The sequence below is a fragment of the Phytobacter palmae genome (assembly GCF_039409775.1).
In the GTDB taxonomy this organism is placed as follows: domain Bacteria; phylum Pseudomonadota; class Gammaproteobacteria; order Enterobacterales; family Enterobacteriaceae; genus Phytobacter; species Phytobacter palmae.
Genome location: NZ_JBCIVJ010000002.1, coordinates 55,657 through 113,327 on the forward strand (window position 1 = coordinate 55,657; position 57,671 = coordinate 113,327).

Below are 57,671 nucleotides of genomic sequence, written 5' to 3' on the forward strand. Positions count from 1 at the left end.
GTACGGCGAAAAACGCCGCATTCCGCTGACTTTAAGTCAGATACCGCCAGAGATGGTCAAAGCGTTTGTTGCCACAGAAGACAGCCGCTTCTATGAACACCATGGTGTTGATCCGGTGGGCATTTTCCGCGCGGCCAGCGTGGCGCTTTTCTCTGGTCACGCCTCACAGGGCGCCAGTACCATTACTCAACAGCTCGCGCGTAACTTCTTCCTGAGTCCGGAACGCACGCTGATGCGTAAAATCAAGGAAGTGTTCCTGGCTATTCGTATCGAGCAGTTGCTGAATAAAGACGAGATTCTTGAGCTTTACCTCAATAAAATTTACCTCGGTTATCGTGCTTATGGTGTGGGTGCGGCGGCACAGGTCTACTTTGGCAAACCCGTCGACCAGCTCACTCTGAGTGAAATGGCCGTCATTGCCGGGCTGCCAAAAGCGCCGTCCACCTTTAACCCGCTCTATTCGCTTGATCGCGCAACAGCCCGCCGTAATGTGGTCCTGGCCCGTATGCTGAGCGAGGGCTACATCAGCCAGACGCAGTATGACCAGGCGCGTGGCGAAGCCATTGACGCCGATTACCATGCACCGGAGATTGCCTTCTCGGCGCCCTACCTCTCAGAAATGGTGCGTCAGGAGATGGTGAATCGCTACGGCGATAAAGCCTACGAAGATGGTTATCGTGTTTACACCACCATCACCCGTAAAGTGCAACTGGCCGCGCAGGACGCCGTGCGCAATAACGTGATGGATTACGATATGCGTCATGGTTATCGCGGCCCGTCCAATGTGCTGTGGAAACCGGGCGAAAGCGCCTGGGATAGCAAAAAAATCACCGATACCCTGAAAGCATTGCCGACCTATGGACCGCTGGAACCTGCTGTCGTCACAGCCGCCAATGCGCAAGAAGCCACCGCGATGCTGGGAGACGGGACCTCTGTATCATTGCATATGGACGGTATGCGCTGGGCGCGCCCTTATCGTTCCGACACCGCGCAAGGCCCAACTCCGCGCAAAGTGACCGATGTCGTACTGGCCGGGCAACAGATTTGGGTTCGCATGGTAAACGAAGGCTGGTGGCTGGCACAGGTGCCGGATGTTAACTCTGCACTGGTCTCCATTAATCCGCACGACGGCGCGGTACTGGCGCTGGTTGGCGGCTTCGATTTCAATCAGAGCAAATTTAATCGCGCGACCCAGGCGCTGCGTCAGGTTGGCTCTAATATCAAACCATTCCTTTATACCGCAGCGATGGACAAAGGCCTGACGCTGGCCAGTATCCTGAACGATGTGCCTATCTCCCGCTGGGATGCCGGGGCAGGCTCCGACTGGCGTCCGAAAAACTCACCCGATGAGTATGCCGGGCCAATTCGTCTGCGCCAGGGGCTTGGGCAGTCGAAGAACGTAGTGATGGTACGCGCCATGCGTGCAATGGGGGTTGACTACGCCGCTGAGTATTTACAGCGATTCGGTTTCCCGGCACAAAACATCGTGCATACAGAGTCACTGGCGCTTGGCTCCGCGTCATTCACCCCAATGCAGGTAGCTCGCGGCTACTCGGTCATGGCGAACGGCGGATTCCTCATTGATCCGTACTTCATCACCAAAATTGAAAACGATCAGGGAAATGTTCTGTTCGAAGCCCGGCCCAAAGTAGCCTGCGCGGAGTGTAATATCCCGGTAATTTACGGAGATACGCCGAAGTCAGACGTGCTGGAAAACAAAGATATGGAAAACGTGGCTATCTCTCAGGAGCAGCAGAATCCTTCCATACCGATGCCGCAACTGGAGCAGGCCAATCAGGATCTGGTAGTGAAGAGTGGCGGTCAGGAGTATGCACCGCATGTCATCAGTACGCCGCTTTCGTTTTTAATTAAGAGCGCGCTTAACAGTAATATCTTCGGTGAACCAGGCTGGCAAGGCACAGGCTGGCGGGCGGGCCGGGATCTCAAGCGTAATGATATCGGTGGTAAAACCGGGACCACAAACAGCTCGAAAGATGCCTGGTTCTCCGGTTATGGTCCGGGCGTAGTGACATCGGTCTGGATCGGTTTTGATGATCATCGTCGCGATCTGGGTCGCACCTCCGCATCGGGCGCCATCAAAGATCAGATCTCGGGTTACGAAGGCGGGGCGAAAAGCGCGCAGCCAGCATGGGATGCTTACATGCAGGTTGTTCTCAATGGCGTACCGGAACAACCACTCACGCCACCACCAGGAATTGTGACGGTAAATATTGATCGCAGTACAGGGCAACTGGCGAATGGAGGCAGCAGCCGTCAGGAGTACTTTATTGACGGGACGCAGCCGACACAGCAGGCCGTGCATGAAGTTGGAACCACTATTATTGATAATGGCGAGACGCACGAATTGTTCTGATAAAAGGTGTCCCGGATGCGGCGCATAAACGTCTTATCCGGGCCACCTGCTGTTCTGACAGATATAAAAAAAGCGCTTACGCGCTTTTTTTATAATCGGCCCTGCCCTTTCAGCCACTCTCTTAACAAGAACAGCGCGCTTACATTGCGGGCTTCATTAAAATCAGGCTCTTCCAGCAGATCCATCAAATGGGCCAGCGGCCAGCGCACCTGCGGTAACGGCTCAGGCTCGTCACCAGGCAGCGACTCGGGGTATAAATCCTCAGCCACCATGATATTCATTTTGCTGGAGAAATAAGACGGAGCCATGCTGAGTTTTTTCAGAAACGTTAATTCCTTCGCGCCGAAACCCACCTCTTCTTTAAGCTCGCGGTTGGCCGCCTCATACATATTTTCGCCAGGATCGATTAACCCTTTGGAAAATCCAAGCTCATACGATTCGGTACCCACAGCATATTCGCGAATGAGAATGATATGATCGTCTACAATAGGCACGATCATCACCGCTTCACGCGACGAGGGACGCATACGCTCATAGACACGACGTACACCGTTGCTGAATTCCAGGTCCACACTTTCTACGTTAAAAAGTCGTGAAGACGCGACGGTTTCAACGTTAAGAATGGTGGGTTTTTGCAATGATTCGCTCATTATTATCGGTCTTTCCAGAGATTACTGGCATTATTGTGCGACATGCGACGCTGTTTCGGCAATGTTCTTCGCGCCTCATTTACATTCCTGTAACTTAGCAGAAGCTATTTCCCAAATAAACCTAAAAGTCAAGAGGTTGAAATAAAACTAAGAATTTGCTGATATTCGCTCTATTGCGGCTTTGCTACTATTTTGCATGTTGTCAGGCGTTCACCTATTAGACTAACGATTTGCCCGATAACGCTCCAGCCATATTCATTGAATTTACGGGAAAGGGTGCAACTGACTACACCTGCTAGTAAAAGTAAGATGGGGAAAGCATGAGCACCATTTTGATTTATTTCGCTGCTATGCTGGCCTGCGTATGCCTTGTTGGGTGGTTTTACAGAGCGCGATCGCAAAGGCGATACCGTCTGCCACATCTGCAAGCTTTCGCTGGCGCGACAACCCGCAAATTAACTCCTGATGAGCGCAGCGCTGTTGAAAGCTATCTGGAATCGCTCTCCCGTACCCGTCAGGTACCAGGCCCGACCGGCGCGACGGCAGCGCCAGTCTCCCTCACGCTCAACGCACAAAGTAATACGGTCATCAGCGTCACCCGTGCGATTACCCGCTACGGCATTACGACCGATGCCCCAAACAAATGGCGCTACTACCTTGATTCTGTGGAAGTACATCTGCCGCCGTTCTGGGAACAGTATATCAACGACGAAAATAGCGTTGAGCTTATCCGAACCGACACCCTGCCGCTGGTCATTTCGCTCAATGGCCACGCCCTGAATGAATTTCGCCCGGAAGAACACAGCCTGGTGCCAGAGCAGGTTCCATCGTCGCACTCAGCTATCCGCGGCGAAGAGACGGAGCAAATCGAGCTACTTAATATTCGCCATGAAACGGTGGAAGAGTATGCACTGAGCCGCCCGGATGGCATGCGCGAGGCATTGTTAATTTCAACATCGTTTTTACTGTTCTTTTTCTGCCTGGTCACCCCGGACGTGTTTGTTCCCTGGCTCGCCGTAGCCGGCATCATGCTGCTTGCGGCCGGGCTCTGGGGCATCTTTGCACCGCCTGCGCAGAATGCGCTGCGCGAAATCCACTGCCTGCGCGGTACCCCCAAACGCTGGGGCCTTTTTGGCGAGAACAACCAGGAACAGATCAATAACATCTCCTTAGGAATTATTGATCTTATCTATCCGCGCCACTGGCAGCCTTTTATCGCCCAGGATCTGGGGCAACAAAGCGATATTGATATCTATCTCGATCGTCACGTTGTTCGTCAGGGGCGATTTTTATCGCTGCATGATGAGGTTAAGAACTTCCCTCTCCAGCATTGGGTACGCAGCGCCGTGATTTCAGCCGGGGCGATGCTGGTCCTGATTATGCTGCTGATGTGGGTTCCGCTGGATATGCCCATCAAATTTACCCTTTCATGGTTCAAAGGGGCGCAGACCATCGAAGCGACGAAAGTTAGCCAGCTTGAAGAAGCGGGGCTTCGTATCGGTGACTCGCTAAAGATTCATGGTACCGGCATGTGTAGCATCCATTCGTCAGGCAACTGGACCTCACGCCAAAACTCGCCGTTTGCGCCGTTCGACTGTTCGCAAATTATCTGGAACGATGCGCCACCGCTGCCATTGCCGGAATCAGAAACCGTCACCAAAGCGACAGCGCTGATGGAAGCCGTCAATCGCCAGTTGCATCCGAAACAGGATGACGACTCTCGCGTTAGTCCGGCTCTGCGTACTGCCATTCAAAAATCAGGCATGGTCTTACTGGATGATTTTTCTGAGATTGTGCTGAAAACACAGGATCTGTGTTCGGCACAGGACGACTGCCTGCGGCTTAAAAACGCACTGGTCAACCTTGGGAACAGTAAAGACTGGGATACGCTGACGGCACGCGCCAGCACGGGTAAACTCACCGGCGTGAATGTGTTACTGCGCCCGGTCAGCGCAGAATCGCTGGATAATCTGGTCACCACCTCCACCGCTCCCTTTATTTTACGCGAAACAACCCGCGCGGCGCAGGCGCTTAACAGTCCGGCGCCTGGCGGTTTTCTGATTATTAGTGAAGAAGGGAGTGAACTGGTAGATCAGCCCTATCCTGGCGTCGCGTTATATGACTATCCGGCAGCCGAACAGTGGGCAGAGTTCCAGCGTCTGGCAGGAATGCTGATGCAAACTCCGTTCACCGCAGAAGGCATCATTACCAATATTTCGACTGACGCTAATGGTACGCGTCATGTCAGCCTGCACCGTATGCCAGATAGCGCAACAGGGCTCTGGCGTTACGTCAGTACCGCGCTTCTGCTTCTGGCAATGATAGTCTGCTGCGTTTATAACGGTGTTCAGGCGCTGCGCCGTTACCATCGAAACCGCACGCGTCTGGCTGAAATTCAGCAATACTACGAAAATTGCCTCAACCCCGGGCTTATCCCCGCGCCCGATAGCCTGACCTGATAACTGTCATCGGCGACAGGTATGTTAACCTGTCGCGCATCGTTATTTCTGGCTGGAGCTTCTTATGCATTTTGATATCGACTGGCAGAACGTGGATACCGTTCTGCTGGACATGGACGGTACACTGCTCGATCTCGCCTTTGATAATTATTTCTGGCAAAAACTGGTGCCGGAGACGTTTGGCGCAAAGCAAGGCATTACGCCCGCAGAAGCTCAGGCTATCCTTCATCAGGAATATCATGCCGTGCAGCATACGCTAAACTGGTATTGTCTGGATTACTGGAGCGAACGCTTAGGACTGGATATCTGCGCGATGACAACGCAGCAGGGGCCGCGTGCTGTGCTGCGTGAAGATACCGTTCCTTTTCTTGATGCGCTGCAAAAAAGTGGCAAGCGACGCATCCTGCTGACCAATGCTCATCCGCATAATCTCGCGGTAAAACTTGAGCATACCGGTCTGGCATCGCACCTTGATTTATTACTTTCCACCCACACATTTGGTTATCCGAAAGAGGATCAGCGTTTGTGGCAAGCCGTGGCGCAAGAGACGGGCTTAAACGCCGAAAGAACGCTGTTCATTGATGACAGCGAACCCATTCTGGATGCCGCCGCAAAATTTGGCATTCGTTACTGCTTGGGCGTAACCAACCCGGATTCAGGTCTGGCGGAGAAAAGTTATCTACGTCATCCCGGCATGAATGATTATCGCCATCTGATTCCCTCACTTAACGTGAAGGAGGGGTAATGAAAGAACAATCAGCACCCGATGTTCGCCTCGATAAATGGCTATGGGCTGCGCGTTTTTATAAAACACGCGCATTAGCCCGCGAGATGATCGAAGGCGGCAAAGTGCATTACAACGGTCAGCGCAGCAAGCCGAGTAAAATCGTCGAACTGAACGCCACGCTAACGCTCAGGCAAGGTAATGATGAACGTACGGTGATTGTTAAAGCGATTACCGAACAACGCCGCCCCGCCGCAGAAGCCGTCGAAATGTACGAAGAGACAGCGGAAAGCGTAACGAAGCGCGAAAAAATGGCGCTGGCCAGGAAGATGAATGCGCTTACAATGCCGCATCCCGATCGCCGTCCGGATAAAAAAGAACGCCGCGACCTCATGAAATTTAAATACGGTGACAGCGAGTAACGCGCACCCGCAAGAGAGAAAACTATGGCTCAACATGACCAATTACACCGCTACCTGTTCGAGAACTATGCCGTGCGTGGCGAACTGGTAACCGTCTCCGAAACCTGGAAGCAGATCCTGGAAAACCATAGCTATCCGCAGCCTGTAAAAACCATTCTTGGTGAACTGCTGGTCGCGACCAGCCTGCTGACTGCTACCCTGAAATTTGCGGGCGACATCACCGTTCAGCTACAGGGCGATGGCCCAATGAGCCTGGCCGTCATCAATGGTAACAACCGCCAACAGATGCGTGGTGTAGCACGCGTACAGGGCGATATTGCTGACAATGCAGATTTGAAAACGCTGGTCGGCAATGGCTATCTGGTCATCACCATTACGCCGGAAGAAGGTGAGCGTTATCAGGGTGTCGTCGGTCTTGAAGGCGATACGCTGGCAGCGTGCCTGGAAGATTACTTCCTGCGTTCTGAACAGCTACCTACCCGTTTATTCATCCGTACGGGTGATGTGGATGGCGCGCCGGCCGCTGGTGGTATGTTGCTGCAGGTTTTACCTGCTCAGGATACGCAGGCAGTGGATTTCGAACACCTGGCGACGCTGACTGAAACGATCAAAGCAGAAGAGTTGCTTACGCTCCCCGCGCAAGATGTTCTGTGGCGTTTGTATCACGAAGAAGAAGTTACCCTGTATGACCCGCAGGATGTGGAATTCAAGTGTACTTGTTCCCGCGAGCGCTGTGCTGGTGCGTTAAAAACCCTGCCAGATGAAGAAGTTGACAGCATTATTGCCGAAGAGGGCGAAATCGACATGCATTGCGATTACTGTGGTAATCATTATCTGTTCAATGCCATGGACATTGCTGAAATCCGTAACAACGCCTCGCCTGCCGATCCCAAGGTACATTAAGACCTTCCTTAATCGTTAGTAAAAGCGCCACCTTATCGGTGGCGCTTTTGCATAGCGCGTCACGTTTCCGCTAAAATGTTTTCTGAAAGCCTTACGTAATTTACTTTCATGAAAGCGATTACAGTCACAAAGCTGCCGTTAAAAATATCGCTTTCCGTCACTTTAGTGACATTTTCTCGATTATTCTGGCTATTATTGCCAGCAACTATGTCGCCACGTGACCCATGTCACAGCGTTTTCCGCGATCCAGGAGGCATCGAGATACGTAAATCTATGAGCCCCGTCGCGGTCAGGGAATGAGCAACGACCCTACAATTTCAGGCAGTACATATTGGCTAAGGAGTAGTGACATGCGCGTTAACGAATTAACCCCGCAAGATCTCAAGGCTTATGGTATCAACGATGTTCAGGATATCGTCTATAACCCCGACTACGATACGCTGTATCAGGAAGAGCTCCGTCCAGACCTGGAAGGATACGAGCGCGGAGTTTTGACGAATTCTGGTGCTGTTGCCGTCGACACCGGTATTTTCACCGGCCGTTCGCCGAAAGATAAATATATTGTCCGTGATGACACCACCCGTGACACTGTCTGGTGGTCTGATAAAGGCAAAGGCAAGAACGACAACAAACCGCTCTCGCCCGAAGTCTGGCAACATCTGAAAGGGCTGGTCACGCAACAACTCTCCGGAAAGCGACTGTTTATTATCGATGCGTTCTGTGGCGCAAATCCGGATACCCGTCTTTCCGTTCGCTTCGTCACGGAAGTCGCCTGGCAGGCGCACTTTGTGAAGAACATGTTTATCCGTCCGACAAACGAAGAGCTTGCTGAGTTTAAACCTGATTTTATTGTTATGAACGGGGCGAAATGCACGAACCCGTTATGGAAAGAACAGGGAATGAATTCAGAGAACTTCGTTGCGTTCAACCTGACCGAACGCATTCAGCTGATTGGCGGTACCTGGTACGGCGGCGAAATGAAAAAAGGGATGTTCTCAATAATGAACTACCTGCTGCCGCTGAAAGGCATCGCATCAATGCACTGCTCGGCAAACGTCGGGGAGAAAGGTGACGTCGCCGTTTTCTTTGGGTTATCTGGTACCGGGAAAACAACCCTGTCCACCGACCCGAAACGCCGCCTGATTGGCGATGACGAACATGGCTGGGACGATGATGGTGTCTTCAACTTCGAAGGTGGATGCTACGCCAAAACCATCAGACTTTCAGAGGAAGCGGAACCGGATATTTTCCACGCCATTCGCCGGGACGCTCTGCTGGAAAACGTTAGCGTACGCGCCGACGGCAGCATCGATTATGACGATGCCTCGAAAACAGAAAATACCCGAGTCTCCTATCCGATTTATCACATCGACAACATCGTTAAGCCTGTATCGAAAGCCGGGCATGCAACAAAAGTCATCTTCCTGACCGCAGACGCATTTGGCGTGTTGCCGCCTGTTTCCCGGCTTACCGCAGACCAGACGCAGTATCACTTCTTGTCCGGATTTACGGCAAAACTGGCTGGCACGGAACGTGGAGTTACAGAGCCTACGCCAACTTTCTCTGCCTGCTTTGGCGCAGCATTCCTGTCGCTGCACCCCACGCAGTATGCAGAAGTGCTGGTGAAACGTATGCAGGCCGTCGGTGCTCAGGCATATCTGGTAAACACGGGGTGGAACGGTACCGGCAAACGCATCTCCATTAAAGATACGCGCGCAATAATCGATGCGATTCTGAATGGTGAACTGGATAACGCCGAAACCTTCACCCTGCCGATGTTTAATCTGGCAATCCCCACATCATTGCCCGGCGTGGAGACAAAAATCCTCGACCCGCGTAATACCTACGCATCACCGGAACAGTGGCAGGAGAAAGCAACGCAGCTGGCTAAACTGTTCATCAGTAACTTTGAGAAGTATACGGATACCCCTGCGGGGGCCGCACTGGTGAGCGCCGGACCGAAGCTGTAATTTTCCAACACAGACCAAACAAAACCCGCCGGAAGGCGGGTTTTTTGTTAGCTATCTTTGCCCTGCGTATTCAGGCGGGTAACGGGAATTGGCAGCCAGGCGCGGATCGACAAGCCGCCCCGCTCACTGGTACCAAGCTCCAGTAAACCATTGTGGTTATCGACAATACGCTGAACAATCGCCAGCCCAAGGCCGGTACCACTGGTGCTACGCGCACTGTCGCCACGAACGAATGGCTGGAACAGATGTTTACGCTGTTCCGGCTTGATGCCAGGACCATCATCCTCCACCTGGAACCAGGCACGATTAGGTTCCGTACCGCTACTGACCTTGATCCAGCCATTACCGTAACGGGCAGCATTCACCACCATATTGGCAACAGCGCGCTTAATTGAAAGCGGGTGCATACGAACCAGAATTTCGCTGTCATTAAGCGCCGTCTCGATTTCACGCTCATAGCCACTCTCGGCAGCCACCACTTCGCCCAGTACCGCGTTTAATTCGGCGATTTCCATCGGCATCTCCTGCCCGGTGCGCAGGTAGTCGATAAACTGTTCGATGATGGCATTGCACTCTTCGATATCTTTATTGATCGACTCAGCCAGGTAACCATCTTCTTCGGCCATCATCTCTGTGGCCAGACGAATGCGCGTCAACGGCGTACGCAGATCATGACTCACTCCGGCCATCAGTAAGGTGCGATCATCCGCCAGTTGCTTGACCCCTGACGCCATCTGGTTAAAAGCGCGGGTTACAGAACGCACTTCGGAGGCCCCGTATTCACGTAGCGGCGGAGGAATATGTCCTTTCCCCACTTTTAGCGCGGCATGTTCAAGGTCGACCAGCGGTCGGTTCTGTATTCGGATAAAGAGCCACGCGCCCCCTATCGCCAGGAGCATAATAGCCAGCGTGTAGCGGAACAGCGGAGAAAAATCGCCCTGATGAATTTCCGTCAACGGCACGCGTACCCAGATATTGGGCGACAGCCAGGTTTTCAACCAGACAACCGGCGAGCTTTTGTTAACCTCAACGCGTACTTCCGTCGGGCCACCCAATTGCTGCGCCATTTGCTGGCTTAAAAATTCATAATGCTGTGCCCAACGCAGACCCGCGTCTTCTGCGGCTTCATTGGAATAGAGCGAGATGCCAAGTTCGCGATAAATTTCACGGCGAAACGCCGGAGGCACCACCAACTGTGTGCCGTCCTCCAGTTGCAGTTTATCGGTCATCAACATACGAACTTCGTAGGCGAGAACCTTATTAAACTGCTGGAGGCTTGGCAAAATCGCGAAATTCAGCACCACAAGATAGGTCGTCACAAGGCTAACGAACAGCAGTGTGACGATCAACAACAGCGTGCGGGCAAAAGAACTGCGCGGTGAGAAGCGCATTCGCCTCATGCTTTAGAACCGTCCGGCACAAAGACGTAGCCCAGACCCCAAACGGTCTGAATGTAACGTGGGTGAGCCGGGTCCTCTTCCACCATGCGACGCAGTCGGGAGATTTGCACGTCGATAGAACGCTCCATCGCGGAATATTCACGACCACGCGCCAGGTTCATAAGCTTATCGCGCGACAGCGGCTCACGCGGATGGCTCACCAGCGCTTTCAGCACGGCGAACTCACCGCTGGTCAGCGGCATAGGCTCATCTTCGCGGAACATCTCGCGGGTACCGAGGTTAAGTTTAAATTTGCCGAATGCGATGACCGCTTCTTCCTGCGAAGGCGCACCAGGCAATTCATTTGCCTGACGACGCAGCACCGCACGAATACGCGCCAGCAGTTCACGCGGGTTGAACGGTTTTGGAATGTAGTCATCAGCACCGATTTCGAGGCCAACGATACGGTCAACTTCTTCCCCTTTCGCCGTCACCATAATGATCGGCATTGGGTTACTCTGGCTACGCAGGCGGCGGCAGATGGAGAGGCCATCTTCGCCCGGCAACATTAAGTCGAGAACCATCAAGTGGAACGATTCGCGGGTCAGCAGGCGATCCATTTGCTCCGCGTTAGCGACGCTACGAACCTGGAAGCCCTGCTCGGTAAGATAACGCTCGAGCAGCGCGCGCAGGCGCATATCGTCATCCACTACCAGAATCTTATAATTCTCTTGCATTGTTTTTACTCCCAAAGGTTCCGACAATTATGAGTGCGTATTCTAAAAAAGTGCACGTAGAGGGCCAGCTAAATCTGGTATAAATTCTAGTCGAAATTGTTACAAAGCATATTTAACAGCAGCTTATATGCATATCGCATCACAGAAATGATGATTAATCCGCGCCTTAAAGGGCGGCGATTTGTAAAGAAATCAGAGAAAAAATAAGGCCACGAAATGAAAACGCCCCTGATCACCCGAGAAGGCTACGACAAGCTGAAACAGGAACTGGATTTTCTCTGGCGTCAGGAGCGCCCGGAAGTCACTAAAAAAGTCACCTGGGCGGCAAGCCTCGGCGATCGCAGTGAAAATGCCGACTACCAGTACAATAAAAAGCGTCTGCGCGAAATAGACCGGCGCGTTCGCTATCTGACAAAATGCCTGGAAAACCTGAAAATTGTCGATTACTCCCCCCAGCAGGAAGGCAAAGTCTTCTTCGGCGCCTGGGTAGAGATCGAAAACGACGATGGCAATACATTACGTTTTCGCATCGTAGGTTACGACGAGATTTTTGGCCGCAAAGACTATATCTCCATCGACTCCCCAATGGCGCGCGCGCTGCTGAAAAAAGAGGTCGGTGATGTCGCTCTGGTGCAGACGCCCGGCGGAGAAGCCACCTGGTACGTTAATGAAATCGAATATGTAAAATAGCGCACCAGGAACTATCCGGTAGCCCCCGGCGCGACTGGCATTTTTCTGTCTCAATCCGTATAACTATCCCCTGATTTTGTTCAGAAGATGATATTGAAATGATGAATGATTCGCTCTGCCGCATTATTGCGGGTGAACTTCAGGCCAGAGCCGAACAGGTAGAAGCTGCCGTTCGCTTGCTTGATGAAGGGAACACCGTGCCGTTTATCGCGCGTTATCGCAAAGAAGTCACCGGCGGTCTGGATGACACGCAGCTGCGTAATCTGGAAACCCGCCTGGGTTATTTGCGTGAGCTGGAAGAACGCCGCCAGGCCATCCTGAAGTCGATTGGCGAGCAGGGTAAGCTCACCGATGAACTGAGTAAAGCCATCAACGGTACGCTCAGTAAAACCGAACTCGAAGATTTATATTTACCGTACAAACCTAAGCGCCGCACCCGTGGACAAATCGCCATTGAAGCAGGCCTGGAGCCACTGGCAGATTTGTTGTGGAACGATCCTTCACACGACCCGGAAAGCGAAGCCGTAAAATACATCGATGCCGACAAAGGCGTTGCCGATGCCAAAGCAGCACTTGATGGCGCACGCTATATCCTCATGGAGCGCTTTGCCGAAGATGCGCAGTTGCTGGCAAAGGTACGTGATTATTTGTGGAAAAATGCCCATCTGGTCGCCACGGTAGTCAGTGGTAAGGAAGAGGAAGGCGCGAAGTTCCGCGACTATTTCGATCACCATGAACCCATCTCCACCGTACCGTCGCACCGCGCGCTGGCCATGTTCCGTGGCCGCAACGAAGGGGTACTGCAACTCTCTCTGAATGCCGATCCGCAGTTCGATGAGCCGCCAAAAGAGAGCCATTGCGAACAAATTATTCAGGATCACCTCGGCCTGCGCCTGAACAACGCCCCGGCAGACAGCTGGCGCAAAGGTGTTGTCAGCTGGACCTGGCGTATTAAAGTGCTGATGCACCTGGAAACCGAACTGATGGGCACCGTGCGTGAACGTGCGGAAGACGAAGCGATCAACGTCTTCGCCCGCAATCTCCATGACCTGCTGATGGCTGCCCCGGCAGGTCTGCGCGCCACCATGGGTCTCGATCCGGGTCTGCGTACTGGCGTGAAGGTCGCCGTTGTCGATGGTACTGGCAAGCTGGTCGCCACTGACACCATCTATCCGCATACCGGTCAGGCAGCGAAAGCCGCTGTGGTGGTCGCCGCGCTGTGTGAAAAACACAACGTTGAGCTGGTCGCCATTGGTAACGGAACGGCATCGCGTGAAACCGAACGTTTCTTCCTTGACGTACAGAAGCAGTTCCCGAAAGTCACCGCCCAGAAAGTGATCGTCAGCGAAGCAGGGGCATCGGTCTATTCTGCCTCCGAACTGGCGGCGCAGGAGTTTCCGGACCTCGATGTTTCCCTGCGCGGCGCGGTCTCTATCGCCCGTCGTTTACAGGATCCGCTGGCAGAGCTGGTTAAAATCGATCCGAAATCCATTGGCGTGGGCCAGTATCAGCATGATGTCAGCCAGACTCAACTGGCGCGTAAGCTGGACGCGGTAGTGGAAGACTGTGTGAACGCCGTTGGCGTGGACCTGAACACCGCTTCTGTTCCCCTGCTGACTCGCGTTGCTGGTTTAACCCGTATGATGGCGCAAAATATCGTCGCCTGGCGCGATGAAAACGGGCAGTTCCAGAATCGTCAGCAGCTGTTAAAAGTCAGCCGACTGGGACCAAAAGCCTTTGAGCAGTGCGCGGGCTTCCTGCGTATCAATCATGGTGATAATCCGCTGGATGCCTCTACCGTTCACCCGGAAGCCTACCCGGTTGTCGAACGTATTCTGGCGGCAACGGAGCAGTCCCTGCGCGATCTGATGGGCAACAGTAGCGGGCTTAAATCACTGAAAGCGTCAGACTTTACCGACGAACGTTTCGGGGTACCAACCGTCACTGACATCATCAAAGAGCTGGAAAAACCGGGCCGTGACCCGCGTCCGGAGTTCAAAACCGCGCAGTTTGCTGACGGTGTTGAAACGATGAATGATCTGCTTCCAGGTATGGTACTCGAGGGTGCGGTGACCAACGTCACCAACTTCGGTGCGTTTGTTGATATCGGTGTGCATCAGGATGGTCTGGTACACATCTCTTCGCTTGCCGATAAATTTGTTGAAGATCCGCATACTGTGGTGAAAGCGGGGGATATCGTCAAAGTTAAAGTGCTGGAAGTGGACCTGCAGCGTAAACGTATTGCACTGACCATGCGCCTTGATGAGCAGCCGGGAGAGAGCAATTCACGGCGTGGTAGCGGTAGCGCTCGCGAGGCAGGCAACCGTCCTGCTGCCCGTCCGGCTAAGCCTCGTGGACGCGATGCGCAACCTGCTGGGAACAGTGCGATGATGGATGCACTGGCTGCCGCCATGGGGAAAAAACGTTAACCCCTTCGCCCTCTCCCCCGGGAGAGGGCGCACTCCTTTCCTGATGTTCAAATCCGAACAAACAGATGCATTGCATTATTTCTTTGCCAATAGTATCTCTTTGAATAATCGCAATATTAATTTTCAAAATTATTAACAAATTTTTCTTTGGTTATATTTTAGTTAACAGGATGATCAATAATTAATTTATTATTAATTTAACCTTAAGCAGGTGGAATAAATTAAATAACCTTTCACTGTTTCTTATTTCTTATTGCAAACGAGAAATGCAAAACAACATAAATATTGAGCCACATCAACAATGGCTCGGATTATGATTCCGCTTTGTGTAATAACGCGGTTTAATAGTGATGATAAAAACTATTCTCATTATCATTGTATGAGTGGAGTAACACTCATTGCTGTGCTGGCTAACTAACTGGTTTCATGCGCTTTCCTGGCGCATGGTGGGAATTTTGTTTGCGATATATATAAGTAGGTTCTATGCAATTCTCTCCTGACAGTGCGTGGAAAATAACGGGGTTCTCTCGCGAAATCAGCCCGGCGTGGCGCCAGAAACTCCTCTCATTAGGCATGCTGCCCGGCTCATCATTTAATGTCGTGCGCGTAGCTCCCCTTGGTGATCCTATTCACATTGAAACCCGGCGCGTTAATCTGGTCTTGCGTAAGAAAGATCTCGCGTTTCTGGAACTGGAAGCCGTTTCCCGCTAATGGCCCGGCCATGAAAGAGAGAAAAGCACAATGAAAAAGTTGACCGTGGGATTAATTGGTAATCCTAATTCAGGCAAGACCACGTTATTCAATCAGTTAACTGGCGCACGCCAGCGCGTGGGGAACTGGGCGGGGGTAACGGTAGAGCGCAAAGAGGGGCAATTCTCTACCACCGACCATCAGGTTACGCTGGTCGATTTGCCCGGTACATACTCGCTGACCACTATCTCGTCACAGACCTCACTGGATGAGCAAATTGCCTGTCACTACATTCTGAGTGGCGATGCGGACATTCTGATTAATGTCGTGGATGCCTCTAACCTTGAGCGTAACCTCTATCTCACGTTGCAGTTGCTGGAACTGGGCATTCCCTGTGTAGTAGCGCTGAATATGCTGGATATTGCCGAGAAGCAAAAAGTCCGCATTGATATCGACGCCCTCTCCGCTCGACTTGGCTGCCCGGTCATTCCGCTGGTATCGACGCGTGGTCGCGGCATTGACGCGTTAAAAATCGCGCTGGATCGTCATCAGAAAAACAGACAAATCGAGCTGGTGCACTATGCCCGTCCGCTATCGCGTGAAGCGGATGAGCTGGCACAAAGCATGGCTGCGGATATGCCCGTGCAACAACGCCGCTGGCTTGGTCTGCAAATGCTGGAAGGCGATATCTACAGCCGCGCTTACGCCGGTGACGCCGCCCTTAAGCTGGATATTTCACTGGCACGCCTGCAGGATGAAATCGACGATCCCGCGTTGCATATCGCCGATGCCCGTTATCAAACCATTGCCGCGATTTGCGAGGCGGTCAGTAACACCCTGACGGCGGAATCCAGCCAGTTTACGGCCGCCGTTGACCGCATCATTCTGAACCGCTTCCTCGGTTTACCGATTTTCCTGTTTGTGATGTACCTGATGTTCCTGCTCGCGATTAACATTGGCGGTGCGTTACAGCCGATTTTTGATGCAGGTTCAGTAGCGATTTTCGTCCACGGTATCCAGTGGCTGGGTTATACGTTGCATTTTCCGGAATGGCTGACCGTTTTCCTCGCCCAGGGGCTGGGCGGTGGTATCAACACGGTGCTGCCGCTGGTACCGCAAATCGGCATGATGTACCTGTTTCTCTCGTTCCTTGAGGATTCCGGTTATATGGCACGTGCGGCCTTCGTGATGGATCGTCTGATGCAGGCGTTAGGGCTGCCGGGTAAATCCTTCGTGCCGCTGATTGTCGGTTTTGGCTGCAATGTTCCCTCGGTGATGGGGGCCAGAACCCTGGATGCGCCACGCGAACGCCTGATGACTATGATGATGGCTCCGTTTATGTCCTGCGGTGCGCGTCTGGCCATCTTCGCTGTCTTCGCGGCAGCCTTCTTCGGTCAGCAGGGGGCGTTACTGGTCTTTTCTCTGTATGTGCTGGGTATAGTGATGGCGATCCTCACCGGGCTGATGCTTAAGCACACCATCATGCGCGGCGAAGCATCACCGTTCATTATGGAACTGCCGGTCTACCACGTGCCGCACCTGAAAAGTCTGGTGTTGCAGACGTGGCAGCGTCTGAAAGGATTTGTGCTCCGTGCCGGTAAAGTTATTGTGGTCGTGAGCATTTTCCTCAGCGCTCTCAATAGCTTCTCTTTGAGCGGTAAAACGGTCGATAACATTAACGATTCCGCGCTGGCATCAATCAGCCGCGTCTTTACCCCCATGCTGGAACCGATTGGCGTGCATGGCGATCACTGGCAGGCGACCGTTGGTCTGGTAACGGGGGCCATGGCGAAAGAAGTGGTGGTCGGGACACTTAACTCACTCTATACCGCCGAACATATTCAGAAAGCGGATTTCAATCCAGCAGAATACAGTCTCAGCGATGAACTGGTCGCCGCGCTCAACGAGACCTGGAGCAGTCTGAAAAACACCTTCAGCCTGAGCGTGCTGGCAAACCCCATCGAAGCCAGCAAAGGCGACGGTGAGATGGCAGAAGGTACCATGGGTGTCATGAGTGAGAAATTCGGCAGCGCCGCTGCGGCCTACAGCTACCTGATTTTCGTTCTGCTCTACACCCCATGTATTTCCGTCATGGGTGCCATCGCCCGTGAATCGAGCCGTGGCTGGATGGGTTTCTCCGTGTTGTGGGGACTGAATATCGCATATTCACTGGCCACGCTGTTCTATCAGGTCGTGAGCTTTAATGAACATCCGGTTTACAGCCTCACCTGTATTCTCGCGGTAATATTGTTCAATGTCGTGGTGACTGGCGGTCTTCGCCGCGCCAGAAGTCGTGTGGATGTCAATCTACTGGCCAGCCGTAAAACCGTGGCCAGTTGCTGCGAAAGCCCGGCGGGCGACTGCCACTGAGGATAGAAAACATGGCATCGTTAATTGAGGTTCGCGATATGCTTGCTTTGCAGGGCCGGATGGAAATCAGCCAGCTCTGTAACGCGCTGCGTCTCTCCCGACCAATGGCCGATGCCATGCTGACGCGCATGGAAGCCATGGGCAAAGCGGTACGTTTTCAGGAAGAGGCGGATGGCTGTCTTAGCGGCGAGTGTAAACAATGCCCGGAAGGAAAATCGGCCTGTCAGCGTGAATGGTGGTCACTGACAGGATGCTGATAGCGGGTCAGGCGACCCGCTCATAATCTTACTTATAGACATCCGCCGTGGCATGGATGTCTTTTTCATTCTTCTCGCCACTGGTCACAACGAAATATTTGCCGCCCAACTCATCCGCTTTTTTCGACAGCTCTTTTTTCGCGTCCATTGGTGCCGAGGTATCTGACGTGGTAATCGTACCCACTTCGGTCAGATTCATACCCGCAACTTTATCTTTTTCGAGTTCCTCTGCCGCCATCACACCAAACGACAGGGAGCCAATCACCAGAGATGCAACAATACCTGTAACAAGTTTCATATACTTGATTCTCCTCGGGTTTTTAGATTTTGATGCTGCGGTAAAAAAAAGATAAGCCAACCGCAACAACGCTCTGAGTATTGTTGTGAAACGGCATTTTTTCCATAATTACATTCTGAAATTATTAAACTCCTTCAGAGCAATGCAGAAATCGTCCGGGTGAGAAATAAAAGGCGCATGGGCGGCTTTTGGAAATATCAGCGACTGACTTTGTGGCCAGCACGCATCCAGCGTGGCAACAATTTTGCGCGGAACCAGCCCATCTAACCGTCCATAAAGCCGCAAGAAAGGTGTCGCCAGCCCGGTCAGCGCTTCGCGCAGATCTTCTGTTTTCAGGATCTCCAGCCCACCGTTGAGCACCTCTGCTGAGGGCATTGGTAACGACAATACCGCCTGCTTAAGCTGACGCGCATCCTGACGGGCCGTCTCCGTACCCATCGTTTGCAGGGCCAAAAAGCGCTCGACTGTACGTTGAAAATCCTCGCTGAGCTGTCGCTGGAAACCGGCCAGCACATCCGGTTTGATGCCTGGCCATTCATCCTGTGCACTAAAACAAGGGGATGATGCGACCGTCACCAGACTGCTGACGCGCTCAGGGGCAAGAAGCGCAATCTTGCTGGCGACAAGCCCGCCGAGACTCCAGCCCACCCAGACTGCACGCTGCGGCGCCTGTGCCAACACGCGCTCGGCCATCTCCTGTAATGTCATTGCCGAAAATCCGCTACTGCGCCCGTAGCCCGGCAGGTCCACCAGATGCAATGTAAATTGCGAGCTTAGCTGCGGCACAATGCAATCCCAAACCTGCGCGTTCAGCCCCCATCCGTGCAGCAGCACAAGATGACAATTTCCTTCGCCTTTAGTTTCCCACCAGATGTTGTTCATCAGTTATCGTTCTCTTGCTTAAGACAGGGAGGGTGAACATGCTAACAGTGCCGGGCTTGTGCTGGCTATGTCGAATGCCGCTGGCGTTAACGCACTGGGGATTGTGCTCCTGCTGCACCCGGGCGGTGGTTGCTCCCCTCTCCGTTTGCCCGTGCTGCGGTTTGCCTGCGGCGAGCCAGACGCTGCCTTGCGGCAGATGCCTGCAAAAACCGCCACCGTGGCAGCGTCTGGTGGCGGTCAGCGATTACGCACTGCCGTTGAGTATGCTGGTGCATCAGTTCAAATTCGTGCGGCGTCCCGAAATGGCAAATGCCCTGGCCCGGCTGCTTGTACTGGCGGTCATCAACGCGCGCAGAGCCACAATGTGGCAGAAGCCCGACATGATTATTAGCGTACCGATCTCCCGGCATCGCCAGTGGCGCAGAGGATATAACCAAAGCGATCTGCTCTGTCGTGCCCTTAACCACTGGCTCGGTTGTCGTTATGAACAGAGCGCCATTGTCCGCATTCGTGCAACGTCCATACAACATCACCTCAGCGCACGGCTACGTAAGCGTAACCTGAAAAATGCTTTTCGCCTTGAATTGCCCGTACAGGGACTCCATATGGTTATCGTGGATGATGTCGTCACGACCGGCAGCACCGTCGCGGAAATAAGCCGGTTGCTTCTGCGCAACGGCGCGGCGTCTGTTCAGGTATGGTGCCTTTGTCGAACCTTGTAGACCCTCGATGATGGGCGTATTATAACCAACTAAAATAGTCAACTATTAGGCCATTGCTATGATCCGTATCTCTGATGCTGCGCAAGCGCATTTTGCTAAACTGCTGGCAAATCAGGAAGAAGGGACGCAAATCCGCGTATTTGTGATTAACCCAGGCACGCCAAATGCTGAATGCGGCGTCTCTTATTGCCCGCCAGATGCAGTGGAAGCAACTGACACCGCCCTGAAATTTGAACAACTCACCGCCTATGTCGATGAGTTAAGTGCACCGTACCTGGAAGATGCGGAAATTGATTTTGTCACTGACCAGTTGGGCTCCCAGCTTACCCTGAAAGCACCAAACGCGAAGATGCGTAAAGTGTCCGAAGACGCGCCGCTGATGGAACGTGTTGAATATCTGCTGCAATCGCAGATCAACCCGCAGCTGGCAGGTCACGGTGGCCGTGTCACGCTGATGGAAATTACTGAGGAAGGTTACGCCATCCTCCAGTTTGGCGGTGGTTGTAACGGCTGTTCAATGGTGGATGTGACGCTGAAAGAAGGGATCGAGAAGCAGCTGCTTAACGAATTCCCGGAGCTGAAAGGCGTACGCGATCTCACCGAGCACCAGCGCGGCGAGCACTCCTACTACTAAGCCACCTTCTTACCTTATGCTCTCCCGACAAGGGAGAGCATGTTACCTGTATCTTTCCACGCACAAACGCCTCTCTTTTTTGCATTCATTTCCTGCCTGGAGTATGACCGGCGTCTCACTTCGCAAATTTTGACCCGCCGGGTGATTCTCTTTTGATGAATGTTACCCGTATCATCTGTGTCAGTACCCAAAATATAAAAACATCCGGCTATCCTTTTAAAAAGGGGATGTAAGGCATATCGGTACTCCAGCGCTTCGTATTTACAGGGCTAAAACCTGCAATTACCGCTGAAAAACTGACGTTACCCATAACAAATTAAGGCCAGGTAAATCATGCCATTAGTCATCGTTGCTATCGGTGTAGTCTTGTTGTTGTTATTAATGATCCGTTTCAAATTGAACGGATTTATCGCCCTGATCCTGGTGGCACTCGCCGTCGGTATGATGCAGGGCATGCCTCTGGATGCAGTTATCAAATCCATCAAAGCCGGTGTGGGCGGAACGCTGGGCAGCCTGGCGCTGATCATGGGCTTCGGTGCCATGCTGGGTAAACTGCTGGCAGACTGCGGTGGTGCGCAACGCATCGCCACAACGCTGATTGCGAAATTTGGCGAAAAACACATTCAGTGGGCCGTTGTACTGACCGGCTTCACCGTGGGGTTTGCGCTGTTCTACGAAGTGGGCTTTGTACTGTTACTGCCGCTGGTTTTCACTATCGCAGCAGCAGCCCGTATCCCGCTGCTGTATGTTGGTGTCCCGATGGCGGCCGCGCTTTCCGTAACCCACGGTTTCCTGCCTCCACATCCTGGCCCGACCGCTATCGCCACCATTTTCCATGCGGATATGGGCAAAACCCTGCTTTACGGTACGCTGCTCGGTATCCCGACAGTTATTCTGGCAGGCCCGGTCTATGCCCGTTTTCTGAAAGGCATCGATAAGCCGATTCCGGAAGGCCTGTACAATAAGAAAACGTTTAGCGAAGAAGAAATGCCGGGCTTTGGCGTCAGCGTCTGGACCTCTCTGGTGCCAGTAGTGCTGATGGCCCTGCGTGCAGTTGCAGAGATGTTGTTACCGAAGGGCCATGCGATTCTGCCTTACGCTGAATTCTTCGGCGATCCGGTGATGGCGACCCTCATTGCGGTGCTGATTGCCGTATTCACCTTCGGCCTGAACCGTGGTCGTTCTATGGACGACATCAACGAGACCCTGACCAGCTCAATCAAAATCATTGCCATGATGTTGCTGATCATCGGTGGCGGCGGTGCATTCAAACAGGTTCTGGTAGATAGCGGCGTGGATAAATATATCGCTTCGCTGATGCATGAAACCAATATCTCGCCAATCTTTATGGCGTGGTCAATTGCCGCCGTTCTGCGTATCGCGCTGGGTTCTGCAACCGTTGCAGCCATCACTGCAGGCGGGATAGTCGCACCGCTGATTGCCACTACCGGCGTAAGCCCTGAACTGATGGTTATTGCTGTCGGTTCTGGCAGCGTGATTTTCTCTCACGTGAACGATCCTGGTTTCTGGCTGTTCAAGGAGTACTTCAACCTGACCATCGGTGAAACCATGAAATCATGGTCCGCACTGGAGACCATTATCTCCGTCTGCGGTCTGGTCGGCTGTCTGCTGCTGGGAACGGTGGTCTAAGTTTGACCGTTTAAGTAGCTGTTAAAAAGAGAACCCGCCGAATGGCGGGTTCTTTGTATTTACTTCTTCCCAGCCGCTTTCCGGCGTTTATCCAGGTCTTTAATTAACTTGTTGACGTTCTCATCGGCAAACATTTTTTCCAGCGACACAGCGAGCTTACGCCGCCAGTTTTTGTACTGGTAGCTGGTACCCGGAATGTTCACCGGCCCGGCCATATCCAGCCAGTCTTCCGGCTGTAGCCCAAGCAACGCACTATTACTGTCAGCAATATAACGCTGCATCCCACGATTAAGCACCGCACTCATCGGCATACGAGAAGCTTTATGCCCCACCCGCTTTGGCAAACAGCCATGAGCGTGAAGCGCATCCAGCAGCCCCTGTTTTGCCAGTTCGCGATCAAGATATAGCCCACGCAACACCACTTCATCCGGGTAAAGTCCCAGGGTCTTACCCAGCGTCAGGTCGCCACTTTCCCAGTATCCCCGCAACGTTGGCAAATCATGAGTGGTCGCCACCGCCATTGACTGGGCCGGATAGGCTTTGGGGGCACGGTAGCGCTTCTCGTGGTCATTTTCAAAATAGAGGACTTTGTAGGAGTAAACGCCGCTGTCGCGCAGCTTACTGACGATCTCCACCGGAACGGTCCCCAAATCTTCGCCAATGACCATACACTGATGACGTTGACTTTCCAGCGCGAGGATCGACAACAGATCGTCCACCGGGTACTGCACATACGCCCCATGATCCGCCGTTTCACCATACGGAATCCACCACAGGCGCAGCATGGACATCACATGATCGATACGCAGTGCGCCACAGCTTTTCATATTGGCGCGCAGCAATTCGATAAACGGTTCGTATGCCCGTGCGGCGATAATATGCGGGTCCATTGGCGGCAATCCCCAGTTTTGCCCCAGCGGACCGAGAATATCCGGCGGTGCCCCCACAGACGCTTTCAGGCAGTACAGCTCACGATCGCACCAGGTTTCCGAACCACCTTCGGCAACGCCCACGGCGAGATCCCGGTACAGCCCAATTGGCATATTATGACCCTGGCTTTCCTGCCAGCATTCGGCAAATTGCGTATATGCCAGCCACTGTAACCACAGGTAGAAATTCACTTCATCGGCATGGCTATCGCAAAAAGCTTTGACTTCCGGGCTATCGGTTGACTGAAAACCTTCCGGCCAGGCAGGCCAGCCCCAGCGTAGCGGATCCTCTTTCACCTGGTTGGCATGTAGCGCATCAAACGCCGCCTGCCAGTACAGGCTATCCCCCTCTTCCTTCACGAAGGCATGAAACGCAGCACGTAAATCGTCATCGTCTTTACGCTGTGAAAACTGCTGCCAGGCCAGGCGTAACGCCGCCAGCTTGAGGGCAGTCACGCCAGCGTAGTCGACAAACTCCGCGTCGCGGGCGGCATCCAGTGCCTTGCGCGTCGTAGGGAGTTTCCACCACGCCTGCGCCTCTTTGCTCAACTGAAAATCTTCTACCGCGTTAACATCGATATAAATGATATTCAGCCAGCGGCGAGAGGAGGGACTGTATGGACTGGCGCTTTCCGGGTTGGCCGGATAGAGCGCGTGAATGGGGTTCAGGCCGATAAACGCGCCACCGCGCTGCCCCACCTCGCCCAGCATAACTTTCAGATCGCCAAAATCGCCGATCCCCCAGTTACGTTCAGATCGCAAGGTATAAAGCTGTACGCAAGCCCCCCAGAGTTTTTTCCCTTCCAGCAGGGGCTGCGGCTCATAACAACGCTTTGGGGCGACAATTAAGCGACAATGCCAGCTCTGCTCATTCTGACGCAGCGTCAGCGTGTGATATCCCTGTGGCAATTTCGTCGGCAGGGTGAGATTTTTCCCCGCGTCGATCTGGCCCTTATGCTGCTGCCCATCTTCGGTGGTGATTATCCAGTTGAAAGTTCCGTTTCCCTCAATCGGTAATGACTTCTTCTTTCCCTGGGTATGAACCAGCACATTCGGGACCGGGGTTACCGCGACGGGTGTCGCGGTAACAGCGTGCATGGCGTCAAGCAAACGTCGTTTGGTTTCCGCACCAATAGACTGTGGTTTGCCATGCGCATTGATGTAATCCGGGCTAATTCCCGCCGCCAGCGCGGCATTATCAAGACGTTTGCTCACTATGGCGTTTCCTTAGCGTTTTGCCTGCCAGATACGGGTTTGGTAATCACGAATCGAACGATCCGAACTGAACATACCGCAACGCGCGGTATTCAATATTGTAGCCCTGGTCCAGGCTTCTTCATCACGATAGAGCGCGTCTACGCGTTTTTGCGCTTCAACGTAGGCAGCGAAATCCGCCAGAACCAGGTAGGGATCGCCACCCTGCTTACCAATGCTGTGCAGCATCTGGTCGAACGCATGCTTGTCGCCCTCACTGTATTTGCCGCTCTCCAGTTCTTTGAGCACCGCATCCAACAGTTTATCTTTCTTACGCCATTTCACCGGATCATAGCCTTTGGCTTTCAATGCTTTCACCTCTTCAACGGTATGACCGAAGATGAAGATGTTTTCATCGCCAACCTGTTCAGCAATTTCCACATTGGCCCCGTCAAGGGTACCGACGGTAAGCGCACCATTCAGCGCCAGCTTCATGTTGCCGGTACCAGAGGCTTCTTTGCCCGCGGTAGAAATCTGTTCAGATACATCTGCCGCCGGGATAAGACGTTCCGCCGCCGAGACGCAATAATCCGGCAGGAAAACCACTTTCAGCTTATCGCCCACCGTTTTATCGTTATTGATTACTGCGGCCACTTTATTGATGGCGTAAATGATATTTTTCGCCAGGTAATAGCCCGGCGCGGCTTTCGCACCGAAGAGGAATACGCGTGGTACGCGGTCTGCCTGCGGATTCTCACGAATCTCTTTATAGAGCGCCACAATATGCAGCAGATTCAGATGCTGGCGTTTGTATTCATGCAGACGTTTGATTTGGATATCAAACAGCGCATGCGGATTGATCTCAATGCCCGTACGCGCTTTAACAAAGGCCGCAAGCTGCACCTTATTTTCCTGCTTGATAGCGCGATATTGCGCGCGGAATTTCGCGTCGTCGGCAAATTTCTCCAGATTAATCAGTTGGTCGAGATCATTTGCCCATTCATTTTTTAACGACTTATCCAGTAATGCCGCCAGCGCCGGGTTGCACTGTTTAATCCAGCGACGCGGTGTAATACCGTTAGTAACATTGTGGAATTTCGTCGGCCATAGTTGGTGATATTCCGGGAAGAGATCTTTGACGACCAAATCGGAGTGCAGTGCAGCAACGCCATTCACTGCGAAGCCGCCGACAACGCACATATTGGCCATACGAACCTGCTTGTTATGCACCACCGCCAGTTTCGCCCACACGTCCTCATCGCCAGGCCAGGTTTGCTCAACCAGCACCTTAAAGCGATCGTTAATCTGTTTGATGATTTGCATGTGACGCGGCAGTAACGCTTTTACCAGTTTTTCATCCCAGCACTCCAGCGCTTCCGGCATCAGCGTATGGTTGGTGTAGGCGAAGGTTTTACTGGTAATAGCCCAGGCGTCGTCCCAGCTCAGTTGATGCTCATCAATCAGCACGCGCAGCATTTCCGGGATCGCAATGGTCGGATGCGTATCGTTAAGCTGAATAACTTCAAAATCCGGTAACTGGGCGATTTTACGTCCGGCCAGATGGTGACGACGCAGAATATCCGCTACGGAACAGGCACACTGGAAATATTGCTGCATCAGACGCAGCTTCTTGCCCGCCTGGTGGTTGTCATTCGGGTAGAGTACTTTGGTCAGTTTTTCGGCATCGATGCCCTGCTGCTCGGCACGCAGGAAATCACCGTCGTTGAATTTGGTCAGATCGAACGGGTGCGCATGGGTCGCTTGCCACAATCGCAGCGGCTGTGCCACGCCGTTACGGTAACCCAGTACCGGTAAATCCCAGGCTTCGCCAACAATCGTAAAGTCCGGCGTCCAGTGCCCGTCTTTGCTCACTTTGCCGCCAATTCCCACCTGCACATTCAACTGCGTATTATGGCTGAACCATGGATAGCTGCGACGGTTCCAGTCATCTGGCGCCTCTTTCTGCTGGCCATCGTCAAAAGACTGACGGAACAAGCCGTACTGATAGTTCAGACCATACCCGGTAGCAGACTGGCCTACCGTTGCCATGGAGTCCAGGAAGCAAGCCGCCAGGCGACCTAAGCCACCGTTACCCAGCGCCGGGTCAGTCTCTTCTTCCAGCAGATCGCTCAGATTAATACCGCTTTCCTGCAAAACGTCGCTTACCTCCTGATACCAGCCAAGGTTAAGCAAGTTGTTACCTGTCAGGCGACCAATCAAAAATTCCATTGAAATGTAGTTTACGTGGCGCTGGTTTTTCACTGGCTTAGCCAGCGGTTGTGCTACCAGTAATTCCGCCAGTGCGCCGCTCACAGCCTGCCACCACTGGTGAGATGTCATCTCCTGGGCAGCGTGCAAACCAAAATGTTGCCACTGACGCGTCAGGGCCGCCTCAAATTGCGCTTTATTAAACGTGGGCTTTGACATAGAGAATTCGGATCCTGTAATTGAAAAAACAACGTTAGCGCTAGTGTGCCAGGCTCATGAAATGACTTCCTCATCCTGCCAGGGATTCAACAGGGAGGAGTAGCAGGGATGAGCGAAAAGTGTGATCTCTGCCACCTAAAGTTAGCTGTTTTTTTAAGCACTTTTCAAGCGTTTGCTTTTTTACGGGACAAGGAAAAATACGCTGGCGCGTCTTTCGCGCGCAGTGGGGATAACGAGGGAGAATGCCGAAAAGATGAAATATTGTTTCAGGGAAATTATCACACCCGGCATCAACATAATTTGAGTAAATAATATTTTCTTAAATGATAATTTCGCCTTTTGCTATTTGTGCGATTGCAACGCCGTTTTGGGAAATATTCAACCAAAGCCCCTGAAAGATGCAAAACTATTTCGCCTTTTTTTGACTCGTTTTACTGCAAATCGGGCTGCATGCCCTTTCGCCACAGGTGCTGTCTCTTTATTCACAACTCAAATGGAAATGTGACCTGGTGCAAATTCACAATCGTCAGATCCGGACATAACTTGCAATAATTCGGAATTTATCCGACCTTGTTTATATTAATTACGAAGCGCAAAAAAATCGTTTTTCCCCTATGTCCTCACAGTGAAGTGATAACTATGTTGATCCCGTCTAAATTAAGTCGCCCGGTACGCCTCGACCATACTGTCGTTCGTGAGCGTCTGCTGGCTAAACTTTCCGGCGCGAACAATTTTCGGCTTGCGCTGATCACTAGCCCTGCAGGGTACGGAAAAACAACGCTCATTTCTCAATGGGCTTCCGGTAAAAATGACGTCGGCTGGTTTTCGCTGGATGAAGGCGATAACCAACAGGAGCGTTTTGCCAGCTATTTCATTGCTGCCATTCAGCAGGCCACCGGTGGGCATTGCGTCAGCAGTGAGGTGATGGCGCAAAAACGCCAGTATGCCAGTCTCTCCTCCCTCTTTGCCCAGTTGTTTATTGAGCTGGCAGAGTGGCAACGCGCGCTCTATCTGGTCATTGATGACTACCACCTCATCACCAACCCGGTGATTCATGAAGCCATGCGCTTCTTCTTGCGCCATCAGCCGGAAAACCTGACGCTGATTGTGCTGTCACGCAATTTACCGCAGTTAGGCATTGCCAACCTGCGCGTACGTGAACAATTGCTGGAGATCGGCAGTCACCAGTTGGCCTTTAATCATCAGGAAGCGAAGCAATTTTTCGATTGCCGCCTGACTTCGCCCATCGAAGCGGCCGAGAGCAGCCGCCTGTGTGATGACGTTGCCGGCTGGGCCACCGCATTACAACTCATTGCCCTTTCCGTACGCCAGAATCACAGTGCCGCACAGCAATCCGCTCGCCGTCTGGCGGGGATCAACGCCAGCCACTTGTCCGATTATCTGGTAGATGAAGTACTGGATAATGTCGATGCCAGCACGCGCCTGTTCTTACTGAAAAGCTCGCTATTACGCTCCATGAACGATGCGCTGATTGTCCGCGTCACCGGCGAAGAAAATGGTCAGATGCGGCTGGAAGAAATTGAGCGCCAGGGGTTATTCCTGCAGCGCATGGATGACTCCGGCGAATGGTTCAGCTACCACCCGCTGTTCGGCAATTTCCTGCGCCAGCGCTGCCAGTGGGAACTGGCGACCGAATTACCGGAAATTCATCGCGCGGCGGCAGAAAGCTGGATGGCACAGGGATTCCCCAGCGAAGCCATCCACCATGCGCTGGCCGCGGGCGACGGTATCATGTTACGGGACATTCTGCTGCATCACGCCTGGGGTTTGTTCAATCACAGCGAACTCAGCCTGCTGGAAGCGTCGCTGAAAGCACTGCCGTGGGAGAGCCTGCTGGAGAACCCACGCCTGGTACTGCTACAGGCCTGGTTGATGCAAAGCCAGCATCGCTACAGTGAAGTGAATACCTTACTGGCACGAGCCGAGCAGGAGATGACCACCCGAATGGATGCCTCCCTGCACGGTGATTTCAACGCGTTGCGCGCGCAGGTCGCGATCAATGATGGTGACGCCGTTGAAGCGGAACGTCTGGCTATGGTTGCCCTCGACGAACTGCCGCTCGCCAATTACTACAGCCGTATTGTCGCCACATCCGTACACGGTGAAGTGCTGCACTGCAAAGGGCAACTGACCAACTCCCTGGCATTAATGCAGCAAACCGAACAGATGGCGCGTCGCCATGACGTATGGCACTACGCCTTATGGAGTCTGATTCAGCAGAGCGAAATTCTGTTTGCGCAAGGCTTTCTGCAGGCCGCCTGGGAGACCCAGGAAAAAGGGTTTGTGCTTGTTCGCGAACAGCATCTTGAACAACTGCCAATGCACGAGTTCCTGCTACGCATTCGTTCACAATTGCTCTGGGCCTGGGCACGCCTTGACGAATCTGAGGCCGCCGCACGTCAGGGGATGGAGGTTCTCGCCTCCTTCCAGCCGCAGCAGCAGTTACAGTGTCTGGCGCTGGTGATTCAAAACTCGCTGGCAAGAGGCGATTTGGATAACGCTCGCGCACATTTGCACCGTCTGGAGAACTTACTGGGTAACGGTCAATATCACAGCGACTGGGTCTCGAACGCCGATAAAGTCAGGGTGATTTACTGGAACATGACAGGGGATCGCAAATCAGCAGCGCAGTGGCTTCGCCAGACGCCTAAACCGGAGTTCGCTAATAACCATTTCCTGCAAGGACAGTGGCGTAATATCGCCAGAGCGCAAATTCTGCTCGGTGATTTCGATCCGGCTGAAATGGTCCTTGAAGAACTTAACGAAAACGCCCGCAGCCTGCGTTTGATGAGTGATTTGAACCGCAACCTGCTGTTGCTTAATCAGCTGTACTGGCAGTCCGGGCGCAAAAACGACGCACAGCGCGTGCTACTTGAGGCACTGCAGCTTGCCAACCGCACCGGGTTTATCAGCCACTTTGTCATAGAGGGCGAGGCGATGGCGCAGCAACTGCGTCAGCTTATTCAACTCAACACATTGCCGGAGCTGGACCAGCACCGCGCACAGCGCATTCTGCGCGACATCAACCAACATCACCGGCATAAGTTTGCCCATTTTGACGAGAACTTCGTTGAACGTTTACTGAACCATCCGGAAGTGCCGGAGCTAATCCGCACCAGTCCGCTAACCCAGCGAGAGTGGCAGGTGCTGGGGCTTATCTACTCAGGCTACAGCAATGAGCAGATCGCCGGTGAGCTCGCCGTGGCGGCGACCACCATTAAAACGCATATCCGTAATTTGTATCAGAAGCTGGGGGTTGCGCATCGTCAGGATGCCGTACTGCATGCCCAGCGGTTGCTGAAAATGATGGGCTATGGCGTCTGAGTTCAGGTCGGGCTGGCGCAACGCCGCCCGACATTATCCCTTAGCACAACTCTAACTGGATGTTATTACTGGTGATGACCTGCATAACGCCTGCTGGTGGCATGGTATCGGTGTACACTGCATTCACCATGCTGATACTGCCCATATTAACCATCGCGTTGCGTCCAAACTTCGAGTGATCCACTACCAACATCGCATGGCGAGAGTTTTCAATGATCGCCCGTTTGGTGCGCACTTCGTGATAGTCAAACTCCAGCAGCGAACCATCAGCGTCAATGCCACTGATACCAAGAATGCCAAAGTCCAGACGGAACTGAGAAATAAAGTCCAGCGTGGCTTCGCCTACAATGCCACCGTCACGGCTACGCAATTCGCCGCCAGCGAGGATGACGCGGAAATCTTCTTTTTTCAGCAGCGTATTCGCCACATTCAGGTTGTTAGTCACCACGCGTAAATCGCTGTGATCGAGTAGCGCGTGCGCCACGGCTTCCGGGGTAGTTCCAATATCAATAAACAACGTTGCACCGTTCGGGATCTGGCTGGCCACTTTACGGGCAATCCGTTCTTTCTCCGCCGTTTGCGTCGCCTTACGGTCATGCCAGGAGGTATTGACTGAGCTGGAAGGAAGCGCAGCGCCACCGTGGTGGCGGAGGATTTTATTTTGATCAGCCAGATCGTTCAGATCGCGGCGAATAGTCTGTGGACTTACCGAGAATTGCTCTACCAGTTCTTCCGTGCTGACATATCCCTGCTGTTTAACCAGTTCAATGATCGCGTCATGACGTTGTGTTTGTTTCATGAAATGTCTCTGGATAATTATGTTCGTTTTCGCGCATTCAATGTATCTACCAGCGCCATTGCAAGACCAATCACCAGCCCGCCGGTGTGGGCGCCGATAGCCGTATCCACTGCTGAGATGCCAAACCAGTCAGCAACCAGTAACACGACCGTAAAAATAACCAGTCCACGAGGCAGCCAGACCGGGCGTGCCGGGTCTCGCTCACCGCGTAGCCACACATAACCAATCAGTGCATAGACCACACCTGACAGACCACCAAACCACGGTCCCGCCAGTTTGTACTGTAAAAAGCCGCTCAGTAATGCGCTTATAAGCGTGATTACCACCAGCTTGCCGCTTCCCAGACGTTTTTCAACTGCTCCGCCAAGATACCACCACCAGAACAGGTTAAAGATGATATGAACCAGCGAAAAGTGCATTAGCGCATGGCTAAAGTAGCGCCAGGCTTCAAATTGCACCGAGGCATCGTAGGGCCAGGCAAGCCAGACCATAATGGCCTGATCGCCATACATACTCATCAGGATATAAACCAGCACGCAAGCGGCGAAGACAGAGACGGTAATCGGCCCCCCGCGTTCACTCAGCGCCGCGCGCAGAGGAAATCCACGGTACCGTAAACCGCTGCCTGTTTCTCCGGATTGCCAGCTTGCGGCGAGATAACGCGGATCGGTAGGATTTTCCAGGAAACGCGCCAGTTCAGCTTTCACACGCTCAGCCTGGCTCTCGTCTGCCAGCCAGATATCGCTATGCGAGTGATGTTGAATGGTAAGAATGACGCCCTGTGTTTGCATGTAATCGACAAACGCCTGGGCGACGCGCGGGTTGGTAAATGATGTAATCATCAACATGGCTGGCGGTCGCTTTGTCTCTGGAAAAGAGCACAGTATAGCGGCAGATTCATCCCTCTCTAAAGGGATCCCTGCTCGACTTCCGCTGGAAAGTGACGGTGCCAGGCATCAAAGCCACCATCGACGCTGAATACCGCATCATAACCTTGCTGGAGCAGGTATTGCGCCGCACCTTTACTGCTATTGCCGTGGTAGCACATCACCATCACCGGGGTATCGAAGTCGGTTTCGCGCATAAACGCACCGAGCGTGTCGTTAGTTAAATGAAAAGCGCCCGGCGTGTGGCCAATCGCATAGCTTTGTGGGTCACGAATATCGACCAGAACCGCCTGCTTAAGCTGCAGTTTCTGGTGGGCCTCTTCAACATTAATACAGACAAAATGATCCATTCTGATCTCTTTTCTTTTATGTATGGCAGGTGGTACGCCTGCTTCCTTTCACACCCGACAGGGCGATAAAAGCGGGCAGCATAAGTTTACCGCTTAGTGTACGTCCTCCAGGTGGAGAAACACCATTATGTTATGTATATCACTCTAAATTGTTTTTCTGATGTTACCAAAAGCGCGATCTTTTGCTATTATGAGCGATATCGAACATTTTTGAGCTTTAACGAAAGCGCGTGAGGGGAGCATGGAAACCAAAGATCTGATCGTTATTGGCGGGGGCATCAACGGTGCCGGTATCGCGGCAGACGCCGCCGGGCGAGGTTTATCCGTGCTGATGCTTGAAGCACAGGACTTAGCTTGCGCAACCTCCAGCGCCAGCTCAAAATTGATTCATGGTGGCCTGCGCTACCTTGAACACTATGAATTTCGTCTGGTTAGCGAGGCGCTTGCCGAACGTGAAGTACTATTGAAAATGGCGCCGCACATTGCCTTCCCGATGCGCTTCCGCCTGCCGCATCGGCCCCACTTACGTCCGGCATGGATGATCCGTATCGGTCTTTTTATGTACGATAATCTGGGGAAACGCACCAGTTTACCCGGATCGCAAAGTTTGCGTTTTGGCTCAGAATCGGTCCTCAAACCTGAAATCGTGCGCGGTTTCGAATATTCTGACTGCTGGGTCGATGATGCGCGTCTGGTACTGGCGAATGCACAGATGGTTGTCAAAAAAGGCGGCGAAGTGCGCACCCGCACCCGAGCCATCTCAGCAAAACGTGAAAACGGTCTGTGGATTGTTGAAGCAGAAGATATCGACACCGGGGAAAAATTTAGCTGGCAAGCACGCGGTCTGGTCAATGCAACCGGCCCATGGGTTAAACAGTTCTTTGATGACGGAATGCATTTGCCGTCTCCGTACGGTATTCGCCTGATCAAAGGCAGCCATATCGTGGTGCCGCGCGTGCATTCGCAAAAGCAGGCTTATATTCTGCAAAACGAAGATAAGCGTATCGTTTTTGTGATTCCGTGGATGGATGAATTTTCTATCATCGGCACCACCGACGTGGAATATAAAGGCGACCCGAAAAACGTCGAAATTGAAGAGAGTGAAGTGAATTACCTGTTGAAGGTATATAACGCGCACTTTAAAAAGCAGCTGACGCGCAATGATATTGTCTGGACTTACTCCGGTGTGCGTCCGTTGTGCGACGATGAGTCAGATTCTCCACAGGCCATCACCCGCGACTACACGCTGGATATTCACGATCAGGACGGTAAAGCGCCGCTGCTTTCCGTATTTGGCGGCAAGCTCACAACCTACCGCAAGCTGGCTGAACATGCGATGGAAAAACTGGCCTCCTACTATGAAGGTATCGGCCCGGCATGGACCAAAAACTGTGTATTACCCGGCGGTGAACTGGCGGGCGATCGCGATGATTACGCCGCGAAACTGCGTCGCCGTTACCCGTTCATTACCGAATCGCTGGCTCGCCATTACGCCCGAACCTATGGCAGCAATAGTGAGCTGATTCTGGGTCAGGCAGGCTCAATTGAAGACCTGGGCGAACATTTCGGCCATGAACTTTATGAAGCCGAACTGCGTTACCTGGTTGAACATGAGTGGGTGCGCCGTCTGGACGATGCTATCTGGCGTCGAACCAAACTGGGCATGTGGCTCAGTGCCGACGAGCAGTCCCGTGTGGCCCAGTGGCTGACACGCCACAGCAAAGCGGAACTGTCGCTGGCTTCTTAATGATGAAAAACCCGCTGACGCATGCGCAGCGGGTTTTTTACGGTGCTATTTTGCCGGCCTTTGCAGCTACAGCATGGGCTCGCGACGAAATAGCACTAACCTGATTTAAACCATCTTCACCACCACCCGCCTCTGGCTCAGCCTTATTTATCGACCCATTACAGAGTGGCTCGTCTCCTTTTATATACTGAAAAAACGGAGCCCTGAGGCTCCGTGAGATTTTGGTGTTGAAAACCATGATGACTTACAGGCGTACCGGATCGATATGCCAGATCTGCTCTGCGTATTCCTGAATCGTTCTGTCAGATGAGAAGTAGCCCATATTGGCAATGTTGTGCATCGCCTTCGTAGTCCACTCTTCCGGGGTACGATAGAGCTCGTCTACCTTGTCCTGGCAATCAACGTAGCTGCGATAATCGGCCAGCACCTGATAATGGTCGCCAAAGTTAATCAGCGAGTCCACGAGGTCACGATAGCGTCCCGGCTCATTCGGACTGAACAGGCCAGTCGCGATTTGCGTCAGTACCTGATGCAGCTCCTCATCTTGTTCGTAGTATTCGCGCGGTGAATAACCTTTACGACGCAACGCCTCCACCTCTTCGGCAGTATTGCCAAAAATGAAAATGTTATCCGCCCCGACATGCTCAAGCATTTCTACGTTTGCACCATCCAGTGTACCGATGGTCAACGCGCCATTGAGGGCAAACTTCATGTTACTGGTGCCGGACGCTTCCGTCCCTGCCAGGGAGATCTGCTCAGAGAGATCTGCCGCCGGGATGATCACCTGCGCGAGACTAACGCTGTAGTTGGGGATAAAAACGACTTTCAGCTTATCGCCAATTTGTGGATCATTGTTGATCACCGCAGCCACATCATTGATAAGGTGGATGATGTGCTTCGCCATGTAGTACGCCGATGCCGCTTTACCCGCGAAAATATTGACGCGCGGCACCCACTCCGCTGTCGGATCCGCTTTGATACGGTTGTAGCGAGTGATCACATGCAGCACATTCATCAGCTGCCGCTTGTATTCGTGGATACGTTTGATTTGCACATCGAAGAGCGCTTTCGGGTTGACCACCACATTAAGCTGCTGGCCTATTACTGCCGCCAGGCGCTTTTTGTTCTCCAGCTTGGCATGACGAATCGCCTGATTTACCGTCGGGTAGTCGATATGCTGTTCCAGCTCACTGAGCTGGCTCAAATCGGTACGCCAGGTGCGGCCAATGTTTTGATCCAGCACGCCAGACAACGGCGGGTTCGCCAATGCCAGCCAGCGGCGCGGTGTGACACCGTTGGTCACGTTAGTAAAGCGCATGGGGAAAATGTTGGCGAAATCAGCAAACAGGGACTGTACCATCAGGTTAGAGTGCAATTCAGACACGCCATTCACTTTATGGCTCACCACCACAGCCAGCCATGCCATGCGCACGCGACGTCCGTTCGACTCATCGATAATCGACACACGACTCAGCAGGTCGATATCGTTAGGGTACTGTTCCTGAATGGTTTTCAGGAAGTAGTCATTAATTTCAAAGATGATCTGCAGATGGCGCGGCAGGATCTTACCGAGCATATCAATCGGCCAGGTTTCCAGCGCTTCGCTCATCAGCGTATGGTTGGTGTATGAGAACACCTGACAGGTCACCTCGAACGCCTCATCCCATGAGAATTTATGCTCATCAATCAGCAGACGCATTAATTCGGGGATCGACAACACCGGATGGGTATCATTCAGGTGAATCGCCGTTTTCTCCGCCAGATTGCTATACGTTTTGTGTAGCTGATAGTGGCGGCTCAAAATATCCTGCACAGTTGCCGATACCAGGAAATACTCCTGACGAAGGCGTAATTCCCGGCCTGAATAGGTCGAGTCGTCCGGATAAAGTACGCGAGATACGTTTTCGGAGTGGTTTTTATCTTCCACCGCCGCAAAATAATCACCCTGGTTAAATTTACCCAGATTGATTTCGCTACTCGCCTGCGCATTCCACAAACGCAGGGTGTTCGTCGCGTCAGTATCGTAGCCTGGAATAATTTGGTCGTAGGCCACAGCCAGAATCTCTTCGGTTTCCAGCCAATGGGACTTTTTACCTTCCTGCTGCACACGCCCGCCAAAGCGCACTTTGTAGCGCGTGTTATGGCGTTTGAATTCCCATGGGTTACCATATTCCAGCCAGTAATCCGGGGACTCTTTTTGCCGTCCATCGACAATGTTCTGCTTGAACATGCCGTAGTCATAGCGAATACCGTAGCCCCGGCCCGGTAAGCCGAGGGTCGCCAGCGAGTCGAGGAAACAGGCCGCCAGACGCCCCAGCCCGCCATTGCCGAGGCCCGGGTCATTTTCTTCGTCGATCAGCTCTTCCAGATCCAGCCCCATCTCTTCCAGAGCGTTTTTGACATCGTCATAAATACCTAATGACAACAATGCATTGGAAAGGGTACGGCCAATCAGAAACTCCATCGACAGGTAGTAAACCTGGCGCATTTCCTGAGAGAGCTGCGCACGGTTGGAGCGTAACCAGCGTTCTACCAGGCGATCACGCACCGCAAACAATGTAGCGTTCAGCCACTCATGTTTGTTGGCGATGACAGGATCTTTACCAATGGTAAACATCAGCTTGTAGGCGATCGAATGTTTTAACGCTTCGATGCTCAATGTGGGTGATGCATATGTAAAAGGTGCATTCATACAAGTGATTCCTGGAAAACTATTTCAACCGATAGTAAAGATCGCGATAGGATTGCGCAGCGACCTGCCAGCTAAAATCCATGCCCATCGCCTGACGCTGAACAAAGCGCCAGAGGGAGGGACGGGACCACAACACGAAAGCACGCCGAATCGCGCGAAGCAGCGACCAGGCATTACTGTCTTCAAATACAAAACCACTGGCGATTCCATCTGCCAAATTCTCCAATGAGCTATCGGTCACCGTATCCGCCAGCCCGCCCGTACGACGGACTAGTGGCAACGTGCCGTACTTCAATCCATAAAGTTGCGTTAACCCACAGGGTTCAAAACGGCTCGGGACCAGAATGACATCTGCCCCGCCCATAATGCGATGTGAAAACGCCTCGTGATATCCAATTTGCACGCCGACTTGCCCCGGATGTTCCGCCGCCGCAGCAAGGAAGCCCTCCTGCAGAACCGGATCGCCCGCGCCAAGTAGCGCCAGTTGCCCGCCCTGCTCCAGCAAACCGGGTAATGCCTCCAGCACCAAATCCAACCCTTTCTGGCTGGTTAAGCGACTGACCACCGCAAAAAGCGGCGCCTTGTCGTTTACTTTCAGCCCCATAGCGATTTGTAGCTGACGTTTGTTTTCCGCCTTTTCCTCCAGCGTATCCCGCGTATAACGCGAAGAGAGCAGCAGGTCTGTTGCCGGATCCCAAATTTTTTCATCAACGCCGTTCAGAATACCGGACAAACGCCCCTCAACTTGCCGCTGACGCAGCAGTCCCTCCATGCCATAGGCAAACTGCGGCTCGGTTATTTCGCGCGCATACGTCGGGCTGACCGCCGTAATATGGTCCGCGTAATAGAGCCCCGCTTTCAGGAAAGAGATCTGTCCGTTAAATTCCAGCCCATGCATATTAAAAAACGACGATGGCAACTGTATTTCACTCATATGTTGCGCGTAATACATCCCCTGGTAAGCCAGGTTATGTACCGTGAACACTGACTTCGCCGGTCGCCCTTTTGCCGCCAGATAGGCGGGTGCCAACCCTGCATGCCAGTCGTGGGCATGAACCACATCGGGTCGCCAGAACGGGTCAAGCCCGCTGGCCATCTCAGCGCCAACCCAGCCCAGCAAAGCAAAACGCAGGACGTTGTCGGTATAGGCAAAAAGATTAGTATCGTGGTACGGGCTCCCGGGACGATCGTAAAGATGCGGCGCATCGATTAAGTAGATCCCCACCCCGTTGAAATGTCCGAACAGCAATGAAATACGACCAGCAAATGTATCCCGCCGCGTGACCACTTGAGCATCAGTTACGCCGCGACGAACATCCGGGAATGCAGGCAGCAAAACGCGCGTATCAACGCCATCGGCAATTTGTGCCGCAGGTAATGCACCAATAACATCAGCCAGACCACCGGTCTTTAGCAACGGAAACATCTCAGAACATACATGTAAAACCTGCATTATCGCTCCTGTCAAAACCGCTAACATTTAGCGGACGTTAGCGGGAAAAACAGCGCGCGGACCCCTTCCGCGCAAGGTTATCTCGATGCTGTTACTCTTGTTGCAACTTGCGCAGCATTTCGCGCGTCACCAGTACGATGCCCTCTTCGGAGCGGTAGAACCGGCGAGCATCCTCTTCTGCGTTTTCACCAATGATCGTCCCTTCCGGGATGACACAGGCCCGGTCAATAACGCAACGCCGCAAGCGACAAGAGCGTCCGACCCAGACCTCCGGTAAAAGAACAGCAGAGTCGATATTGCAGAACGAATTCACACGCACCCGTGAGAACAATACCGATTGCACCACTACCGATCCGGATATTACACATCCACCGGAAACCAGTGAGTTCAGGGTCATACCGTGACTTCCCGATCTGTCCTGAACAAATTTCGCCGGTGGTAAAGATTCATTATAGGTACGTATTGGCCAGTTACGGTCATACATGTCCAGTTCAGGCACAACTGATGCGAGATCGAGGTTTGCTTTCCAGTACGCTTCAAGGGTTCCTACGTCACGCCAGTAGGGTTCTGATTCAGGGTCCGAATGCACACAGGACAGTGGGAAGGGATGTGCATAAGCCATGCCAGACTTGGTTATCAGCGGGATGATATCTTTGCCGAAATCGTGACTGGAATTTTCATTCTTGTCGTCTTCTTCGAGCAACTCATAAAGGTACTCAGCATCGAAAACATAAATCCCCATACTGGCGAGCGATTTTGTGCTGTCATTCGGCATTGAAGGCGGGTTGGCGGGTTTTTCGACAAATTCGATAACTTTGTCGTTTTCATCCACAGCCATTACGCCAAATGCACTTGCCTCTTCAATGGGCACCGGCAGACAAGCCACGGTGCAACGCGCACCTTTTTCGACATGATCTATAAGCATGCGTGAATAGTCCTGCTTATAGATATGGTCACCGGCCAGAATGACGATGTACTCCGCGCCATAGCGGCGAATGATGTCGAGGTTCTGCGTAACCGCATCAGCGGTGCCGCGATACCAGCTCTCGCCATGCACACGCTGCTGAGCAGGCAGGAGATCAACAAATTCGTTCATCTCTTCGTTGAAGAAGGACCAGCCACGCTGAATATGCTGCACCAGCGTGTGGGATTGATACTGCGTAATCACACCAATACGACGAATACCGGAGTTAATGCAGTTGGATAATGCGAAATCGATAATACGGAACTTACCGCCGAAGTGAACCGCGGGTTTGGCGCGTTTTTTTGTCAAATCTTTAAGGCGGGTCCCGCGCCCTCCCGCAAGTATCAGGGCTACAGATTTTAATGGCAGCTGGCGCGCTAACATTAAGGGATCGTTCTTATCTAATCTAACCATGACTAACTCCTTTTTTATGACCTTTCAAAGACGCACACTCCGTGCGCGGGCCCATGCCAGACAGCCATCACTACCGGATTATCCTCACCGGCAAACGGAGGAATAGCACGCCATTCCCCTTCTGGTAGCGCAATCTCTGCGACTTCATGTGTGCCGTTAATCGTCAGTAGTACACGATCGGACAGTAGAATTTGCAGGCGGCGGACACCGCTTTGCCACTCCGCAACACTCAGTGGCTGCGCTTCCGTATTAAGCCAACGCACGTTGCCATCGCCCTCTTCCCACCATATATCCCGGGTTAATGCGGGAATACGCTGGCGAAGGTGAATCAACGCGGCGGTAAATTCCATTAGCCCACTGTTAGCGTGTTGCCAGTCAAGCCAGGTCAACGCGTTGTCCTGACAGTAAGCGTTGTTATTACCGTGCTGGCTATGACCATGCTCATCACCGGCCAGCAGCATTGGTGTTCCCTGGGACAGTAGCAGTGTTGTTAACAGGGCATGGACGCTTGTTCGCCTCCTTTCTGTCACATCAAGACTGCTACTTAACCCTTCTATACCATGATTATTACTATGGTTATTGTTAGTACCGTCGCGATTTTCCTCGCCATTCGCTTCGTTATGCTTATGGTTGAAACTCACACAATCGCGCAATGTGAACCCGTCATGCGCCGTCACCAGATTGACCGACGCATGGGGCAGACGCCCTTCACGACGGAACATATCGCTGGATGCGGCAAAGCGCCCGGCAAATTCCCCGGGCGAGAGTGACTGCTCCAGCCAGAAGCGGCGGGCAGCGTCACGAAAATGATCATTCCATTCGGCAAACAATGGCGGGAAATTACCCACCTGGTAACCGCCTTCGCCAATGTCCCACGGCTCTGCAATAAGCTTCACCTGTGAGAGTAGCGGACAGTTTTTAATTGCCTCGAATAAGGGCGCCTGCTGGCTGAACCCCGGCGTACGCCCCATAATCGTTGCCAAATCAAAGCGAAAACCGTCGATATGGAACGTTTCCACCCAATATTTAAGGCAAGCATATGCATACGCCACACCGCTCGGGTTGCTCAAATTCAGCGTGTTTCCACACCCGGTCCAGTTTTCATAATCACCGTCGCCCCTGATCCAATAATAGCTACGGTTATCGATTCCGCGCAGGGAGAGCGTCGGACCATGCAGGTCACTTTCAGCACTGTGGTTCAGCACGATATCGAGAATGACCTCAATACCGTTTTGATGCAGGGACTTAACCGCATCACGAAACTCATTGATGGCTAATTCAGGAGAGGTGGCATAACGCGGCTCAAGTGCAAACAGCGCCAGCGGGTTATAGCCCCAGTAGTTACTTAAACCCAGACGTTGCAGACGCGGCTCGCTGATAAAATGAGCCACTGGCATCAGCTCCAGCGCGGTGATACCCAGTGTTTTGAAGTAGTTGATCATCACCGGATGACCAAGGGCTTTATAAGTCCCGCGAATCTCTTCTGGTAAATCCGGGTGCTGCCAGGTCAGCCCTTTGACATGGGCTTCATAGATGACCGTATTGCCCCATGGCGTGCGTGGCGAGGCATCATTTCCCCAGTCAAAGGTGTCATCCACGACCACGCTTTTCGGCGCAATTGCCGCGCTGTCATGCGGATCAGGAGCGTCATAGCCCCCGTGCAACAGTGGGCTGTCTTTAACGTCACCTTCGACACGGCGCGCACAGGGATCGAGAAGTAACTTCGCCGGGTTAAAGCGATGCCCCTGCCCCGGTTCCCACGGACCGTGTACACGATAGCCATAACGCGTACCAGGCAGCGCATCCGCCAGGAAACCATGCCAGACATCGCCGCTACGGGCGGGTAAGTCAAAACGTTGTTCGTTGCCTTCGTCATCAAAAATGCACAGTTCCACTCGCTCCGCATGTGCCGAAAATAACGTGAAATTCACGCCATTTTTCTGCACATGGGCGCCAGGTGGCGTCGCGTTGCCTGCTGTCAGCCTGGTCATCACCCCTCCCGCACAAACCAGACGGTTGCCAGCGGCGGGATCGTCACAGAGAGAGATTGTGGCCTGCCGTTCATCGGGATTTCATCACTGTGCACGCCACCACCATTGCCGGTATTGCTGCCGTGATAGTGCATAGAATCCGTATTCAGCTCTTCACGCCAGCGTCCCGGCTGGTTGATACCAAAGCGGTAGTTATGGCGCGGTACTGGGGTGAAATTGCTGACAACAATGATTTCATTCCCGGCTTTATCGCGACGGACAAAGACAAACACCGAGTTTTCATGGTCATCCACCACCAGCCATTCAAAGCCATACGGGTCAAAGTCCAGTTCATGCAACGCTTTGTGATGACGATAGACGTGGTTCATATCCCGTACCAGACGCTGTACGCCGTGGTGCCAGTTATCGCCCCCTTCAAGCAGATGCCAGTCGAGGCTGCTGTCATGGTTCCACTCGCGCCCCTGCGCAAACTCGTTACCCATAAACAGCAGTTTTTTACCGGGGAAAGCCCACATCCAGGCGTAGTAAGCACGCAGGTTGGCAAACTTCTGCCACGCATCGCCGGGCATACGATCAAGAATGGATTTCTTGCCATGCACCACTTCGTCATGGGACAGCGGCAACACGAAATTTTCCGTGTAGTTGTAGAGCATGCCAAAGGTAAGTTTGTCGTGGTGGTGTTTGCGATAGATCGGATCGAGCTTCATGTAATCCAGCGTGTCGTGCATCCAGCCAAGATTCCACTTGTACCAGAAACCAAGGCCGCCCAGCGATGGCGGACGCGAGACGCCGGCAAAGTCGGTGGACTCTTCCGCCATACTCACCGCGCCAGGAACCTGCTCGCCGAGGATACGGTTGGTGCTGCGCAAAAATTCGATGGCTTCGAGGTTTTCCCGACCACCAAATTCATTGGGGATCCATTCACCTTGTTTACGGCTGTAATCGCGGTAAATCATGGAGGCAACCGCGTCCACGCGCAGTGCATCAATACCAAAACGCTCAATCCAGTAGAGCGCATTACCCACCAGATAGTTGCTGACTTCGCGGCGACCATAGTTATAAATCAGCGTATTCCAGTCCTGATGGTAACCTTCACGCGGATCGCTGTGTTCATAGAGCGCGGTCCCGTCAAATTCGGCCAGACCAAAGTCATCGGACGGAAAATGGCCGGGCACCCAGTCCAGAATGACATTCAACCCGGCAGCATGAGCCGCTTTGATAAAATAGATAAAGTCATCACGGGTGCCAAAACGGCGCGTCGGGGCATAAAGGCCCGTCGGCTGATAGCCCCAGCTTCCATCAAACGGATGCTCATTAATGGGCAGCAGCTCCAGATGGGTGAACCCCATCCATTTTGCATACGGCACCAGTTGGTCCGCCAGCTCACGGTAGCTGAGCCAGAAATTATTGTCCGTGTGGCGACGCCATGAACCCAGATGTACTTCGTAAATAGAGACAGGCGCATCAAATTCGTTGGCCTTTTTACGCTCTTGCGTCTGCTCTATCTTTTCCGGCAGGTCGCAAATCATTGATGCCGTTTCCGGGCGCATCTGCGCTTCAAAAGCGTAAGGATCAGATTTGATCCGCAGCTTACCGTTCGCATCAATCATCTCAAACTTATAGAGCTGGCCGTTGTGCGCACCCGGAATGAAAAGTTCCCAGATGCCGCTTTCACGGCGCAGGCGCATCGGATGGCGACGGCCATCCCAGTAGTTAAATTGCCCGACCACGGACACACGGCGGGCATTTGGCGCCCAGACAGAGAAACGGGTCCCGGTCACACCGTCCATAGTATCTGCATGCGCGCCCAGCGTTTCGTAAGGCCTCAGGTGGGTGCCTTCGGAAAGCAGCCATGCGTCCATGTCCTGAATCAATGGACCAAAGCGGTAAGGATCGTCGATAAGGTTCTGCTGCCCATGCCAGATAACGGCTAACTGGTAGCGAAAGGGGTTTTTGCGTCGTGGCAGCACGCCACTAAAGAAACCACGTGAATCAAGGCAATCCAGATTGCCTACTTTGCGCCCGGTTTTGGGTTCAATGACCCAGACCTCGGTCGCGTCAGGTAATAATGCACGGACTTCCAGCCCGGCTTCCGTCTGGTGCATGCCGAGTACGGAAAAGGGGTCTGCGAAATGGCCTTCAATTAGCGCATTAATCACGTCTCTATCTACAAAAACAGACATGGTATAATCCTTGTTATCTATGTCACACCTTTCCCGGCAAGGTTATACGCCCAGCTGTGACATTTTTTTTGACCTGAACGGCGCAGCACATAATGTGCATCCTCTCTGCTCCGTCCCACCTTCAGGCAGAATGCGTGAACACCCCACTTAAAGCATAGCCAACGCTTTATCTTACCCCCGAGAAAAATATCGCCATCTGCGTACACTCCGTTAATACGCACAAAAAAGGGGTGACAAGCACCCCTTTTTAAACAAATTCAGCTTATGCAAGCTGGCGTAATATGCGACGTAGCGGCTCCGCTGCGCCCCACAGGAGCTGGTCCCCTACGGTAAATGCAGAGAGGAAATCCGATCCCATATTCAGCTTACGCAGACGCCCTACAGGGGTGGTCAGCGTGCCTGTTACGGCAGCCGGCGTCAGTTCGCGCATGGTGATTTCACGATCGTTTGGCACCACTTTCGCCCACGGGTTATGAGCCGCCAGCAGCTCTTCGATGGTCGGGATAGACACATCTTTTTTCAATTTAATGGTAAATGCCTGACTGTGGCAGCGCAGTGCGCCAACGCGTACACACAAACCATCAACAGGAATAGTGGTGCTAGTGCCGAGAATTTTGTTGGTTTCAGCCTGGCCTTTCCACTCTTCACGGCTTTGGCCGTTATCCAGCTGTTTGTCGATCCATGGAATCAGACTGCCAGCCAGCGGCACACCGAAGTTGTCGACAGGCAGTTCACCGCTGCGGGAAAGGTGGGTGACTTTGCGTTCAATATCGAGGATGGCAGATGCCGGATCTGCGAGCTCAGCAGCCACGTGGCCGTGAAGTTGCCCCATTTGCGTCAGCAGTTCACGCATATGACGCGCACCACCGCCAGAAGCCGCCTGATAAGTAGCCACAGAGACCCATTCCACCAGATCGTTGGCAAACAGACCCCCCAGGGACATCAGCATCAGGCTGACAGTACAGTTACCGCCAACAAAGGTTTTAATGCCTTTGTTCAGGCCGTCGGTAATGACCGCCTGGTTGACCGGGTCAAGAATGATGATGGCGTCATCTTTCATACGCAGGGAAGAGGCAGCATCGATCCAGTAACCCTGCCAGCCGCTTTCACGAAGCTTTGGATAAATTTCGTTGGTATAATCGCCGCCCTGGCAGGTGACAATGATGTCGAGGGCCTTCAGTGCTTCCAGATCGAATGCATCCTGCAACGTGCCGGTAGACTTACCGCCGAACGTCGGGGCTGTCTGACCAAGCTGGGAAGTAGAAAAGAAGACCGGGCGAATGGCGTCGAAGTCGCACTCTTCTACCATGCGTTGCATGAGTACGGAGCCGACCATTCCGCGCCAACCGATAAAACCAACATTTTTCATAGCGTATTTCCTGCGAAGGTGTGTGCTGTTAGTGCGAGCCAGTATCCAACTGGCGCTAATAGTCCACCTTACAAAATGCACGCAAAGTCGCAAGTGAAATTAATCAATGATGGGCAAGCCATCAGAAATACCGCTTATCAGCGGCAATATGGGTAATTGATAATGAGCGAAATCATTTCGGTGGCAGTGTTGTTGATCCTGATTATGGACCCTCTCGGGAACCTGCCGATTTTTATGTCAGTGCTCCGGCACACTGAGCCGAAGCGCCGCCGGAAAATCATGATTCGCGAGCTGCTCATCGCACTGGTGCTGATGTTGGTTTTCCTCTTCGCGGGCGAAAATATTCTGGCATTTCTCAACCTGCGAGCCGAAACCGTGTCGATTTCGGGCGGCATCATCCTGTTCCTGATTGCCATTAAGATGATTTTCCCGAGCGAGTCCGGCAGCAGTATGGGTCTGCCCGCAGGTGAAGAACCTTTTATTGTGCCGCTTGCCGTTCCGTTGGTAGCCGGACCGACACTGCTTGCCACCCTGATGCTGCTTTCACACCAGTACCCGAATCAAATGGGCCATCTGGTGATTGCGCTGTTGATTGCCTGGGGCGGTACCGTGGCGATATTGCTGCAATCATCGCTGTTCCTGCGCCTGCTCGGGGAAAAAGGGGTGAACGCGCTTGAGCGTTTAATGGGGCTGGTACTGGTAATGCTCGCAACCCAGATGTTCCTGGACGGCATCCGCTTGTGGATGAAGGGTTAACAACGTAAAAGCAAAAAGGCAACGTAAGTTGCCTTTTTTAGTGTTTGCTCCCTCCCCTGTGGGAGAGGGTCAGGGTCAGAGTATCAGACCGCACCGCATCCGGGAGTAACCGGTGAAAACCATCAGCTCAGCAGCGTAAAGGCAATCATCCCGACAATCGCCCCCGTGGTGCCCAGAATCGTTTCCATTAAGGTCCAGGTTTTCAGCGTCTGCGCTTCGGTGGCACCGGTAAACTTACCGAACAACCAGAATCCAGCATCGTTCACATGACTGACCACAATAGACCCCCCTGCGATACAAATCGACAGGGCCGCCAGCTGCGCGCCGGAAAAATGCAGTTGCTCAATTACGGGCATCACCAGCCCCACCGCCGTCAGACAGGCAACGGTCGCAGAGCCCTGAATAATACGCACGGCAGCCGCCAGCACAAAACAGGTCACGGCAATCGGCAGGCCCATACCGGTCAACGCTTCACCCAATGCCGGGCCAACACCCGAATCCACCAGCACCTGCTTGAATACACCGCCAGCCCCAATCACCAGCAGGATGATACCCGCCGGCTGCAATGCCTGACCGCAGATCTCCATGACCCGGTCTTTCGCCATGCCCTGACGAATAGCCAGACCATAAATCGCCACCAGGCATGCCACCAGAATCGCGGTGAACGGGTGACCGATAAACTCAAGCCAGTTGTAGAGATCCGAACCCTCTGCCACAAAACGTGCAGCGATCGTTTTCAGCCCCACCAGCACCAGCGGCAGCAGAATCAACGACAGGCTAAAGCCGAATGAGGGCATTTTACCTTCGCCCAGATGCGGCTCAGTGATGTCGTCGGGGATATGCAGCTCGACATAGCGGCTGATAAAGTTACCCCAAAGCGGCCCGGCGATCAGCATTCCAGGAACAGCCGCACACAGCCCAATCAGGATCATCCAGCCAAAGTCAGCGTGCATCTGGGAAGCCAACAGCATCGGCGCAGGCCCAGGCAGCAGAAACGCTGCGGCCGCCGCCACGCCCGCAAACAGCGGGATCACCAGCTTCACAAGGTTCGTACCGGTATGACGCGCCATAGAGAAGGCAACGCTAATCAGCAGAACGACCGCCACTTCGAAGAACAGAGGCAGCGCGCAAATCAACCCGGCCAGGCCAATCGCGAAATGCGCGCGGTTGTGACCAAAAGATTTGAGCATCTTCACGGCAATCTGATCGACGGCGCCGGTCTCATGCAGAATTTTGCCGAACATCGCCCCCAAAGCCACCACAATGGCGAGGAAGCCCAGCGTCCCGCCCATCCCTTTTTCCATCGTCGCCGCAATCTTGATTAACGGCATACCGGAAAAAAGCCCTGCACCAATAGAAACCACCATCAAAGCAACGAAAGCATGCATACGCGCTTTCATTACTAAAAACAGCAGCAGCAACACAGAGCCAACTGCTGTTAAAACAAGCGTCAATGTACTCACAACGAACTGCCTTTATTTGTTAATCACTTCAATTGTGCTGGCGACAACACCTTCCAGGGGCTGGTCAATATCAACGATCAACACGTCGCGCTCATCCGCACCCGGCTCTTCCAGGGCTTCAAACTGGGTCACCAGCATTTGCGTTTTAAAGAAGTGGCCTTTACGCGCTTTCAGGCGGCTTTCGATAACATCGAAGTCCCCTTTCAGGTAGATAAAGGAGAGGTTAGGGTTACCGTCACGGAGCAGATCGCGGTAACGCTTTTTCAGCGCCGAACAGACAATCAGCGACACTTTGTTGGTGCGCTGCATTGCAAAGGCCGCATCGTTAAGCGCCTGCAACCAGGGTTTACGGTCATCATCATTCAACGGCTCGCCTGCGGCCATTTTCATGATGTTGGCGCGTGGATGAAGGAAGTCGCCGTCAAGAAACGCGGCATGGATTTGATGCGCCACTTCACTGGCGACGGCGGATTTACCACTGCCAGATACGCCCATCAGGACATAGACGTGGTGATCATGGTTAGTCGTGCTCAAAGCGTAGCTCCCACAGGTACAAAGTGAATTGTTACGGGTAACAGTTATCGGTAACATTGTCCTGCCGGGGTAATGGATAAGCAATAACCATTCGTGCCAGAAGTGAATAAGTGTGAGCTACTTCAAATTTGTCAGACTAAATAGATCCACCTGGTGACAATGTGAAACCTAAATCTAACAATTTTGGCGTAACAGATTCACCACGAATGCGCGCCAGCAGGCGTTCTGCGCCAATACGCCCCATACGTTCACGCGGCGTAAGCACGCTCGCCAGACGCGGCTCCATTACCTGGCCAATGTCGTGACCGTGGAACCCGGCGATCGCCATATCATCAGGAATTTTGAGCCCCAAACGCTGGCATTCGAACGCCGCGCCAACTGCAAGGTCATCATTGGTACAAAAAATTCCGTCCAGTTGCGAGTATTCGCGACGAGCCTGCCGCATAAGCTCAATGCCCGCGGTATAGGAGGAGGACTGTTCTACCATCACGCTGTATGGCGTCAGACCCGCATCCAGCATCGCCTGCTCATACCCCTTCTGTTTGATGATAGTACGTTCGTCCAGACGTGCGCCCAGGTAGGCTACCCGGCGATGTCCCCGTTCAATAATGGCTGCCGTCATCTGCCGGGCAGCTTCAAAGTTGTCGAAGCCAACGGCGATGTCCAGACAAGGCGATTTACTGTCCATCAGTTCAACAACAGGGATACCGGCCACTTCAATCATTTTCAGCGTGCGAGGGGTATGCGTACGTTCAGTAAGGATAAGGCCGTCGATATTCCACGACAGCATAGATTCAAGCCGCTCTTCTTCCAGTTCAGGCTTATAGCCAAAGTGTGCCAGCATGGTCTGATAGCCAAACGCATCCGTCACGCTTTCAATACCGCGCAGAACCTCTGCGAACACCTGGTTGGTTAATGAGGGAAGCAGCACGCCAACCGCACGGCTGGTGGCATTGGAGAGAATATCCGGAGCCCGATTCGGAATGTAGCCCAGTTCATCAAGTGCAGCCGCTATTTTTGACCGAAGCGCCACAGAGACTTGCTCCGGGTTGCGTAAAAATCGGCTGACCGTCATTTTGGTCACGCCAACGCGATCGGCCACATCCTGAAGTACGGGTCTTTTCTTTTTCATCGTCCTGAATTGATAAACGGGGAAACATCAGGCCAGTTTATCACGGACAAAGCGTAACCTTCTGGTGTTAACCAGAAGGTTACGTCATTTATTTAAGCCCGATCAAACTGGCGGCAGGTCGAAGAGTAAAATTTCGCTGTCGCTATCAGCATGAATGGACAGGGCCTGCTCGTCCCAGATGGCCAGGCCATCGCTGGTGGTTGCTTTCGTTCCATTAATGGATACGTCACCTTTCACCACCTGAATCCAGACTTTGCGGTCTGCAGAAATTTGATATACAGACTGCTCATCTTTTAACAGCGCCCAGCGATAAAGTTCCATGTCCTGATGCACTTTCAGCGAACCATCGCGAGCATCCGGCGAGAGAACCAGTTGGCGGCCCTGCGCTGCATCAAAGCGACGTTGTTCGTAACGCGGCGTGATGCCATTTTCTTGCGGAATAATCCAGATCTGGTACAGACGCAGCGGCTCAGTGGCGCTCGGGTTGTACTCTGAATGCCGCACGCCGGTGCCTGCGCTCATAATCTGAAATTCACCTGCCGGGACCTGTTCTTTATTGCCCATGCTGTCCTGATGTTCAACCGCGCCTTGCAGTACATACGTCAGGATTTCCATATCTTTATGGGGATGAGTACCAAACCCCTGCCCGGCATCGATTACGTCGTCATTAATCACGCGCAGTGCAGAAAAACCCATAAAGTTTGCATCGTAGTAGTTGGCAAACGAAAAGGTATGCCAGGAGTCCAGCCAGCCATGATTTGCATGGCCACGGTCGTTTGCTTTGCGTAAGTAAATCATGTTTTCACCCTCATGTTCGTTTCGATGGGGTAAGTGTGGACCCGATCGCTGACCAATCATAGAGGGTGAAAATTGACTCCTCTGTTCAAAAAAAGTGAATGACTTTTGCTAGCGTAAGACCACTTATTTTGCGAGGGTTACCGTGGATGGAGAGGCCTGTTCGAAGGCGCGTTCCAGGATCTCCAGGTTGGTCAGAACATCAGATTCCTTGACGTAATTATCCGCCCCGGTAGTGAGCGTGGCATAGAGCGCATCATAGACCCGTCCATAGTCACCGATTTCCGGTTTCAGTTCCTCACGCACCGTTTCACCCGCGTCATTCACATACTCCAGCACGCCGACACTGTCATCTGCCGCAAACCCCGCTTCGCCGGGCATAATATTGGCTTTCAGGCTGGTCTCCTGCTGGTCGATGCCGTACTTGATGAATGACCCTTTGCTACCGTGGACAATAAACTTCGGATAGTCGATTTTAACCAGGTAGCTGGTTTTAACGATAGCTTTCAGGTCGCCGTAAAAGAGCTGCGCTTCAAAGGTATCATCCGGGTTAGCCTTATTGCGCAGGCTACGAATGTCATAAGACACATGGTCCGGACGACCAAACAGTGAAATAATTTGATCCATCGTATGCACGCCAAGCCCATAGAACGACCCGTCCTGCGGCAGGCCAGGTTTCGTTTCTGCGACCGGGCGAAAGTAATCAAAGTGGCTCTCTACTTCTACGATTTCACCTAGCTTTCCGCTTTCAATGGCTTTTTTGGCTGTCAAAAAGCAGGAGTCAAAGCGGCGATTCTGATACGGCGTGACGGTCAGACCTTTACTTTTCGCCAGTTCAAAGAGTGTGACTGCTTCGGCAATCGTCGGGGTGAATGGCTTCTCAACCAGCACGTTTTTCCCGGCTTCCAGCGCCCGCTTCGCATACTCAAAATGGCTGTCCGCATGGGTACAAACGATGACCAGACTGACCTGCGGATCATTTAGAACCTCATCAAGATCGCTGGTGAAGTGAATATGCTGATACTGCGGCTGCTGTTCTTCCGGTTTCGCATGGCGGCGAAAGATATGCGCCACATGCCAGGTATCTTTGCGATTGAGAACGTAAGGGAGGTGGTAGCGAGTGGTGCTTTTACCAAAGCCGATAAATGCGCAATGCAGAGTCATAATGCTGTCCTTGTTTAGCGTCGCAGTCTTAAACCTTAGCGCAAGACGCCCACTGATAAAAACCTCCACCATCAATGAACAAGATATTCAGCCAGAGAATTCCAACCTTACGACTTATATCCTTGAATTATAAAACCTGAATAAACAGCCACTTCCATTCTTAAAATTCCCAGCCACATCTTGATCTCTTCGTCCAGATTGCTGATAAGAGTGCCGCGAAAAGCAGGATGTTTCTCGCAATAACAGGTCAGCCGCACATCACGCTGACTGCAATGGAAAGCGACCCAGGGAAGTATGCATGGACAGAAAATATCTCCTGCTAAACATCACCCTTCTGGTCTGGTTGTTTGCGCTCCTGGCATGGTGCGCTGGCGCATCAACGCTGGCGCAAGGCGCAGGACTGCTGGCCTTTGCCTCCTTTAGCGCGTTTATCCTGAGAGGATTAATAACAGGTATGTTCAAAAAACATAAAAACGGCGAAAACCCGGGTGCGATAGTCGCCACGCCCTCCCCCGATAACCAACATCTGACTGAAATAGAGACTCGTACGGTGATCGCCAGCGATGTTCATCTTGAAGGCAATATCACCTCATCGAGCCCGGTTTATGTTTACGGCAGCGTACGGGGGGATATCGACGTAAAAGAGAGTCTGGTCAACGTCCTGCGTGAAGGACGGGTCGATGGAAATATTAACTGTCAGGAACTGATTATCGACGGCACAGTGACAGGTCAGTGTACAGGCGATGCGGTAAATATTGCCGAAAACGGTACGTTAACCGGCACGCTCGCGTATCGATCGCTGAGCGTAAAGCAGGGTGGCACCTTTACAGGCCAGGCGGAACTACGTGCCCCACGACATGAAAAGACTAACGTTGTAGGTCTGGTGTCCGACACCGACACGGATAGTGCCAACAAAAAGTCGGGGGAGAAACGCAGGTAAAAAAAAAGCCAGCACCCGGCTGGCTAAGAAATACTGGAAGCAATGTGAGCAATGTCGTGCTTTCAGGATTACCGCGAAGGTTTCCCTGAACGCACGGCAATAATAATCATTATCATTCGCACTTGTCTACTCCTTTTTGCAAAAAAAGGCAGTTGACGCATTTTGCAAAGTCCGTGATGTTGAAGAGGCTACTTCACCAACAGAGGAAAAAAGGAATGAATGACATTGTGATACGCCATATCGAAGCCAGCGATGCAGAAGCATTACGCCACATCAATTCACATCCTGGGGTGTATCACGACACGCTACAAATTCCTCATCCCTCCATGGCAATGTGGCAGGAAAGAGCTGCCGTCAAACCCGGCCGACGCCATCTCGTCGCCTGTATTGAAGAAGAGGTCGTCGGGCACCTGGCCCTGGACATTATGGAAAACCCACGGCGTGGCCACGTTGCTACCTTTGGTATTGGCGTTTCAGCCGAAAAGCATGGACGTGGCGTCGGTAGCGCGTTGATGCGCGAAATGGTCAATCTTTGCGACAACTGGCTGCGAATAGAGCGCATTGAACTGACCGTCTTCGTTGATAATGCCCCGGCGCTGACACTGTACCGGAAGTTCGGTTTTGAAATTGAAGGCACCGGAAAGCATTTCGCTCTGCGTAACGGCGAATATGTTGATGCCTATTTTATGGCGCGGATAAAACAGTAAGCCTCCACGATTCACCCGCCGTTTAAATCCCCTCTCCCTTTCAGGAAGAGGGGAAATAAAGCTTAATATCCCGCCGTTAAATCATCCACCGTTCGCGGGTCAGACGCGCCGTACAGTGTGCCATCCGGGCCAACCATAATGCTCTGCGTACTGCCCATTGCCTCTTTCACAGCAACCTTTTGTCCTTTCTGCTCAAGCAGCTTGATGGTATCCGGGCTAAAGCCTTTTTCGACGCGCAGCTCATCCGGCAACCACTGATGATGGAAACGCGGGGCGTTAGTCGCCTCGGCGACATTCATCCCAAAATCAATGCTGTTCACCACGATTTGCAGCACAGTTGTAATGATACGACTACCACCAGGGCTCCCGGTGACCAGCCACGTTTTCCCATCTTTCACTACGATAGTCGGTGACATAGAAGAGAGCGGACGTTTGCCCGGCCCTACCGCATTCGCATCCCCCCCAACCAGACCATACACATTCGGAACACCAGGTTTGGCCGAGAAATCATCCATTTCGTTATTCATCAGGATGCCGGTATTTCCCGCTACAATCCCGCTACCAAAGGTTGTGTTAAGGGTGTAGGTCACCGCAACGGCATTGCCGTCTTTATCCACCACCGAATAGTGTGTCGTCTGGTTACTCTCATAGGGTTCAAGCTTACCCGGACGAATCTGGCTCGATGGCTTCGCTTTGTTGACGTCGATCTGCTGGGCCAGCGATTTTGCATAATCTTTATTGGTCAATGCCTGCCAGGGCACCTTCACAAAATCCGGATCGCCCAGGTACTCAGACCTGTCGGCATAGGCGTACTTTTCCGCCTCCGCCATCACCTGCAACGTATCGGCGCTGCCGAAGCCATATTTTGCGAGGTCAAAGTTCTCAAGAATATTGAGGATCTGCACAATATGGATCCCCCCGGAAGAGGGCGGCGGCATGGAAAAAATCTGATAGCCGCGATAATCACCGCTGATCGGTATGCGCTCGACGGCTTTATAATTGGCCAGATCTTCTTTCGTGATCAGCCCGCCGTTTTTGCTCATCTCCTGGGCAATCTGATCGGCAATCGCCCCTTTGTAGAATGCGTCCGGCCCTTTTTCGGCAATCATCTCCAGACTCTTTGCCAGATTAGCCTGAACCAGTTTGTCGCCTTTTTTCAGGGGTTCGCCATCTTTCCAGAAAATAGCTTTGCTGTTTTCATGATTTGGCAGCACTTCGCTACCATAGGTTTTGAGATCGTCAGCCAGGGCGTCATTTACCACAAAGCCCTGCTTCGCCAGCTTAATAGCGGGTTGTACGACTTTATTCAGAGGCAATGTGCCATATTTTTCCAGCGCCAGCGAAAACCCCGCCACCGTGCCCGGCGTACCAGAAGCTAAGTGTGATGTGAGGGATTTTTTGCTGTCCGGGTTGCCCTGGTCGTCAAGAAACATATCGCGCGTTGCTGCTGCCGGGGCCATTTCACGAAAATCAATCGCTGTCGTTTTGCCGTCTTTAGTACGGATCATCATAAACCCGCCGCCGCCGAGATTACCGGCCTGCGGGTGAGTCACGGCCAGCGCATAGCCAACCGCCACGGCCGCATCCACGGCGTTGCCCCCCTGTTTGAGGATATCGACGCCAACGCGGGTCGCGGTTTCGTCAACAGACGCCACCATCCCCTGCTTCGCACGAACCGGATGAAAGACATCCGCCTCAACGCCATATGACACCGGAGCCGGGGCCGCAACGGGCGGAGGTGCCGCCGCAACGCTAAAACATCCTCCCGCCATCAGAGCGGCTATCGCCACCCAACGCGCAAACTTCTGTTTCATCATCGTTGTTCTCCTGAAAAGGGGCAACAGTCCCCGCTTAAGCCTGGTTCAGAACTCCTAAAAGATCATCGTAATGCGTGAAACGGAGTAAACTTAAAGGAAACCTCAGCAGGAGGAGATGATGATGAAACGACTATTTATTCTGGCCGCGTTCTTGCCATTGGCCGCTTTCGCACAGCCACTCAACACTACCAACAACCCGAACCAGCCGGGTTATCAGATACCGAGTCAGCAGCGAATGCAGACGCAAATGCTTAATCAGCAACAGCAGCAAAAAGGGATGTTAAATCAGAATTTGCAGACGCAGACCCGTCTGCAACAGCAGAATCTGGAAGCGCAAATTAATAATAATTCCCAGCGGGTAAGGCAGGCTCAGCCGGGGGAGCTCGATCCAGGTACCCAGCAGTTGCTCCCCAATACAAACGGCGGCATGTTGAACCAAAGCGGTAACAACGAGGCGACACTGAGCCAGCAGCAACATATGCTGCCCGCCAACCAGACAGGCAGCAGCATGCTGAATCAAAGTCATGTCAGCACGCCGCAAGCTAATATCCCGCTAAAAACCGTTACGCCTTAAGGCTGAAAATCTGGCCCGATGACTGCAATATTATCGGTACAGATACAATCAACGCCCCAGCGTAGCAGCTGAGATGCGCGCTGCGGGCGGTTGACGGTATAAACCAGAATGCGTAATCCGGCGTCCCGCAACATATCTACACGTTCTTCATCAAGAAGCGTGTGATTAAGATGGATGGAGACACATTCCAGACGGGTAGTCAGCTCCTGCCAGTCATCGCGCCATTCATCGAGCAGCAACCCACGCGGTAATTCCGGCGCTGCCGCCATTGCCGCTTCCAGCGCATCAATCTCAAATGACGACAGCAACGGCGTCGGCATACCCGCCCAGAGTTCGCGCGCCGCCAGCGCCACCACTTTGCCTGTCAGCGGACCGGTGCCAGTTGTCGGTTTAATTTCGATGTTGGCCATCATGCCGTACTGGCGACATCGTTCGGCAACCTGCGACAGCAGCGGCAACGGTTCGCCTTTGAACTCGCCGCTAAACCAGCCACCTGCGTCCACTTTCAGCAGGTCGCTCCATTCCAGCTCTCCGGCAACGCCCCAGCCGTTGCTGGTGCGTTCAAGATTATCGTCATGTAGCAAAAAGATATGCCCGTCTTTCGATAACTTCGCATCGAACTCGATCATCGTGTGACCATGGCGGGCACCCACATCAATTGCCGCCAGGGTGTTTTCCGGGGCAAGTTTACCACCGCCACGATGGGCGGCGACGTGGGGGTAAGGCCAGTTACTCATACACGTTGTCCTGTTTCACCGTCAAAAAGGTGCAGGTGATTCTCCGGCAAATGCAGCCACAACGTGCTGCCCTGCTGCGGCCTGTCTTGATGAGCAAGGCGCACCACCAGTTTATGATCGCCCCAGCGACCGTGAGCCAGGTTGTCGGCGCCAAGCATTTCAAGCGTATCCATCACCAGCGGTACGCCACCTGCGGACTGAGAGCTTAACGCAATATGTTCCGGGCGGATACCCAGAGTCATTTTACGCCCGGCATAACCCCGGTAATACCAGTTAATAGGTAGGGCCATACCGCTATCCAGTTCAAAATGGGTGCCCGTGTTACTGATCCGCCCGTCCAGCAGGTTCATGGCCGGACTGCCGATGAAACTCGCCACAAAGCGGCTGGCCGGTTTTTCATATACCTCAACAGGCGTGCCGATCTGTTCCGCCACGCCTTTATTCATCACCATAACGCGCTGCGCCAGCGTCATTGCCTCTACCTGATCGTGGGTCACGTAGAGCGAGGTCGTTTTCAGGCGACGATGTAAATGCTGCAATTCGAGCCGCATCTGGACACGCAGTTTCGCATCGAGGTTTGATAAGGGTTCATCAAACAGGAACACCGCCGGATCGCGCACAATGGCGCGCCCCATTGCCACACGCTGACGCTGGCCGCCGGATAACTCGCGTGGGCGGCGCTTTAACAGACCGTCCAGTTCCAGAATACGGGCCGCCTCTTTCACGCGTTCGGCAATGTGCTCTTTACCCATGCCGCGAATTTTCAGCCCCCAGGCCATGTTCTCTTCCACGCTCATATGCGGATACAGCGCATAGTTCTGAAACACCATCGCAATACCACGATCTTTCGGTTCTGTTTCTGTTACGCGCTGGCTGTCAATCCAGATATCGCCCGTACTGACGCGCTCAAGGCCGGCGACCATTCGAAGCAGTGTGGATTTTCCACAACCGGATGGCCCAACCATCACAATAAATTCGCCGTCTGCCACATCCAGCGTCAGTGGTTGAATAACCTGTGTTTTGCCGTTATCCCAGCTCTTGGTTACGGCCTGTAATTTTAATCCTGCCATCTTATTTCTCACTGTCGACCAGGCCACGCACAAACGCACGCTGCATGGCAAAAACGATAATAACCGGGGGAATCAGCGTGAGTAACATTGCCGCCATCACCTGATTCCACTGTGTCGTCCCCTCACCTAAGGAAATCATACCCTTAATGCCTGCGACAGCCGTGCCCAGATTGACGTCGCTGATGATAAGCAGGGGCCATAAATACTGGTTCCAGCCGTAGATAAAGGTGATGACAAACAGTGCCGCCAGATTGGTTTTTGACAGCGGCAGCACGATGTCCCGGAAAAAGCGCATCGGTGATGCGCCATCAATACGCGCCGCTTCCATCAGCTCATCCGGCAGCGTCATAAAGAACTGGCGAAAGAGAAATGTCGCCGTAGCCGAAGCCATCAGCGGTAGCGTTAATCCGGTGTAGCTGTCGAGCATTTTCAGATTCGCAATCACTTCTACCGTCGGAAAGATACGCACTTCGACTGGCAGCATCAGTGTGATAAAAATCATCCAGAAGAAGAGGTTACGCAGCGGAAAACGGAACCAGACGATGGCAAAGGCGGAGAGCATCGAGACGGCAATTTTCCCCACAGTGATAGAGAACGCCATGATGAAACTGTTAAGCATCATCAGCCAGAACGGCGCACTGTTAACGCCGACGCCATTCATCCAAATCGCTTTCATGTTTTCCAGCAGGTGTGTGCCAGGGATCAGGGTCATTGGCGTTTCAAAAACGGCGTTGTTATCCAGCGTTGCCGCCACAAAGGCGACATACAGGGGAAACAGGATCGTGATAATGCCCAGAATAAGCAGAAGGTGGCTGAAAAAAGTCAGCCCGGGACGATTCTCAATCATTGGTAGCGCACCTTGCTTTCAACATAACGGAACTGAACGACCGTCAGCACGATCACCAGAAACATCAGTACCACGGACTGTGCAGCGGACGCGGACAGATCCAGACCGGCAAAACCTTCACGGTAAATCTTATAAATCAGCGTGGTCGTTG

46 protein-coding genes (2 of these 46 only partly in view) are annotated in these 57,671 nt (G+C 52.9%); 20 read left to right on the top strand and 26 right to left on the bottom strand.

The features are described 5' to 3' along the window. Positions 1-2,374, top strand: the 3' portion of a protein-coding gene (gene mrcA, locus AAIG39_RS02985; RefSeq protein ID WP_343193165.1) for a peptidoglycan glycosyltransferase/peptidoglycan DD-transpeptidase MrcA. It extends 179 nt beyond the left edge of the window; only the last 2,374 of its 2,553 coding nucleotides appear in the window; its start codon lies beyond the left edge, outside the window; its stop codon occupies positions 2,372-2,374. An 89-nt stretch (positions 2,375-2,463) separates the two neighbouring features. Here mrcA and nudE read toward each other — a convergent pair whose 3' ends face one another. Continuing rightward, a complete protein-coding gene (gene nudE, locus AAIG39_RS02990; RefSeq protein ID WP_041851386.1) occupies positions 2,464-3,024 on the bottom strand; it encodes an ADP compounds hydrolase NudE in 561 nt (186 codons plus the stop codon). 320 nt (positions 3,025-3,344) lie between these two features. Here nudE and AAIG39_RS02995 point away from each other — a divergent pair, with 320 nt between their 5' ends. The 5 genes from AAIG39_RS02995 to pckA all read left to right on the top strand — a co-directional run bounded on the left by AAIG39_RS02995 (position 3,345) and on the right by pckA (position 9,502). Continuing rightward, a complete protein-coding gene (locus AAIG39_RS02995) occupies positions 3,345-5,483 on the top strand; it encodes an intracellular growth attenuator family protein (RefSeq protein ID WP_090083989.1) in 2,139 nt (712 codons plus the stop codon). Positions 5,484-5,547: 64 nt separating this feature from the next. Then, complete coding sequence (gene yrfG / locus AAIG39_RS03000) at positions 5,548-6,228, top strand: GMP/IMP nucleotidase (RefSeq protein ID WP_090083988.1); 681 nt, start codon at positions 5,548-5,550, stop codon at positions 6,226-6,228. Beyond that, a complete protein-coding gene (gene hslR / locus AAIG39_RS03005; protein ID WP_090083987.1) occupies positions 6,228-6,629 on the top strand; it encodes a ribosome-associated heat shock protein Hsp15 in 402 nt (133 codons plus the stop codon). Before yrfG ends, hslR begins: the two co-directional genes overlap by 1 nt. Before the next feature lie 24 nt (positions 6,630-6,653). Continuing rightward, a complete protein-coding gene (gene hslO / locus AAIG39_RS03010; RefSeq protein WP_343193166.1) occupies positions 6,654-7,532 on the top strand; it encodes an Hsp33 family molecular chaperone HslO in 879 nt (292 codons plus the stop codon). A 350-nt stretch (positions 7,533-7,882) separates the two neighbouring features. Continuing rightward, the gene (gene pckA / locus AAIG39_RS03015; protein ID WP_343193167.1) at positions 7,883-9,502 is read left to right on the top strand and encodes a phosphoenolpyruvate carboxykinase (ATP); all 1,620 of its coding nucleotides are present in this window, start codon (positions 7,883-7,885) and stop codon (positions 9,500-9,502) included. Positions 9,503-9,549: 47 nt separating this feature from the next. On the opposite strand, the gene envZ is transcribed toward pckA, so the two are convergent. Next, entirely contained in the window at positions 9,550-10,902 is a 1,353-nt protein-coding gene (gene envZ / locus AAIG39_RS03020) for a two-component system sensor histidine kinase EnvZ (protein ID WP_090083981.1), read from the bottom strand. Beyond that, positions 10,899-11,618 (bottom strand): osmolarity response regulator transcription factor OmpR, encoded by a 720-nt coding sequence (ompR, locus tag AAIG39_RS03025; protein WP_001157751.1) that lies wholly within the window; start codon positions 11,616-11,618, stop codon positions 10,899-10,901. The genes envZ and ompR overlap by 4 nt, the downstream gene beginning before the upstream one ends. Before the next feature lie 216 nt (positions 11,619-11,834). Here ompR and greB point away from each other — a divergent pair, with 216 nt between their 5' ends. The 5 genes from greB (at position 11,835) to feoC (ending at position 18,054) form a co-directional block, all read left to right on the top strand. Next, positions 11,835-12,308, top strand: a complete 474-nt coding sequence (gene greB, locus AAIG39_RS03030; RefSeq protein ID WP_047372823.1) for a transcription elongation factor GreB — start codon at positions 11,835-11,837, stop codon at positions 12,306-12,308. A 98-nt stretch (positions 12,309-12,406) separates the two neighbouring features. After that, entirely contained in the window at positions 12,407-14,737 is a 2,331-nt protein-coding gene (locus tag AAIG39_RS03035; RefSeq protein ID WP_090083979.1) for a Tex family protein, read from the top strand. Between the two features lie 483 nt (positions 14,738-15,220). Beyond that, positions 15,221-15,448, top strand: coding sequence for a ferrous iron transporter A (gene feoA, locus AAIG39_RS03040; RefSeq protein ID WP_041851377.1), 228 nt, complete (start codon positions 15,221-15,223; stop codon positions 15,446-15,448). Between the two features lie 30 nt (positions 15,449-15,478). Further along, on the top strand, positions 15,479-17,797 hold the full coding sequence (feoB, locus tag AAIG39_RS03045; protein ID WP_249572565.1) for a Fe(2+) transporter permease subunit FeoB: 2,319 nt from the start codon (positions 15,479-15,481) through the stop codon (positions 17,795-17,797). 11 nt (positions 17,798-17,808) lie between these two features. After that, positions 17,809-18,054 carry a [Fe-S]-dependent transcriptional repressor FeoC gene (gene feoC / locus AAIG39_RS03050; protein WP_090083976.1) on the top strand — a complete coding sequence of 82 codons (246 nt, stop codon included), beginning with the start codon at positions 17,809-17,811 and terminating at the stop codon, positions 18,052-18,054. A gap of 28 nt (positions 18,055-18,082) precedes the next feature. Here feoC and AAIG39_RS03055 read toward each other — a convergent pair whose 3' ends face one another. Further along, entirely contained in the window at positions 18,083-18,352 is a 270-nt protein-coding gene (locus AAIG39_RS03055; RefSeq protein WP_343193168.1) for a YdgH/BhsA/McbA-like domain containing protein, read from the bottom strand. 108 nt (positions 18,353-18,460) lie between these two features. After that, complete coding sequence (gene bioH, locus AAIG39_RS03060; RefSeq protein WP_090083973.1) at positions 18,461-19,234, bottom strand: pimeloyl-ACP methyl ester esterase BioH; 774 nt, start codon at positions 19,232-19,234, stop codon at positions 18,461-18,463. Between the two features lie 38 nt (positions 19,235-19,272). On the opposite strand from bioH, the gene gntX reads away from it, so the two are divergent. The 3 genes from gntX (at position 19,273) to gntT (ending at position 22,240) form a co-directional block, all read left to right on the top strand. Next, positions 19,273-19,956: a DNA utilization protein GntX gene (gntX, locus tag AAIG39_RS03065; protein ID WP_343193169.1), complete on the top strand. Its 684-nt coding sequence runs from the start codon at positions 19,273-19,275 to the stop codon at positions 19,954-19,956. A 58-nt stretch (positions 19,957-20,014) separates the two neighbouring features. Beyond that, complete coding sequence (gene nfuA / locus AAIG39_RS03070; RefSeq protein WP_090083970.1) at positions 20,015-20,590, top strand: Fe-S biogenesis protein NfuA; 576 nt, start codon at positions 20,015-20,017, stop codon at positions 20,588-20,590. 333 nt (positions 20,591-20,923) lie between these two features. Next, complete coding sequence (gene gntT, locus AAIG39_RS03075; protein ID WP_090083969.1) at positions 20,924-22,240, top strand: gluconate transporter; 1,317 nt, start codon at positions 20,924-20,926, stop codon at positions 22,238-22,240. A gap of 59 nt (positions 22,241-22,299) precedes the next feature. Here gntT and malQ read toward each other — a convergent pair whose 3' ends face one another. Together malQ and malP are read right to left on the bottom strand one after the other, a co-directional pair. Next, a complete protein-coding gene (gene malQ / locus AAIG39_RS03080; RefSeq protein ID WP_090083967.1) occupies positions 22,300-24,387 on the bottom strand; it encodes a 4-alpha-glucanotransferase in 2,088 nt (695 codons plus the stop codon). Between the two features lie 9 nt (positions 24,388-24,396). Next, positions 24,397-26,790, bottom strand: a complete 2,394-nt coding sequence (gene malP, locus AAIG39_RS03085; protein WP_343193170.1) for a maltodextrin phosphorylase — start codon at positions 26,788-26,790, stop codon at positions 24,397-24,399. Between the two features lie 639 nt (positions 26,791-27,429). Here malP and malT point away from each other — a divergent pair. Beyond that, complete coding sequence (gene malT, locus AAIG39_RS03090) at positions 27,430-30,135, top strand: HTH-type transcriptional regulator MalT (protein WP_047372812.1); 2,706 nt, start codon at positions 27,430-27,432, stop codon at positions 30,133-30,135. A gap of 40 nt (positions 30,136-30,175) precedes the next feature. On the opposite strand, the gene AAIG39_RS03095 is transcribed toward malT, so the two are convergent. Genes AAIG39_RS03095 through glpE form a run of 3 tightly spaced genes read right to left on the bottom strand, consistent with a single transcriptional unit; the run spans position 30,176 to position 32,171 of the window. Continuing rightward, positions 30,176-30,934 (bottom strand): DeoR/GlpR family transcriptional regulator, encoded by a 759-nt coding sequence (locus tag AAIG39_RS03095; protein ID WP_090083961.1) that lies wholly within the window; start codon positions 30,932-30,934, stop codon positions 30,176-30,178. A 17-nt stretch (positions 30,935-30,951) separates the two neighbouring features. Further along, positions 30,952-31,782, bottom strand: coding sequence for a rhomboid family intramembrane serine protease GlpG (glpG, locus tag AAIG39_RS03100; protein ID WP_090083959.1), 831 nt, complete (start codon positions 31,780-31,782; stop codon positions 30,952-30,954). Positions 31,783-31,841: 59 nt separating this feature from the next. Beyond that, a complete protein-coding gene (gene glpE, locus AAIG39_RS03105) occupies positions 31,842-32,171 on the bottom strand; it encodes a thiosulfate sulfurtransferase GlpE (protein WP_090083957.1) in 330 nt (109 codons plus the stop codon). Positions 32,172-32,412: 241 nt separating this feature from the next. On the opposite strand from glpE, the gene glpD reads away from it, so the two are divergent. Next, positions 32,413-33,918, top strand: a complete 1,506-nt coding sequence (gene glpD, locus AAIG39_RS03110; protein ID WP_090083955.1) for a glycerol-3-phosphate dehydrogenase — start codon at positions 32,413-32,415, stop codon at positions 33,916-33,918. 244 nt (positions 33,919-34,162) lie between these two features. Here glpD and glgP read toward each other — a convergent pair whose 3' ends face one another. From glgP to asd, 6 genes are all read right to left on the bottom strand, one after another. Then, complete coding sequence (gene glgP / locus AAIG39_RS03115) at positions 34,163-36,610, bottom strand: glycogen phosphorylase (protein WP_090083953.1); 2,448 nt, start codon at positions 36,608-36,610, stop codon at positions 34,163-34,165. A gap of 19 nt (positions 36,611-36,629) precedes the next feature. Next, positions 36,630-38,063, bottom strand: a complete 1,434-nt coding sequence (gene glgA / locus AAIG39_RS03120) for a glycogen synthase GlgA (protein ID WP_090083952.1) — start codon at positions 38,061-38,063, stop codon at positions 36,630-36,632. A 91-nt stretch (positions 38,064-38,154) separates the two neighbouring features. Then, positions 38,155-39,441, bottom strand: coding sequence for a glucose-1-phosphate adenylyltransferase (gene glgC, locus AAIG39_RS03125; RefSeq protein ID WP_085006299.1), 1,287 nt, complete (start codon positions 39,439-39,441; stop codon positions 38,155-38,157). A gap of 14 nt (positions 39,442-39,455) precedes the next feature. Beyond that, positions 39,456-41,432: a glycogen debranching protein GlgX gene (glgX, locus tag AAIG39_RS03130; protein WP_343193171.1), complete on the bottom strand. Its 1,977-nt coding sequence runs from the start codon at positions 41,430-41,432 to the stop codon at positions 39,456-39,458. After that, positions 41,432-43,615, bottom strand: coding sequence for a 1,4-alpha-glucan branching enzyme (gene glgB / locus AAIG39_RS03135; protein WP_343193172.1), 2,184 nt, complete (start codon positions 43,613-43,615; stop codon positions 41,432-41,434). The genes glgX and glgB overlap by 1 nt, the downstream gene beginning before the upstream one ends. Before the next feature lie 262 nt (positions 43,616-43,877). Further along, positions 43,878-44,984 (bottom strand): aspartate-semialdehyde dehydrogenase, encoded by a 1,107-nt coding sequence (asd, locus tag AAIG39_RS03140; protein WP_343193173.1) that lies wholly within the window; start codon positions 44,982-44,984, stop codon positions 43,878-43,880. A gap of 162 nt (positions 44,985-45,146) precedes the next feature. Here asd and AAIG39_RS03145 point away from each other — a divergent pair, with 162 nt between their 5' ends. Then, entirely contained in the window at positions 45,147-45,740 is a 594-nt protein-coding gene (locus AAIG39_RS03145) for a YhgN family NAAT transporter (RefSeq protein ID WP_090083945.1), read from the top strand. Between the two features lie 122 nt (positions 45,741-45,862). Here the strand turns inward: AAIG39_RS03145 and gntU are convergent, their stop codons facing one another. The 5 genes from gntU to AAIG39_RS03170 form a co-directional block, all read right to left on the bottom strand. After that, the gene (gene gntU / locus AAIG39_RS03150; RefSeq protein WP_132440226.1) at positions 45,863-47,203 is read right to left on the bottom strand and encodes a gluconate transporter; all 1,341 of its coding nucleotides are present in this window, start codon (positions 47,201-47,203) and stop codon (positions 45,863-45,865) included. Positions 47,204-47,215: 12 nt separating this feature from the next. Next, a complete protein-coding gene (gene gntK, locus AAIG39_RS03155; protein ID WP_090083942.1) occupies positions 47,216-47,737 on the bottom strand; it encodes a gluconokinase in 522 nt (173 codons plus the stop codon). Positions 47,738-47,873: 136 nt separating this feature from the next. After that, entirely contained in the window at positions 47,874-48,869 is a 996-nt protein-coding gene (gene gntR / locus AAIG39_RS03160; protein WP_047372799.1) for a gluconate operon transcriptional repressor GntR, read from the bottom strand. Positions 48,870-48,971: 102 nt separating this feature from the next. Further along, on the bottom strand, positions 48,972-49,667 hold the full coding sequence (locus AAIG39_RS03165; RefSeq protein ID WP_090083940.1) for a pirin family protein: 696 nt from the start codon (positions 49,665-49,667) through the stop codon (positions 48,972-48,974). 123 nt (positions 49,668-49,790) lie between these two features. Further along, the gene (locus tag AAIG39_RS03170) at positions 49,791-50,828 is read right to left on the bottom strand and encodes an oxidoreductase (RefSeq protein ID WP_090083939.1); all 1,038 of its coding nucleotides are present in this window, start codon (positions 50,826-50,828) and stop codon (positions 49,791-49,793) included. Between the two features lie 454 nt (positions 50,829-51,282). Here AAIG39_RS03170 and AAIG39_RS03175 point away from each other — a divergent pair, with 454 nt between their 5' ends. Continuing rightward, the gene (locus AAIG39_RS03175; protein ID WP_425503253.1) at positions 51,283-51,768 is read left to right on the top strand and encodes a bactofilin family protein; all 486 of its coding nucleotides are present in this window, start codon (positions 51,283-51,285) and stop codon (positions 51,766-51,768) included. A 215-nt stretch (positions 51,769-51,983) separates the two neighbouring features. Continuing rightward, positions 51,984-52,475 (top strand): N-acetyltransferase, encoded by a 492-nt coding sequence (gene yhhY, locus AAIG39_RS03180; RefSeq protein WP_090083936.1) that lies wholly within the window; start codon positions 51,984-51,986, stop codon positions 52,473-52,475. Between the two features lie 62 nt (positions 52,476-52,537). On the opposite strand, the gene ggt is transcribed toward yhhY, so the two are convergent. Then, complete coding sequence (gene ggt / locus AAIG39_RS03185) at positions 52,538-54,292, bottom strand: gamma-glutamyltransferase (protein ID WP_249572362.1); 1,755 nt, start codon at positions 54,290-54,292, stop codon at positions 52,538-52,540. 121 nt (positions 54,293-54,413) lie between these two features. Between ggt and AAIG39_RS03190 the strand changes: the two genes are divergently transcribed. Then, the gene (locus tag AAIG39_RS03190; RefSeq protein WP_343193322.1) at positions 54,414-54,866 is read left to right on the top strand and encodes a DUF2756 family protein; all 453 of its coding nucleotides are present in this window, start codon (positions 54,414-54,416) and stop codon (positions 54,864-54,866) included. Here AAIG39_RS03190 and ugpQ read toward each other — a convergent pair. The 4 genes in view from ugpQ to ugpA are tightly spaced (at most 1 nt apart) and all read right to left on the bottom strand, a layout consistent with a single transcriptional unit that may run on beyond the window. After that, on the bottom strand, positions 54,863-55,603 hold the full coding sequence (gene ugpQ / locus AAIG39_RS03195) for a glycerophosphodiester phosphodiesterase (RefSeq protein ID WP_090083933.1): 741 nt from the start codon (positions 55,601-55,603) through the stop codon (positions 54,863-54,865). The genes AAIG39_RS03190 and ugpQ overlap by 4 nt on opposite strands. Continuing rightward, positions 55,600-56,673: a sn-glycerol-3-phosphate import ATP-binding protein UgpC gene (locus AAIG39_RS03200; RefSeq protein ID WP_090083931.1), complete on the bottom strand. Its 1,074-nt coding sequence runs from the start codon at positions 56,671-56,673 to the stop codon at positions 55,600-55,602. Before AAIG39_RS03200 ends, ugpQ begins: the two co-directional genes overlap by 4 nt. 1 nt (position 56,674) lies before the next feature. Next, entirely contained in the window at positions 56,675-57,520 is an 846-nt protein-coding gene (ugpE, locus tag AAIG39_RS03205) for a sn-glycerol-3-phosphate ABC transporter permease UgpE (protein WP_090083929.1), read from the bottom strand. Further along, positions 57,517-57,671: the 3' portion of a sn-glycerol-3-phosphate ABC transporter permease UgpA gene (gene ugpA / locus AAIG39_RS03210; RefSeq protein WP_249572364.1), read on the bottom strand. It continues 733 nt past the right edge of the window; 155 of the gene's 888 nt are visible here — the last part of the coding sequence; its start codon lies beyond the right edge, outside the window — the gene reads right to left on this strand; its stop codon occupies positions 57,517-57,519. The genes ugpE and ugpA overlap by 4 nt, the downstream gene beginning before the upstream one ends.

Bases quoted from the DNA above. Each gene is read 5' to 3' on its own strand.
- glgC (WP_085006299.1), bottom strand. From the start codon at position 39,441: ATGGTTAGATTAGATAAGAACGATCCCTTAATGTTAGCGCGCCAGCTG.
- ggt (WP_249572362.1), bottom strand. From the start codon at position 54,292: ATGATGAAACAGAAGTTTGCGCGTTGGGTGGCGATAGCCGCTCTGATG.
- glgB (WP_343193172.1), bottom strand. From the start codon at position 43,615: ATGTCTGTTTTTGTAGATAGAGACGTGATTAATGCGCTAATTGAAGGC.
- AAIG39_RS03095 (WP_090083961.1), bottom strand. From the start codon at position 30,934: ATGAAACAAACACAACGTCATGACGCGATCATTGAACTGGTTAAACAG.
- malP (WP_343193170.1), bottom strand. From the start codon at position 26,790: ATGTCAAAGCCCACGTTTAATAAAGCGCAATTTGAGGCGGCCCTGACG.
- gntR (WP_047372799.1), bottom strand. From the start codon at position 48,869: ATGAAAAAGAAAAGACCCGTACTTCAGGATGTGGCCGATCGCGTTGGC.
- AAIG39_RS03190 (WP_343193322.1), top strand. From the start codon at position 54,414: ATGAAACGACTATTTATTCTGGCCGCGTTCTTGCCATTGGCCGCTTTC.
- hslO (WP_343193166.1), top strand. From the start codon at position 6,654: ATGGCTCAACATGACCAATTACACCGCTACCTGTTCGAGAACTATGCC.
- AAIG39_RS03170 (WP_090083939.1), bottom strand. From the start codon at position 50,828: ATGACTCTGCATTGCGCATTTATCGGCTTTGGTAAAAGCACCACTCGC.
- AAIG39_RS03055 (WP_343193168.1), bottom strand. From the start codon at position 18,352: ATGAAACTTGTTACAGGTATTGTTGCATCTCTGGTGATTGGCTCCCTG.
- yhhY (WP_090083936.1), top strand. From the start codon at position 51,984: ATGAATGACATTGTGATACGCCATATCGAAGCCAGCGATGCAGAAGCA.
- greB (WP_047372823.1), top strand. From the start codon at position 11,835: ATGAAAACGCCCCTGATCACCCGAGAAGGCTACGACAAGCTGAAACAG.
- feoA (WP_041851377.1), top strand. From the start codon at position 15,221: ATGCAATTCTCTCCTGACAGTGCGTGGAAAATAACGGGGTTCTCTCGC.
- glgP (WP_090083953.1), bottom strand. From the start codon at position 36,610: ATGAATGCACCTTTTACATATGCATCACCCACATTGAGCATCGAAGCG.
- gntX (WP_343193169.1), top strand. From the start codon at position 19,273: ATGCTAACAGTGCCGGGCTTGTGCTGGCTATGTCGAATGCCGCTGGCG.
- gntT (WP_090083969.1), top strand. From the start codon at position 20,924: ATGCCATTAGTCATCGTTGCTATCGGTGTAGTCTTGTTGTTGTTATTA.
- ugpQ (WP_090083933.1), bottom strand. From the start codon at position 55,603: ATGAGTAACTGGCCTTACCCCCACGTCGCCGCCCATCGTGGCGGTGGT.
- ugpE (WP_090083929.1), bottom strand. From the start codon at position 57,520: ATGATTGAGAATCGTCCCGGGCTGACTTTTTTCAGCCACCTTCTGCTT.
- glgA (WP_090083952.1), bottom strand. From the start codon at position 38,063: ATGCAGGTTTTACATGTATGTTCTGAGATGTTTCCGTTGCTAAAGACC.
- glpG (WP_090083959.1), bottom strand. From the start codon at position 31,782: ATGTTGATGATTACATCATTTACCAACCCGCGCGTCGCCCAGGCGTTT.
- AAIG39_RS03165 (WP_090083940.1), bottom strand. From the start codon at position 49,667: ATGATTTACTTACGCAAAGCAAACGACCGTGGCCATGCAAATCATGGC.
- AAIG39_RS03175 (WP_425503253.1), top strand. From the start codon at position 51,283: ATGTTCAAAAAACATAAAAACGGCGAAAACCCGGGTGCGATAGTCGCC.
- bioH (WP_090083973.1), bottom strand. From the start codon at position 19,234: ATGAACAACATCTGGTGGGAAACTAAAGGCGAAGGAAATTGTCATCTT.
- hslR (WP_090083987.1), top strand. From the start codon at position 6,228: ATGAAAGAACAATCAGCACCCGATGTTCGCCTCGATAAATGGCTATGG.
- ompR (WP_001157751.1), bottom strand. From the start codon at position 11,618: ATGCAAGAGAATTATAAGATTCTGGTAGTGGATGACGATATGCGCCTG.
- malT (WP_047372812.1), top strand. From the start codon at position 27,430: ATGTTGATCCCGTCTAAATTAAGTCGCCCGGTACGCCTCGACCATACT.
- AAIG39_RS03200 (WP_090083931.1), bottom strand. From the start codon at position 56,673: ATGGCAGGATTAAAATTACAGGCCGTAACCAAGAGCTGGGATAACGGC.
- AAIG39_RS02995 (WP_090083989.1), top strand. From the start codon at position 3,345: ATGAGCACCATTTTGATTTATTTCGCTGCTATGCTGGCCTGCGTATGC.
- glgX (WP_343193171.1), bottom strand. From the start codon at position 41,432: ATGACCAGGCTGACAGCAGGCAACGCGACGCCACCTGGCGCCCATGTG.
- glpE (WP_090083957.1), bottom strand. From the start codon at position 32,171: ATGGATCATTTTGTCTGTATTAATGTTGAAGAGGCCCACCAGAAACTG.
- pckA (WP_343193167.1), top strand. From the start codon at position 7,883: ATGCGCGTTAACGAATTAACCCCGCAAGATCTCAAGGCTTATGGTATC.
- yrfG (WP_090083988.1), top strand. From the start codon at position 5,548: ATGCATTTTGATATCGACTGGCAGAACGTGGATACCGTTCTGCTGGAC.
- AAIG39_RS03035 (WP_090083979.1), top strand. From the start codon at position 12,407: ATGATGAATGATTCGCTCTGCCGCATTATTGCGGGTGAACTTCAGGCC.
- feoB (WP_249572565.1), top strand. From the start codon at position 15,479: ATGAAAAAGTTGACCGTGGGATTAATTGGTAATCCTAATTCAGGCAAG.
- nfuA (WP_090083970.1), top strand. From the start codon at position 20,015: ATGATCCGTATCTCTGATGCTGCGCAAGCGCATTTTGCTAAACTGCTG.
- nudE (WP_041851386.1), bottom strand. From the start codon at position 3,024: ATGAGCGAATCATTGCAAAAACCCACCATTCTTAACGTTGAAACCGTC.
- envZ (WP_090083981.1), bottom strand. From the start codon at position 10,902: ATGAGGCGAATGCGCTTCTCACCGCGCAGTTCTTTTGCCCGCACGCTG.
- glpD (WP_090083955.1), top strand. From the start codon at position 32,413: ATGGAAACCAAAGATCTGATCGTTATTGGCGGGGGCATCAACGGTGCC.
- AAIG39_RS03145 (WP_090083945.1), top strand. From the start codon at position 45,147: ATGAGCGAAATCATTTCGGTGGCAGTGTTGTTGATCCTGATTATGGAC.
- feoC (WP_090083976.1), top strand. From the start codon at position 17,809: ATGGCATCGTTAATTGAGGTTCGCGATATGCTTGCTTTGCAGGGCCGG.
- asd (WP_343193173.1), bottom strand. From the start codon at position 44,984: ATGAAAAATGTTGGTTTTATCGGTTGGCGCGGAATGGTCGGCTCCGTA.